The organism is Nocardioides caricicola (assembly GCF_039541135.1).
Classification (GTDB): domain Bacteria; phylum Actinomycetota; class Actinomycetes; order Propionibacteriales; family Nocardioidaceae; genus Nocardioides; species Nocardioides caricicola.
Window position 1 is genome coordinate 46,555 of sequence record NZ_BAABFQ010000009.1, and the last position, 54,997, is coordinate 101,551.

Sequence of the window (54,997 nt, forward strand, 5' to 3'; positions counted from 1 at the left end):
AACCGCACCGACAAGGACTTCTGGGCACTCGGGCAGTGCTCGGGCACGGTGAAGGTGACCGCGACGGGGGTCGCCGTCGGCACGAACCTCGACATCGAGCTGCGCCTGTACGACGCGGGCGGCACCCAGGTGGCGATCAACAACCCGCCGTCGGCGAGGGTCGACGCCCACGTGGCGTCCGGGATGAACGCGACGATCAACACCTCCGTCGCCGCCGGCCAGTACGTCGCCGCCGTCGACGGGGTCGGCAACGGCAACCCGCGGAACGGCTACGACGACTACGCCAGCGTCGGCGCGTACACGCTGGGCGTCACCGGCTGCGAGGTCGACCCCGGCGACGGCGACACCCCGAGCGCCCCGCAGGACCTGTCGGCCGCGCCGGGCCCGTCCGGCACCGCGGTGATCAGCTGGAGCGCTCCGGCCGACGAGGGCGAGAGCCCGGTCACCGGCTACGAGGTCACGGTCGGCGGCTTCACCGACACCGTCGACGCTGCGACGTTCTCCTACGCGGCGACCGGCCTCGAGCGCGGTGCGACGTACGACGTGAGCGTCGTGGCGGTCAACGGCGCGGGCGCCGGCGCGCCGGCGACGACGACGTTCACGACGGCCGACGTGCCGGGGCAGCCGGTCATCATCGGCGCCGGCAGCGGCGGGTTCGGCGGCGCGATCACCGCGAGCGTGCGCTGGATCCCGCCTGCCGACGACGGGGGCTCGCCGGTCGTCGGCTACGTCATCAAGGGAACCCGGTGGAGCCCGTCCGGGAGGGCCCTGCAGACCGGCACGACCGAGATCCTGCCGGCCGATCAGCTGTCGTCGACCCTGGGCCTGAAGACGGCCGGGATCTGGAGCTTCCGGGTGCGGGCGATCAACGACGTCGGCGCCGGGCCGTACAGCAAGGCCTCGAAGAAGGTCAGGGGCCGCTGACGCCTTCCTCGTGGCGGACCGGGCAGCCCTTCACGCCCGGGACGGGGAACGTGCCGAGCTGCTCGATGTCGTAGCCGTTCGGGTAGCTGCGGATCCAGGAGATGTCCTCGATCTGCTTCGGCTCGCGGCGAGGCGGGAACGCGCGCAGCACCACTCCCCTGGCCCGGAGCGCGGCCCGGCTCAGCCGCTGCACGGCGACCGGCGGGGCGTCGTACCGGAACGCCTCGCGCAGCGGCTGGTCCATCAGCGCTCGGGCGAACAGCCCGGCGGGCTTGCGCAGCGGCTTGGCGTAGAACGTCTGCATCAGCGCGAGCGTCGAGTCGGCGACGCGGCGCGCGCCCTCGTCGTAGGCGAAGTGCTCGGCCTCGTAGGAGTCCATCAGCTCCTCGAACTCGGCGTAGGTCTCCGGGACGTCCTTGATGCCCATGTGCCGGCCGAGCGTGCGGTAGTACTGCACCGACGCCTCGACCTCGTTGGCCGTGAACGGACGCTTGCCGTAGTCGTCCATCCAGCGCTTCGGGACGACCACGAACGTGCTCAGCACGTAGCGGAACTGGTCGTTGGGGATGTCGTAGGCCCGGTGCATGGCGTTGATCCGGCGGATCGCGGCCTTGGCCTCCGGGTGCTCGAAGCCCACCCGGGTCGGCGGCTCGAGCAGCAGCGCCGTGTCGTCGTACCTCTTCTGCACGTCGCCGGTGAACTCACCGGTGTCGTGGAGCAGCCGACCGATACCGGGGACGGCGTACGTGCGGAACAGCGCGAAGCTCAGCGCCTGGTTCATGTCCCAGGGGAACTCGTGCATCACGATGTTCCTGCTGATCTCGACGTAGTCGGTCGCCGGGTCGAGCGAGTCGTTGCGCCGCTTCCAGTGGTCGCGCCTCATGGGCCGACCCTAGAACAGGTTGCCGGCTGCGTGAATCCCCACTCACTTGTCGCGAGACGGGATCAGTTCGAGGCGGCCTTCTCGGCCCCGCGCCGCCAGCGGATGCCGGCCTCGATGAAGCCGTCGACGTCGCCGTCGAAGACCGCCTGCGGGTTGCCGACCTCGAAGCCGGTGCGCAGGTCCTTGACCATCTGGTACGGGTTCAGCACGTAGTTGCGCATCTGGTCGCCCCAGGTCGCGGCCACGTCGCCCTTGAGGTCCTTCTTGAGCGCGGCCTCCTCGGCCTTCTTCTTCGCGAGCAGCTTCGCCTTGAGGACGACCATCGCGGACGCCTTGTTCTGCAGCTGCGACTTCTCGTTCTGGCAGCTGACCACGATGCCCGTCGGGATGTGGGTCAGGCGTACGGCGGAGTCGGTGGTGTTGACCGACTGGCCGCCGGGACCGCCGGAGCGGAAGACGTCCACGCGGAGGTCGTTCTCGTCGACCTCGATCTCGTCGGTCTGCTCGAGCACCGGGACCACCTCGACCGCGGCGAACGACGTCTGCCGGCGGCCCTGGTTGTCGAACGGGCTGATCCGGACCAGGCGGTGGGTGCCGGCCTCGACCGACAGCGTGCCGTAGGCGTACGGCGCGTGGATCGCGAACTCGGCGGACTTGATGCCCGCCTCCTCGGCGTAGGAGACGTCGTAGACCTCGACGGGGTAGTTGTGCTGCTCGGCCCAGCGCGTGTACATCCGCATCAGGGTCTCGGCGAAGTCCGCCGCGTCCACGCCGCCGGCGCCGGAGCGGATCGAGACGATCGCCTCGCGCGCGTCGTACTCACCCGACAGCAGGGTGCGGACCTCGAGGGCCTCGACGGACTTGCGCAGCCGCTCGAGCTCGGTCTCGGCCTCGGACAGGGCGTCCGCGTCGCCCTCCTCCTGCGCCATCTCGACCATCAGCCCGAGGTCCTCGATCCGGCTGCTGAGCGAGGTGAAGCGGTCGAGCTCGCCCTGGATCGCGGAGAGGCGGCCGGTGACGCGGGTGGCGTTCTCCTGGTCGTCCCACAGGTCCGGTGCGGCGACCCGCTCGCTCAGGTCGGCGATCTCCCGGCGCATGGCGTCCACGTCGAGCACCTGCTCGATGGTGTACATCGTCGCCTGGAGCTGCTTGATCTCTGCGTCGTAATCGGTGCCCGCCACAAGGAGCAAGATTACGGGTCCGGAGCCGGTCGGCCTACTCGGCCCGGCCGGCCGCCCGCGGCGCCGGGAGCGCGAGCTCGGCCCAGACGCGCTTGCCGCCGCCCTCGGCGGCCCCCATCCCCCAGGACGAGGCGAGCGCGCTGACGAGGTACAGCCCCCGGCCGTGCTCGTCGGTCTCGCTCAGCGGCTGGGGCTCCGGCGTGCCGGCACCGTCGTCGTCGACCTCGATCCGCAGCGCCTCCGCGGTGGCCGACAGGCGCACCCGGTACGACGACCCCGCGTGGGTCAGCGCGTTCGCGGCCAGCTCGCTGACCACCAGCAGCGCGTCGTCCAGCGGCTCGTCGATCCCCCACTCGGCCGAGCGCTCGCGCACGAACTCGCGCGCCCGGCTCACGCTGCTCAGCTCGTGCGGCAGGTCGATGACCGCGGCGGTCGTGTCGTCCTCGTCGTCCTCCTCGAGGGACTCGATGAGCTCGACCAGGCGGCCCAGGCCGCCCTCCTCGGGCATCACGATCTTCGCCTCGGGGGCGGCGGCGCGCACCTGGCTCAGCAGGTCGGCGCCGGCGATCTCGGGCAGGTCGAGGTCCAAGACGACGACGTCGGGACGCAGCCGCGAGGCGAGCCGGACGGCCTCGGGGCCGTCGGCAGCCTCACCCACGACCTCGAACCCGCCCCGGAAACGGAGGGAGGTGCGGACCAGCCGGCGTACCTCGACGACGTCATCCACCAGGAGGACGCGGAGGGGCACGGTGCTCAGCCTAGGCGTCATCGCCTGCCCAAGCACGCACCGGTCGGGGGTAGACACGGCCCGGAATGCACTTTTCTGCAGTTTTCTGCAGCGCATTTACCTGAGCCACGGATTTCGTCCGAAATTCTTGCGGTCCTGCCACGCTCTTCTCACCGGCCCCTCCCGGCCGGCGGCTCGACCGCACGACACCATTCCCCACCACCGCTCTCGGGAGCACGCCATGATCATCGAAGTCCGCCCCACCCCCGCGCTGCGACGCCACCGTGCGCGCATCGTCGGCGCGGTCGCGGTCGCCGGGCTCGTGGCCGCTTCGCTCCTCTCGGTGGCCCAGCTGGCCAGTGCGAGCGACGTCGGGCGACCCGACGTGACGGTCTCCGACCGCTCGCACGACTGACCCCGGTACGCCGCTCACGGTCTCAGCGAGTCCTGCCGCCGAAGACCTGGGCGGCGTACCAGGTGCCGTCGGCGCTGCGCCGCGCACCGATTCCCATCAGCCGGAAGTCGCGGTCGAGGATGTTCTCACGGTGGTCCTCGGAGTTCATCCAGCCGTCGTTGACCACCGACCGGCCGGTCGGGAACCCGTAGGCGACGTTCTCCCCCGTGGTCGTGAGCCCGCACTGCCGCAGGATCGGGCGCAGCTCCTGGTGGAACATCCGGTCCTGCCGGGCCATCCGCCGCGCCTGGCGCTCCGCGAACCGCTGCAGGCAGTCCTGGGCGCGGAACCCGGCCCGCTCGTGCTGGCGCCGGACCCGGTTCGTCGCCTCGAACGCCTGGTGCTGGTAGCGACCGGCGGTGAGCCCGGCCGGCCGCGCCTCAGCGGGCGCCGCCTCCGACGGGACCGGTGCGAGCGCGACGGCGGTGAGCAGGGCAGTGGGGACCGCTGTGGCGGCGATGCGGATCATCAGGCTCCTCCGAGACTTGGCCTAGACCGTTCAGTCACATGTCCCCGTATCCACCGTGGCCTAATCCATGAACCTCTACGGTCGCCGCATGGCCCCCCGCCGCGCCCTCCTCGCGCTCCCCGTGATCGCCGCCCTCGGGCTGAGCCCGGCAGCATCGGCCCAGCCGGCTCCCGCGACCGCCCCGCGAGCCGCGGAAGCGCTCCCGGACACCGCCGACGACCTGCCGGCCGGCGCGGTGGTCGCCAACGAGGAGATCTACCAGATCGCCCGCGCCGGCGACCGGGTCTACGCCTACGGCTACTTCGACACCGTGGGGCGCTACGCCGGCCCCGGGGCAGCCCTGAGCGCCGCGGACGGCTCCCCGGAGCCCAGCCCCCAGATCGCCGACGGGCAGGTCTCGGTGGTGGTCGGGGACGGCGCCGGTGGCTGGTACCTCGGCGGCGACTTCACCCGGATCGGGGGCCAGCCCGCCGGCGGCCTGGCCCACGTGCTGAACAGCGGCGAGCTCGACACCGACTTCCTCCCGAAGACCGACGGCCTGGTGAGCGCGATGGCGCTGGTCCAGGACACGCTCTACGTCGGCGGGTCCTTCGAGAGCATCGACGGCACCGAGCGCGAGCGGCTGGCGGCGGTCTCGACCGACGACGGCGCGGTGCTGCCGTTCGACGCACCCCAGCCGAAGCGGGTCACGGAGATGCTGTTCAGCCCACCGGCCGACGGCCCGGCCCGGCTGTACGTCGCCTCCGACGGCCTCCACGCCCTCGACCCGGCCACCGGCGCGGCCATCCCCGGTTTCTCCGCCACCACCGACACCCCGATCCACGCGCTCGAGCTGGGCGCCGACACCCTGTACGTCGGCGCCGCCGCCGTGACCGCCCTGGACCCGGAGACCGGCGCCAAGGACGCGGGCTTCGACACCGGCGCCCCGCTGGCGGTCGACGCGCTGCGCCGGGTGCACACGCTGCTCTACACCGAGGACCGGCTCTACGTCGGCGGCGACCGGACCCTGATCCAAGGGCAACCGGGCCGCCTCGTGGCGGTCGACCCCGGGACCGGCGCGCTCGACCCGACCTTCGACGCGGACATCCCCACCGCCGGCAACCTCCCGGACGTCCCGTCCGGGGTGTACGACCTCGCGCTGAACGGCGACGAGCTCTGGGCGGCCGGCAGCTTCCGCGGCGGGCTGACCGTGGTCGGCGCCACGACCGGCGAGCCCGTCGACATCGAGCTCCCGTCGTACGACCTCCAGGTCAACGCGGTCGAGCAGTCCGGGCCGGACGTGTACGTCGGCGGCCACTTCTACATGACCGACGCGGTGCGGACCAGCGGGGTGGCGGCGTTCGACGCGAAGACCCTCGACCCGATCCCCGGCTTCCGGGCGGACGAGAACACCTGGGGCGACCTGTTCGTCGGCGCCGGGGCGGTGTGGGTCGCGGACACCAACCACTATGGCTACGACCCGTCCGCGACGGCCGCCGAGAACGGCACGTTCTTCTACGACTGGACCGACGACGTCGTCGCCCTCGACCCCGACACCGGAGCACGGCTCGCCGAGCGGTCGCTGCGGGTCAAGAACCTCACCGGCATCACCACCATCGGCAACCGCCTGTACGTCGCCCGGCGGCTCGAGAACGACCACCGCTTCCCGCGCAACCGGATCGACGTCTACGGCCCCAGCGGCACGAAGGTGGACTCCTTCCTCGTGCAGCGGCGCGGCTACATCACCGAGCTGAGCAGCATGGGCGGCGACCTGCTCGCCGCGGGCAGCTTCGACGGCCGCCGGCTCCTGTCGGCCGTCATCAAGATCGACCCCACCAACGGCAAGGTCCGCCCGTCCTTCGACCCCATGATCAACGGGCCGGTCTACGACCTGGCCAGGTCCGGCAACGGCATGGTCGCCACCGGCCTGTTCAAGGAGGTCTGGGGCGGCTACGACGCCACGTGGAAGCGGCCGGGGCTCGAGCGGATGCGCGCCAACGGCATCACCGACACCCGGTTCCTGCCGAAGTCGTTCGAGGGCAACCGCGTGCTGCTGCGGGTCCAGCCGATCGGCGACCTGCTCTGGGTGGACGGCGCGTCGCGGGCGTTCCTCGACGCGACCACCGGCAAGCCGGTCGCCGACCCGATCCCCGGCGTGTCCCCGTGGTGGGTCGCGGGTGTCTCGAGCGACGACCTGGCCTACACCTCGCTGATCTACCCGAACCTCGGCGGCCGCACCGGCTTCAAGCTCGCGTACGTCGCAGCCGTGAGCTGAGCAGCGTGCGCTGAAGGCCTTCACGCCTCCTGTCGAAACGGGGAGAGTTCACCCGACGCCTGGGTGACAGCGACCCCGGACCACAGGAGAGGCAGATGCGCTACATCACGTTCGTGAAGATGACCGAGGACGTCGGGGACCCGCCGCCGGCCCTGGTGGAGGCGATGGGCAAGGAGATGCAGGCGGCGTTCGCCGACGGCTCGATGATCGAGGCCGGCGGGCTCTCCGGCATGCGCGACAGCACCGAGATCCGGCTCGCCGGCGGCACCATCACCCAGGTCGACGGTCCCTACGCCGAGGGCAAGGAGGTCGCGGGCGGGTACGCGATCACCGAGGTGCGCTCGCACGAGGAGGCCGTCGAGGGCGCCCGCCGCGTGCTCGAGCTGCACCTCGAGCACTGGCCGGGCTGGGAGGGCGCGGTGGAGGTGCGCCAGATGTTCGGCAGCCAGTGACCGATCGACCCACGCACGACGCGATCACCGCCGTCTGGCGACGCGAGTCGGTGCGGCTGGTGGCCGCGCTCGCCCGGATGACCCGCGACGTCGACCTCGCGGAGGACCTGGCGCAGGACGCCCTGGTCGCGGCCCTCGAGCAGTGGCCCGGCCAGGGCGTCCCCGCGAACCCGGGCGCCTGGCTGATGTCGGTCGCCAAGCGCCGCGCGATCGACCAGTTCCGGCGCAGCGACACCCTGCGCCGGCGTACCGCCGAGCTGGCCCACGGCCTCGAGGAGGCCGAGGTCCCCGACCTGGCCGCGGCGGTCGACCACATCGAGGACGACGTGCTCCGCCTGGCCTTCCTGTGCTGCCACCCGGCGCTGCCGGCGGAGTCGCGTGCGGCCCTGACGCTGCGCCTGGTCGGCGGCCTCACCACCCAGGAGATCGCCCGGGCCTACCTCGTGAAGGACGCGACCATGGGCCAGCGGATCTCGCGCGCCAAGCGGCTGCTCGCCGACAGCGGCGCGGAGCTCGAGATGCCGGTCGGGGCGGAGCGGCAGCAGCGGCTCGCGGACGTGATGGCGGTCGTGTACCTGATCTTCAACGAGGGGTACTCCGCGACCGGCGGAGACGACTGGACCCGCCCCGACCTCTGCCTCGAGGCGATGCGGCTGGCCCGGGTGCTCGCCCACCTGGTGGCCGACGAGCCGGAGGTGCACGGTCTCCAGGCGCTGCTGGAGATCCAGGGCTCGCGGCTGCGGGCGCGGTACGACGAGTCCGGCACCCCGGTGCTGCTCGAGGCCCAGGACCGCAGCCGCTGGGACCAGCTGCTGGTCCAGCGCGGCCTGGCCGCCCTGGACCGGGCCGAGGAGCTCGCCCGCCGGGGCGCGCCGGTCGGCAGCTACGTCCTCCAGGCGGCGATCGCCGCCTGCCACGCGCGGGCTCGGCGCGCCGAGGACACCGACTGGGCCGAGATCGCCGGGCTCTACGACGTGCTCGCCCGGGCGTTCCCGAGCCCCGTGGTCGAGGTGAACCGGGCCGTCGCGCACGGGCGCGCGTTCGGGCCCGAGGCCGGGCTGGCGATCATCGACGCGGTCACCGGCGTACCCGGCTGGCACCTCGTGCCCGCCGTGCGCGGGGACCTGCTCGAGCTCGCCGGCCGCACCGAGGAGGCGGCGCGGTCGTTCCGCGATGCGGCCGCGCTCACCCGGAACGAGGACGAGCGCCGGATCCTGCTCCGCCGGGCGGGCGGGTAGCGGCTGGGGCGTCGTCGCCGCGCGCCGCCCGTGAGTCCGGGAACCTGCGGTCGAACCGGTGGAACAGCCACTCGGTCAGCCGCGGCGCCAGCAGGTTCATCAGCTCACCGACGTTGCCGGCGAACGTGTTCACGTGGATCGGCCGCTTCTGCAGGGCCTTGAGCACCTTGCGGGCCGCCTGCTCCGGCGTCGCGCCGTGGCCGCGGTAGGCCTCGGTCGGCGCGGTCATCGCGGTCTGCACGAGCGAGAACCGCATGTTCGTGAACGTCACGTTGTCGGCGTACGCCTCCCGCGCCGCCACCCGGCTCCACGAGTCCAGTGCGGTCTTGGAGGCGATGTAGGCGCTGAACTTGGGCGCCTTCATCTGCACGCCCCACGTCACGATGTTCACGACGTGGCCGAACCTCTGCACCCGCATCGCGGGCAGCAGGCCGAGCGTGAGCCGCACCGGCCCGAAGAAGTTGATCGCCATGCTGCGCTCGACGTCGTGGAACCGGTCGTAGCTCAGCGCCACCGAGCGCCGGATCGAGCGGCCGGCGTTGTTCACGAGGTAGTCCACCGCGCCGTGCTCGGCGAGCAGCCGCTCCACCAGCGCGTCGATCGCGGCGTAGTTCGTCAGGTCGCAGGGGTACGCCGTCGCGCGACCGCCCGCCACCTCGATCGTCGTACGCACGCGGTCGAGCTCGTCCTCGCGGCGGGCGACCAGCAGGACGTGCGCGCCCTCGGTCGCGACCAGCCGGGCGGTCGCCTCGCCGATCCCCGAGGACGCGCCGGTGACCAGGACCGTGCGGCCGGCGAGGCTCACGTCGTCTCCCACCGGAAGAGCCGCGCTGCGACCAGCGTGACGACGACGGCGAAGACCGCGAGGTAGAGCATCGGGCCGAGCGCCGCGGTCCACGGCTCCCCGCGGACCATGACGTCGAGCATGCCGTCGTTGAGGTGCTTGAGCGGCAACACGTTCGAGAACGTCTGGAGCCACTGCGGCGCTCCCTCGAGCGGGAAGAACGACCCGCTGAGGAACGCCATCGGCAGCACCAGGAAGTTCGCGGCGTTCACCGCGCCCTCCTGGGTCTTGGTGATCGCGCCGGCCAGCAGGCCGATCGACATGAAGCAGAGCGTGCCGACCACCAGCAGCGGGACGGCCATCCACCAGGCGCCGGTCAGCGTCAGGTCGAAGAGCAGAGCGCCGACGCCGATGAAGATCGCCATCTGGGTGAGCGCGACCGCAACGGTGACCGAGACCCGGGCGCCGACGACCGTGCGGGTCGAGACCGGCGCGAGCTGGAGCCGGCGCAACAGCTTGCTCTGCCGCCAGCCCTGCAGCGTGGCAGCCGCACCGAAGGCCGCGCTCATCGCGACGGCCCAGCCGAGCAGGCCGGGCGTGTAGTACTGGATCGCACTGAGCGAGTCGTCCTCGACCGACTCCACCTCGAGCGAGTACGTCGGCGGCTGGCCGGTCACGGCGACGTTGGTGCCGTCCACGAGCGCCTGGAGCGCCCCGGCGGTGATGCCCGCCTTCGCCGGGTCGGTCCGCGTGTAGTGCGCCACGAGCGTGTCGCCCTGCTGCTCGACCGCGACGTCCGCATCGCCCTTGCGCACCTGGGCGATCGCGTCGTCGAGGTCGTCGGAGCGGGTGACCTCGAACGTCGCCTCGAACGTGTCGTCGGCTCCCGCCGGCAGGTCCTCGACCAGCGACACGTCGCCGACGACGATCATGTCGACCTTGCCGACCGACTGGTCCGAGAACAGCCCGCCGAAGAGCACCAGGAACATCAGCGGGAAGACGACGGCGAAGAACACCGCGGTCCGGTCGCGGACGAAGCCGCGCAGGATCGCACCCGACAGGGCGAGGAACGCGGTCATGCGCGGTACTCCCGGCCGGTGAGGTCGAGGAAGACGTCCTCGAGGGTGCCGGTCTGGACCTGGACCCCGTCGAGGCGACCCAGCTCGGCGAGCCGGGCGATCTCCACCGTGGGCTCCCGGGTCGTGATCACCTCGCCGTCGGCGAGCGTGATCCGGGTCGGGGCGTCGAGCCGCTGCACCAGCGCCGCCGGGGTGTCGAACACCAGGATCTGTCCGTGGTCCATGATCGCGACCCGGTCGGCCAGCGCCTCGGCCTCGTCCATGTAGTGCGTGGTGAGCACGACGGTGCGGCCCGCGTCGTTGATGCCCGAGAGCAGGTCCCAGAGGTTGCGCCGGGCCTGCGGGTCGAGCGCGGCGGTGGGCTCGTCGAGGAACACCACCTCCGGGTCGTGCACGAGTGCGCAGGCGATCGAGAGCCGCTGCGCCTGGCCGCCGGACAGGTCCTCCACCCGCGCCCCGGCCTTCTCGGCGAGCCCGACCCGCTCGAGCCACTCGTCGGCGTGGGCCCTGGCGACGCCGTACAGCGCCGCGAACGTGTGGATCTGCTCGCGCGCGGTCAACCGCTCGAAGAACGACGAGGCCTGGAGCTGCACGCCGATCCGGGGCAGCAGTGCGGCGTTGCGGGGCCAGACCGGGAGACCGAGCACGGACGCGCTGCCGGAGTCGGGCTTGCGGAGGCCCTCGATCATCTCCAGCAGCGTGGTCTTGCCCGCACCGTTGGGGCCGAGGATGCCGACGAACTCCCCCTCCGCGACCGACAGGCCGACGCCGTCGACGGCGCGCAGGTCGCCGTACGTCATGGTGAGGTCGGTGACCTCGATCGCGTTCACGACGCGGTCAGCGGCCACGGGCGGGCCTGCTCGAGCTGGGCGGACAGCGAGAACAACGTGGCCTCGTCGTCGGTGCGGCCGACGAGCTGCACGGCGACCGGCAGACCGTCCGCGGCGACGCCGCACGGCACCGAGGCCGCCGGGTTGCCGGCCACGTTCCAGAGCGCGACGTACGCGATCGACGGCATCGCCCGCAGCGCGGCGCGCACGGTCCCCACGCCGTCGAGGCGGCCGACCTCCGGCGGACGGTGCGCGAGGGTCGGCGTCAGCAGCACGTCGACGTCGTCGAAGACCCGGTTCGCCTTCCGGGAGATCTTCTCGGTCTGCTTCAGCGCCCACTCGATGACCTTCGGCGTCACCCAGGAGCCGAGCCGGTAGGTCTCGCGGGTACGTCGCTCCAGCCGGTCGTAGTGCTCGACGAGGTCGGCCTCGGTGCGGATGCCGGCGAAGAACTGCGGTACGAACGCCGCAGTCGGGTCCGGGTAGTGCGGGTCGACCTCGCGCACGTCGTGGCCGAGGGTGTCGAGCAGGCGAGCGGTCTCCTGGACGGCCTCGACGTGCACCGGGTCGGGCTTGACGCCGAGCGTGACGGCCTTGGTGGTCCAGCCGATCCGCAGCCGGCCGGGCTCGCGACCCACCGCGTCGACGAACGACTCGTCGCCGCCCGCGGTGTAGAGGTCGCCCTCGACGTTGCCCCGGATCGCGTCGTACACCAGCGCGCTGTCGAGCACGCTGCGCGTCAGCGGGCCGGCCGTGCCGAGCGCCCACCACAAGTGCGGGTGCGGGGCGGTCGTGACCCGCCCGCGCTGCGGCTTGAGGCCGAACAGCCCGCAGCTGGCGCTGGGGATCCGGATCGACCCGCCGCCGTCCCCGCCCATCCCGGCGGGCACCATGCCAGCGGCGACGGCCACCGCCGTACCGCCGCTGGAGCCGCCGGGCGTGCGGGTCGGGTCCCACGGGTTGCGGGTGATGCCGAAGGCGTCGGACTCGGTGAACGGGAACGCGCCGAACTCCGGCATCGCGGTCTTCCCGACGATCACCGCGCCGGCCTCCCGCAGCCGGCGCACGACCTCGCCGTCGGCTGCGGCGGGCGTCGAGTTCCCCTCGCCACCGAACGTCGTGACGACGCCCTCGACGTCGAGCTCCTCCTTGATCGCGATCGGCACGCCGTGCAACGGCCCGAGCGGCGCGCCGGCGCTCTGCGCGGCGTCGCGGGCACTGGCCTCCGCGAGCGCCTCCTCGGCCAGCAGCACGGAGAACGCGTTGAGCTCGTCGTCGCGGTCAGCGATGCGGCGCAGCGCCTGCTCGGTGACCTGGCGCGCCGTGTGCTCCCCGCTGGCGATGAGACGGACGGTGTCGGCCACTCCGGCCCGGGCGAGATCGGTCACGCGCCGAGGGTAGCGACGTCACATGTCATTGCCCATGAACATCGGGTCACCGCCCGTGAGCGGCAGGTGGCCGAGGTCCTCGCAGCGCCCCGACGGGACCTCGCAGTCGTAGACCTCGGCGCCACCGCCCTTCGCGAACGCGGCCGCCAGGATCGAGCCGTCGGTGTCGACGGTGAAGAACGTCGCCTTCTCGTCGAGCACGATCGGCGCGCTGCCGTCGGTCGACTCCAGCTTGTTCGACCAGTACAGGACATGGCCGCCGTCGTGGGTGAGCTGGGCGTCGATGGCGCCGGAGACCAGGCGGAGGTCCGCCGCGGCAGGCCCGTCGGGCGCGGGGCCGAAGTGCAGCACGACGCCGCCCCGGAAGTCCGCGATCCGGGTCTTCGGACCACCGAGGTCGGTGACGTCGCCGCTGCGCGGGTCCCACACCTGGCTGCCGTCGGGGCTCCACAGCACGACGCGGCCACCGTCGATCCCCTCGATCTCGGTGTCCTGGGACACCGCCTTGGTCGCGACCGGCTCGTCGGGATCCTCGAAGTCGTGGACGACGACGTGCGGCGTGCCGTCGATCGTCACGCCGTACGCCACCAGCGGCTGCTGCGCGTCGGCCATCGGCGTGGGGTGGTAGTCACCGCGCGTGGAGGCCGGCTCGAGCGCGGTGATGTCCCCCGACTCGGACAGCAGGCTGACCAGGCCGTCGTCGTAGAACACCACGCCGTACGGCGTCGCAGCGCCGTCGACGTCGAGGTCGCCCAGCTGATCGGCGGGGAACGTGCGGCCGCCGAGGTGGATCTCGTTGTAGGGGTCGGCATAGGCCCGCAGGCCCTGGCTGAAGTCCAGCGGGCCGACCGGCTCGAGGCCCCGCTCGCTGCGGGCGCCGTCGTCGGCACCGGGCCACAGCGCGACCGCGGCGCACACCAGGGCGGCCACCCCGGCGCCAGCGGCCACCCGGCGGCGTGCGCGGATCCGGCCACCGCCGCGGCGTACGGCGTCCAGGTCTCCGGGAGGCACGGGCAGGGCGTCCACGAGGGCGCGGATCTGCTCGGCGAGATCGGTGCTCATGCGCGTTCTCCGTTCGAGTCGAGGGTCAGCCCGGCGTGTTGCCGGAGCTTGGCGAGGGCAGCGGAGGCCTGGGACTTCACGGTTCCGCGAGAGCAGCCGAGGGTGCCGGCGATCTCCTCCTCCGACAGGTCCTCGTAGTAGCGGAGAACCACGACCGCGCGCTGCCGGGGCGGCAGCTCGAGCACGGCCCGCCACAGCCGGTCGCGCTCGACGATCGCCGCCTCGGGCGACACCACCGCGGTCGCGGGCCCGGTCTCGCCGGAGAGGTCGGTGGGACGCTCGCGCCGCCACCACGCCCGGCGCCGGGTCCCGAGGATCTCGTTGACGACGATCCTGCGGACGTAGGCCTCCGGGTGCTCCGCCGCGCTGACGCGCCGCCAGGACGCGTACGCCCGGGCGTACGCCTGCTGGAGCGCGTCCTCCGCGGACGCCGCGTCACCCGCGACCGCGCACGCGGTACGGAACAGGCGCGGCCAGGTCGCGCGGAAGAACTCGTCGAACCCGTCGGTCTCCGCCACTGCTTCCACACCCTTCAGATGCAGCCCGAGCCGCTCCGGGTTGGGTCCGGGCCCTAACCGGTCGCCAGCAGCCCGCGCACCACGCGCAGCGCCACCGACAGCCGGGCCAGGTCGGCCTGGTCGTCGGCGCAGATCTCCTCGAGGGTCGCGGCCGCGCGCGGGACCACCACGTCGTCGGCCGCCTCCCATGCCGCGATCCGGGCCGGCGCCGGCTCCTCGGCCGACGTCGTCGCGAGCACCTGCGCGGTGAGCTGGGCGTGCACGGCGTGCAGGTCGTCGCGCAGGGCGGCGCGCGCCATCGTCTGCCAGCGGTCCGCGCGCGGGAGCGCGAGGATGCGCTGCACCAGCCCGGGCAGCCCGAGCCGCTCGCCGAGGGTGAAGTGCACCCGGGCGACGCCCGCCGGGTCCAGCCCCTCGCGCGCGGCGGTCTCGATGACGCCGAGCAGCATGTACGCCGTCGGCAGCACCGCCACCCGGCTCGCGAGGTCCTCGTCCACCCCGTCGGCGACCAGCCGGTCCAGGCGCTCGCGGTAGCCGCCGAGCTCGCGGCCGGTCATCAGGTCGGGCAGCTGGGCCATCACCTGCTGCACCGGCCCCGCGAACTGGTCGACGGTCGCCTGGCTGTCCATCGGCGGCCGCCGGTTGTTGACCAGCCACCGCGACGCGCGTTCGACGAGCGTCCGCATCTCCAGGCGCATCCGGGTCTGGACGGCCGCGTCGAGCTTGTTGTCCAGGGCCTTCAGCTCCTGGCGCAGCCCGAGCGACCCGAAGATCTCGCGCGCGACGAAGTTGGCGCGGGTGAGCTCGGCGGCGCTGGCCCCGGTCTCGCCGGCCAGCCGCGGCCAGAACGTGATGCCCGCGCCGTTCACGAGGTCGTTGACCACCTGGGTCACGATGATCTCGCGGCGCAGCGGGTGGTCGTGGACCTGCGGCTCGAAGCCCTCACGGACCGCGGTCGGGAAGTACGCCCGCAGGTCCAGGTCGAGGTACGGGTCGTCGGGCAGGTCGGAGTCGAGCAGCTCGTCGGCGAGCACGATCTTGGTCCACGACATCAGCACCGAGAGCTCGGGGTTGCTCAAGCCCTCGCCCTGGTCGAGGCGGCGGCGTACCTCCTGCCGGGTCGGCAGGCCCTCCAGCTCGCGGTCGAGGACGCCGTCTCGCTCCAGCCTGCGGATCCACTCCTCGTGCACGTGCAGCATCGACGCCGCGTGGGCGCCGGCGTTCGCGAGCGCGATGTTCTGGTCGTAGTTGTCGGCCAGGACCAGCTCGGCGACCTCGTCGGTCATCTCGGCGAGCAGCGTGTTGCGCTGCTCGAGCGTCATCTCACCGGCCTTGACCACGCGATCGAGCAGGATCTTGAGGTTGACCTCGTGGTCGGAGGTGTCGACGCCGGCGGAGTTGTCGATGAAGTCGGTGTTCATCCGGCCACCGACGCCGCCGGCGCCCTCGCGGGCGTACTCGATGCGGCCGAGCTGGGTGCAGCCGAGGTTGCCGCCCTCGCCGATGGCCTTCGCCCGGACGTCGCGTCCGTCGACGCGGATCGCGTCGTTGGCCTTGTCCCCCGCGTCGGCGTGGCTCTCGCCCGACGCCTTGACGTAGGTGCCGATGCCGCCGTTCCAGAGCAGGTCCACCGGCGCGACCAGGATCGCCTTCATCAGCTCGGCCGGCGTCATCGACTCGACCGACGCGTCGATGCCGAGGGAGGCACGCACCGCGTCGTTGAGCGTGATCTTCTTGAGCGCCCGCGAGTAGACGCCGCCGCCCTCGGAGATCAGCGCACGGTCGTAGTCCTGCCAGCTGGACCGGGCCAGCGCGAACATCCGCTTCCGCTCGGCGAAGGAGACCGCCGGGTCCGGGTCCGGGTCGAGGAAGATGTCGCGGTGGTCGAAGGCCGCCACCAGCTTGATGTGCTCGGAGCAGAGCATGCCGTTGCCGAACACGTCGCCGGACATGTCGCCGATCCCGACGCAGGTGAAGTCCTCGGTCTGGCAGTCGATGCCCCGCTCGCGGAAGTGCCGCTGGACCGAGACCCAGGCGCCCCGGGCGGTGATGCCCATCGCCTTGTGGTCGTAGCCGACCGAGCCGCCGCTCGCGAACGCGTCGCCGAGCCAGAACCCGTAGTCCTGCGAGACGCTGTTGGCGATGTCGGAGAACGTCGCGGTGCCCTTGTCGGCCGCGACGACGAGGTAGGAGTCGTCACCGTCGTGGCGGACGACGTCCGGCGGCGGCACGGTCTCGCCGTCGACGAGGTTGTCGGTGATGTCGAGCAGGCCGGAGATGAACGTCTTGTACGACGCGACTCCCTCGGCCAGCCACGCGTCGCGGTCGACGCTCGGGTCGGGCAGCTGCTTGGGGAAGAACCCGCCCTTCGCGCCGACCGGCACGATCACGGTGTTCTTGACCATCTGCGCCTTCACCAGACCCAGCACCTCGGTGCGGAAGTCGTCGCGGCGGTCGGACCAGCGCAGGCCACCGCGCGCGACCGCGCCGTACCGCAGGTGCACGCCCTCGACCCGCGGCGAGTACACGAAGATCTCGTAGCGCGGCCGCGGCTGCGGCAGGTCCGGGATGCCGGACGGCTCCATCTTGAAGGAGATGTACGAGCGCACGCCCCCGTCCGGAGCGGGCCGGAAGTAGTTGGTGCGCAGGGTGGCCCGGATGTGGGCGAGGTACGAGCGCAGGATGCGGTCGTGGTCGAGGCTCGCGACGTCGTCGAGCGCCCGCAGGATGCGCTGCTCGATGTCAGGAGCCCGGTCGTGGTCGGCGCGCGGGTCGAAGCGGATCTCGAACAGCAGCGCGAGCAGCCGGGTGATGTCGACGTTCTGCAGCAGCGCGCCCTCGATGTAGTCGAGCGCGAACGGCGAGTTCCCCTGCCGCATGTACTTCGCGTAGGCACGCAGCACCGTGGCCTGGCGCCAGGTGAGGCCGGCCCCGAGGACGAGCGCGTTGAAGCCGTCGATCTCGTTGCGGCCGTCCCAGATCGCGCGGATCGCGGCCTCGACGAGCTCACGCGAGTCGTCGGGGAGGGCGGCGCGGTGGTAGCGCAGGCCGAACTCGTAGATGATCGTGGGCCGCTCCAGCCCGTCGAGCTCGTAGGGCCGCTCGTCCACGACCTCCACGCCGAGCGAGGACAGCATCGGCAGCAGCTCGGACAGCGAGAGCGGCGGGCCGATCCGGTAGACCTTGAGCCGCGCGTCGCCGCGACCGGAGTCGAGGTCCTGGTACAGCGACACCAGGATCCCCGCGCCGTCCTCGTCGAGCGGGACCTCCTCGAGCCGGCCGAGGTCGAGCGCGGCGATGCGTGGCGAGAAGTCCTCCTTGAACGCCTCGGGGAACGCGTTGAGGTAGCGCCGGGCCATGCGGGTGCCGGCGACCTCGCCGAACTCGGAGAGCAGCGCTGCCGACAGGTCGTCGCGCCAGGAGCGGGAGGCCTCCGCGAGCCGGCGCTCCAGGTCGACGGTGTCGACGTCGTGGATCGCGGAGCCCTTCGGCGGGTGGACGACGAAGTGCACCCGGGCGGTGGTCGACTCCGTGAGCCGCACGGTGAACTCGACCGAGTCGCCGCCCAGGCTCTCCAGCAGGATCTGGGAGAACCGCTCGCGGACCGCGGTGTTGTAGCGGTCCCGCGGGAGGTAGACGAGCACGGAGACGTAGCGGCCGTAGGTGTCGCGGCGAGTGAACAGCCGCAGCCGCCGGCGCTCACGCGCGTGCATGGCGCTCATGGCCATCGGGGCCAGCTCGTCGACCGGCGTGTGGAACAGCTCGTCGCGCGGGTAGGTCTCGAGGGTGTCCATGAGGGCCTTGCCGTCATGGCTCTGCGGCGGGAACCCCGCCTCCTTGAGCACCGCCTCGGCGCGCTCGCGCAGCAGCGGGATCCGGGTCAGCGACTCGGTGTAGGCCGCGCTGCTGTAGAGCCCGAGGAAGCGGCGCTCGCCGACGACCTGGCCGTCCTCGAACTTCTTGACGCCGACGTAGTCGAGGTACGCCGGGCGATGGATCGTCGAGCGGGAGTTGGCCTTGGTGAGCACGAGCACGGTCTGCTCGCGCGCCTTCGCGGCGGCCGCCGCCGGCAGCCGCCCCGACGTGCTGGACAGGTCCTGGTCGGGGCGCAGGATGCCCAGGCCGGTGCCGGGCACGCCGCGCAGGTACTCGTCGTCGCCGTCCCGCTCGAGGTGGTACTCGCGGTAGCCGAGGAACGTGAAGTGGTCGTCGGCGAGCCACTGCAGCAGTGCGGCCGCCTGGCGGGCCTCCTCGGCGTCGACGGTGGCGGGCGCGTCGGTCTGGAGCTCGTGCACGATGTCGGAGACCTGGCCGTGCATCTTGTCCCAGTCCTCGACGGCCTCCCGGACGTCGCGCAGCACCCGCTGGACGGCCGCCTCGATCTCGGCGGTGTCCTCGCCGTCGGGGATCCGGTCGATCTCCACGTGCATCCACGACTCGCGACCGTCCTCGAGGTCGAGGTCGGCGCCCGGGCCGCCGTCGTGCGCCACGGGACGGACCTCCTGGACCGCGCCGGTGATGTCCCGGGTGACGTCGAAGAGGGGGTGGATCACCAGGTGCACGTCGCGCATCTGGCGCGACAGCTCCATGGTCAGGGAGTCCACGAGGAACGGCATGTCGTCCACGACGACCTCGACCACCGAGTGGCCGGAGGCCGACCAGCCGTGCTCGCCCGGCGACGGGGTCAGCACCCGCACGCGGGCGGTGCCCTGCGGGCGGTTCGCCGCGAGCTCGTAGTGCGACGCGAACGCGGCGTACACGTCGACCGCGGAGCGGTCCCCGACGTCCTCGGCCGCGAGGTGCCGGTAGTAGGCCCGCAGCATCGCGGCCACCCGGTCGGGCGGCGGTCCACCGGTGGCGCTCCTGCTGCGGGCCACCTCGACGGCCTCGGACAGGAGCTCGGACAGGTCTACTTCATGCGTCGTCGTTGACACGCTCCCGACACTAGGTCCCCGGGTGCGCTACTCACCAGTCGGGCTCGCCTACAGCTCGCTGCGAAGATCCCAGAGCAGCGGGTAGTAGCGGACCGGGAGCCGCGAGCGGAGGTACGACGAGCCGCTGGAGCCGCCGGTGCCGGACTTGCTGCCGATCATCCGCTCGACCATGACCACGTGCCGCGCCCGCCAGCTCGCGGCGAGCTCGTCGTGCTGCAGCAGCGCCTCGGCCAGCGCCCAGACCACGGCGTACTGGTCGCGGTCGTGGGCGACGGTGCGCATCGACGCCGAGACCTCCTCGTCGCTGCCCGCGGCGAGGCCGAACGAGGCGAGCACGGCGACGAACGCGTCCCACAGGGTCGGCTCCGCGAGCCGGGCGTCGAGGTGCTGCCGCTCGGCCTCGGTGATCCCCTTGAACCGGTCGAGGTAGCGCGGGTCCTTGGCCCCGGACATGAACTCCAGCTCGCGGAACTGCACCGACTGGAAGCCGCTGGCCGGCGCGAGCCGCTGCCGGAACTCCAGGAAGTCCTGCGGGGTCATCGTCTCCAGCACGTCGACCTGCTGCACCAGCACCCGCTCGATCACGTGCACGCGCGCCATCAGGTGCTGCGCCCACCACAGCCGGCCCCCGCCCTGGCCGCCCAGCATGGCGTCGCGGGCGGCCGAGACCTCGTGCAGCAGCTGCTTGAACCACAGCTCGTAGACCTGGTGGATCGTGATGAACAGCAGCTCGTCGTGCGCCGGCGGGTCGGACTCGAGGTGTTGGGAGTCCAGCAGCTGGGGAAGACGCAGGTACGACCCGTACGTGAGCTGGGCACCCTGCTCGCCGAAGGAGACGAAGTTCTCGACCGTCATGAGCAGGAGACTATGTCCGCATGAAGTTCCGACACGAGCTGACCTACGACGCGTCCCCGGCCGACGTCTTCGAGATGCTGGCCGACCCGAAGTTCCGTGAGGCGGCCTGCGCGGCGCAGGGCGTGATCTCTGCCGACGTCCAGGTGGAGCGGGACGGCGAGCGCTTCACGCTCACCATCGACCAGGAGCAGCGCACCGACGACCTGCCGAGCTTCGCGCGCACGTTCGCCGGCGACTCGACCCGCGCCATCCAGCGCGAGGAGTGGACCGACCCCCTGGGCGGGACGTTGCGCATCGACGCGCCCGGCAAGCCGTCCGACGTGCGCGGCACGATCACGCTCGAGCAGCAGGGCGACGGCACCCGCGAGGTCGTCGAGCTCGACCTCAAGATCAAGGTGCCGCTGATCGGCGGGAAGCTCGAGAAGCTGCTCGCGGAGAGGATCACCGCGGGCATGGAGGCCGAGCACGGCGTCGGCGTCGCGTGGCTGGCGGGTGAGCGCTGATGGGCACCCGGCTCACGCACACGATGACGTACGACGCGTCGCTGGCCGCGGTCTCGGCGATGCTGGACGACGCGGCGTACCGCGAGGCGGTGGTCACCGCCCAGGGCGGCTCCGACGGGTCGGTCTCGTTCGAGCAGGTCGGCGACGCGGTCGTCGTCGTGATCTCGCAGGTGCAGCCGGCCGAGGGCATCCCGGGCTTCGCCCGGAAGTTCGTCGGGGACGAGATCCCCCTCCTGCAGCGCGAGGCGTGGACATCGGACGACCACGCCGACCTCGAGGTCACGATCCCGGGCAAGCCCGGCCAGGTGGTCGGCTCCATCGACCTCCACGAGGACGGCGGCACGACGACCGAGACCGTCGACGTCGAGATCACCGTGAACATCCCGCTGGTGGGCGGGAAGATCGAGAAGCTGATCGCCGACCTGCTGCGCAAGGCGCTGCGCGCCGAGGAACAGGTCGGCCGCGACTACGTGTTGCGCTGAGCCTGCTCCTGGGCCTGCTGCTGGGCCTGCTGCTGGGCCTCGGCGGCGTCCTGGCGGCGACGCCACCAGATGACGCCGCCGAGCACGACGAACGGACCGATCGCCAGGACCACGGTCAGCGCCTGCTCGACCGGGTGCAGCGCACCGAGGTGGAGCGGGACCATCACCCGAGGAACGGGTAGCGGTAGTCGGTCGGCGGGACGAACGTCTCCTTGATCGAGCGCGGCGACGTCCAGCGCAGCAGGTTCACGGCGGCGCCGGCCTTGTCGTTGGTGCCGCTGGCCCGGCCACCGCCGAACGGTTGCTGTCCGACGACCGCGCCGGTCGGCTTGTCGTTGATGTAGAAGTTGCCGGCCGCGAAGCGGAGCTCGTTCTGCGCCCACGCGATCGCGCGGCGGTCCTGGGCGATGATCGAGCCGGTCAGGGCGTACGGCGCGATGGACTCCATGCCGCGCACGACCTTCTCGAAGTCGGCGTCCTCGAACACGTGCACCGCGAGGATCGGGCCGAAGTACTCGGTCGTGAACATCTCGTCGGTCGGGTCGCCGCCCTCGACGACCGTCGGGTGCACGAAGTAGCCGACCTTGCCGTCGGTCTTGCCGCCGACCAGGATCTCCAGCTTGCGCTGGCGCTTCGCGCGCTCGATCGCCTTCTTGTGCTTGGCGAACGCGCGGTCGTCGATCACCGCGCCCATGAAGTTCGAGAAGTCGGTCGGGTCGCCGATGGTGATCGACTCGATCTCCGAGAGCAGCGAGTCCTTCATCTTCTTCCACACCGACCGCGCGACGTACGCGCGCGACGCGGCCGAGCACTTCTGGCCCTGGAACTCGAACGCACCACGGATCAGCGCCGTACGCACGACGTCCGGGTCGGCCGAGGGGTGGGCGACGACGAAGTCCTTGCCGCCGGTCTCGCCGACGATGCGCGGGTAGGCCCGGTAGTTCGAGATGTTGTTGCCGACCTCGCGCCACAGGTGCTGGAACGTCGGGGTCGAGCCGGTGAAGTGGATGCCGGCGAGGTCCGGGTGGGCCAGCGCGACCTGCGAGACCTCGAGGCCGTCGCCGGGGAGCATGTTGATGACGCCCGGCGGCATGCCGGCCTCCTCCAGCAGCTCCATCGTCAGCGACGCGGCGAGCTGCTGGGTCGGCGAGGGCTTCCAGATGACGGTGTTGCCCATCAGCGCCGGCGCGGTCGGCAGGTTGCCCGCGATCGCGGTGAAGTTGAACGGCGTGATCGCGTAGACGAAGCCCTCGAGCGGGCGGTGGTCGGTGCGGTTCCACACGCCGGGGCTGTTGGCGATCGGCTGGTCGCTGAGGATCTCGCGGGCGTAGTGGACGTTGTAGCGCCAGAAGTCGATGAGCTCGCAGGCGCTGTCGATCTCGGCCTGGTACGCCGTCTTCGACTGGCCGAGCACGGTGGCGGCGTTGAGCCGCTGGCGCCACGGGCCGGCGAGCAGGTCCGCGGCCTTGAGCAGGATCGCGGCCCGGTCGTCGAAGTCCATCTCGCGCCAGCCCGGCGCCGCGTCGGCCGCGGCCTTGATCGCGGCGCGCGCGTCGTTCTGCGTGGAGTTCTTCAGGACACCCAGCACGTGCTGGTGGTCGTGCGGCTGCACGACCTTGATCTCCGCACCGCCGCCGGCCTTCTTGCGGCCACCGATGTGCGCCTTGAAGTCGCGCTGCTTCCGCTCCAGCTTCGCGATCTCGGCCTGGAGGGCCTCACGCTCGGGAGTGCCGGGCGCGTAGGTGAGGACCGGCTCGTTGATCGGGGCAGGAGGGGTGGTGACAGCGTCCATGATTGCGATGCTCTCACCGTGCCGTCGCGTGCCCCAAACCGCGGGTCGGCGTGGCCTCGGACGAGGCCACACCGACCATCACCGTTCGAACTACTTCGCGTCGAGGTACTCGACCGACAGGCCAGGGCTCCAACAGGTGGCGCCGGTCGGGCAGGGCCAACCCATTGATGCAAAGCTCGCAGTACTGCCGTCGCGCACCATGGTGGTGCAGGAAACGTCCCCCACGCAGTCGGTGACTCTGCCGGTCCAGTTCTGCTTGCCCGACGGGTTGTCGGCGAGGACCTTCACGGTGCAGTAGTTCGTGTTGCTGCACTGCTTCCAGTTCCGAGTGGGACCGTTCTGTCCGTCCCGGCGCTGGATCAGACCCGACACGCGAAGCTCGTCGAGGGTCCGATTACAAGTGGCGACCACCCTCATCTCGATCCGGTTGCCCGTCCCGATCTCGGTGCCGAGGTAGTCGATCTTGGCGCGGCAGCCGAACGGATTGCCTCCGCGCTGCTGCCCGACGGCCGCCGCCGGAGTTTCGCCCTCCTGCGTCGCGGGTGCGGCCTGAGCCTGGGCGGTGACCAGGATCGGCGTCAGAAGAGTCAGCACCGCGAGAGTTGCCCACGTGTGGCGGCGCTTGGCTGGAGCAGGTCGATTGCGTTTCATGTACGTCCCCGAGATGTCGTGCGACGGCCCCATGCCGTCGCCGTGGCCGCGACGCTAGCCCGCCCGATCGCCTATCGGAACCAAGCTGCAAGAACCTGAGGCACTCGTCCGGCGATCCCAGGACGCCTCAGAGGAGGAAGGGGATCTCCTGCGTCGCGAACCAGCCGAGGTCGTCGTCGGGGTCGGCGCCCGCGGGCCGGTCCTCGGTGTCGGCGTGCACCGCGACGACGCGCTTCAGCGGGATCGTCCAGCCGGGCTCGGGGGCCTTGTCGAGCTCCGCGACCACGACCACGCGACGGCCCGGGCCCGGGAGCAGGGCGGCGGACGCGTCGGCGGCGGTCATCAGCGCGTCGTACTCCGACTCCTCGTCGTCCTCGGTCGCGATGACGACGTCGTCGGTGACGACGACGTGGCCCTCGGCGTGCTGCTCGGCGAGCAGCGCGAGGGTGGTGGGCAGGTAGGCACGAATCGTCACGAGGTCTCCGTCGGCTTGCGCTTCTTCCGGCCCCGCGGCGCCCGACCCCGGCCGCTGGACGCCGAGTCCACGAGCTCGTCCAGCGCCTCCTGCAGGCACGGCCCGAGCAGGTCGGCGTCCGCGATCATGTCGCGGTCGGCGGTGATGCCGTAGTAGACGAAGCCGTCGTACGACGTCACGCCGATCGCGATCGGGTGACCCTCGTGCAGCGGCGGCACGGGGTACGTCGCCACCATCCGCGCGCCGGCGGCGTACAGCGGGACCTGCGGCCCGGGGACGTTGGTGATGCACAGCCCGTAGCTGCGCCGCTCGGCGGCGGCCACCCGCGACCCGAGCGCGTGGAACGTCGCCGGCGCGAAGCCGGACAGGCTGGCCAGCCGGGCGGCGGCGACGCCGCGGCCGCCCTCCTTGTGCGCCTGGAACGAGTACGACACCTGGTGCAGCCGGACCACCGGGTTGGGCTCCCACACCGGGAGGTCGACGAAGTGCGCCGTGACCTGGCTGCCCATCGAGGTCGCCTCGAGCTCCTCGTCGATCACCGAGACCGGCACCAGTGCGCGCACCTGCCGGATGCCGCGCATCGACTCCCCGCGGGTCATCAGCCACGCGCGCAGCGCCCCGGTGATGGTGGCCAGCACGACGTCGTTGACCGAGCCGCCGTGTGCCTCGCGGACCTTGCGGTGCGCGGCGAGGTCGGTGCGCACGGTGACCACACGGCGCTGCTGCGAGAGCGGCCCGATGATCGGCGAGTCCGGGCTGGGCCTGCGGTTGGCGAGCGCGTCGACGACCTGGCCGGCGGTGCGGAAGCCGGTGGAGGCCGCGCGCAGCACCGAGCCGGTGGTGCTGCGGACGGTGTCGACGACGGTGTCCGGCTGGGTGACCGAGTCCCGCAGCGCGCCGGCCATCAGCGTGAACGGCGACGGGCGGCCGCGGGCCCGCCAGGCGTCGGCGCCGAGCTCCTTGGTCTCCGGCGACTGGTCGAGCAGCACCTGGCCGAGGTCCACGGTCTCGATGCCGTCGACCAGCACCTGGTGGGACTTCGACAGCAGCGCGACCTGGCCGTCGGCCAGACCCTCGACCACGTAGATCTCCCACAGCGGGCGGTTGCGGTCCAGGGGCCGCGAGACGATCCGCGACACCAGCTCGCGCAGCTGCTCGACGGTGCCGGGCCGCGGCAGGGCGGAGCGGCGTACGTGGTAGCCGATGTCGAAGTTCTCGTCGTCGACCCACACGGGGTTGGCGATCCGGCCCGGGACGGCCTGGATCCGCTGCCGGTAGCGGGGCACGAAGGAGATGCGCTCCTGCACCAGCTGGACGAGCCGGGCGTAGTCGAACCCCGAGCTGCCGACCTCGAAGATCTCGACGGTCGCGTTGTGCCGGGGCGCAGACGGGGACTCCTCGGCCAGGAGGGCCACATCCCGCGGCCGGAGCCGCTCACTCATCTCTCGCCCTTTCGTCGATCCACCGGGGCTGCGTGCCGGAGTTTCGTACAACGTGGGATTCTGGCAGACGTGACGGTCCACCGAGCAGAAGGAACGACGACGATGCGCCGAGTCCTGGCGAGCACCGCGGTGCTGATGAGCGCTCTCACCCTGGCAACCGCGTGCGGCAGTGACGAGGAGACCCCGTCCGGCACCAGCGACCCCAAGGTCATCGAGGTCACGTTCGACGGCGACTCCGTCACCCCCAACGGCGACCGCGTCGAGGTCGAGCGCGGCCAGGACGTCCAGCTCGAGGTCACCGCCGACGCGCCCGGCGAGATCCACGTGCACTCCGACCCCGAGCAGGAGCTGGAGTACACCGAGGGCACCACCACCGTGACGATCCAGGGCATCGACCAGCCCGGGACGGTGGACGTCGAGTCGCACACGCTCGAGCTGGTGATCGTCCAGCTCGAAGTCCGCTGAGGTGGCATCGCCTGACGGCATCACGCTGGCCCACGGGCTGGGCGGGGCGAAGGACCTGCCGATCTCGCCCGAGCTGGCGATCGCCGGTGCGACCGCTGCCCTGGTCATCTCGTTCACCGTCCTCGCGATCGCGTGGCGCACCCCGAGGTACGACGCCGCGACCAGCGGGCGGGTCGCACCGCCCGGGCTCGCCGCGATCGTCGACTCCCGCGCGTGGCGGATCACCTGGCGGGTCGTCGGCTTCGCGATCTTCCTCTACGCCGTCATGGTCGCGGTGTTCGGCAAGGACCTGGCGATCAACCCGATCCTCGGCATCGTCTACGTGTGGTGGTGGGTCGGCCTGGTGCCGCTCTCCCTGTTCTTCGGCCCGGTCTGGAAGGCGATCAGCCCGGTCCGCACCATCAACCTCGGCTTCGCGAAGATCTCCGGCAGCGACCCGGACCGCGGCCTGTTCGAGTACCCGGAGCGCCTGGGCAACTGGCCGGCGGCGTTCGGTCTCTTCGCGTTCGTCTGGCTCGAGCTCGTCTACCCCTACCCCACCGAGCTCGGCCCGGTGCGGCTCTGGGCGGCGGCGTACGTCGCGGTGATGCTGGTCGGCGGCGCCCTGTTCGGCAACCGCTTCTACGAGCGCGCCGACCCCTTCGAGGTCTACTCCACGCTGGTCTCGCGGATGTCGGTCTGGGGCCGGCGCGGTGAGCAGCTGGTGATCCGCAGCCCGTTGGCGAACCTCGACACGACGCCGGTGCGGCCGGGCCTGGTCGCGGTGGTCGCGGTGCTGTTCGGCAGCACGGCGTTCGACTCGTTCCAGGACTCCACCCGCTGGGTGAAGTTCGTGCAGGGCGGCGACACCTCGCCGTACCTGCTGAACAACATCGGGCTGCTGGCGTTCTGCGTCGCGGCCGGCGCCGTCTTCGCGCTCGGGTGCGTGCTCACCGGGCTCGGCGACGACCTACGCCGCGTGGAGCTGCCGAACCAGTTCGCGCACTCGATGATCCCGATCATCGTGGGCTACATCGTCGCCCACTACCTGAGCTACCTGGTCGAGGTCGGCTGGCTGACGCTGATCTACGCCAGCGACCCGTTCAGCAACGGCAGCAACTGGTTCGGCACCGCCGACCTGCCGCTGTTCACCTGGCTGAGCTACCACCCGACGTTCCTGGCGAACACCAAGGTGCTGGCGGTCGTGCTCGGCCACGTGCTCGGCGTGATCGCGGCGCACGAGCGGGCGATCCGGATCCTGCCGAAGCGGCACCAGCTCACCGGGCAGCTGCCGCTGCTGTTCGCGATGATCGCGTTCACCGCGGGCGGGCTGTACCTGCTGTTCGCGGCGTAGGGGTTGCGCCTCGGCCTGACGGGTACGGCCTCATGGCCATCACATCGTCAGGGAGGAAGACACATGTCGGACGACAACGCGGTCGCCAAGGAGCTCGTGGAGACGCTGAAGGACGGCGAGCGGGGCTTCGCCCGCGCGGCCGAGAAGGTGCGCGACGGGGACCACCCGGAGTGGGCAGCGACGCTGCAGCGGCTGTCGGAGCAGCGCGCCGAGTTCCGCCGCGAGATCGTCGCGCTGGGTCACGACTACGGCGAGGACGTCGACGAGAGCGGCTCCGTCGCGGGCGCCCTGCACCGCGGGTGGATCTCGCTCAAGGACGCCCTGACCGGTGACGACCCCAGCGCGGTCCTCAAGGCCGCGGCGACGGGCGAGGACCACGCCGTGAGCGAGTACGAGAAGGGCCTCCAGAAGGACCTCAGCGCCGGCTTCCGCGACGTCGTGGACCGCCAGCGCGCCGCGGTCGTGGCCGCACGCGACGAGGTCAAGGCCCTGCAGGCGAGCGCCTAGCGGCTACGCCGCCTCGCGGCCGGCGTCGAGGCCGGCGTCCCACGGGGCGCTGGCCGCGGCGACGACCGAGGCGTCGAGCACGTCGGCCAGGATGATCGCGGCAGCGCGCAGGCGGGCGGAGCGGAAGACCGCACTGCGGCGTACCGACTCGCTGGACACCCCGGTGACCCGGTGCACCATCCGCAGCGAGACCTGGCGGTGGGTCATCGCGGCCGCGGCGAGCAGCTGGTCGGCCATGCCGTCCCAGTAGCGCAGCGGGTGCGACAGCCAGGCGCGGCGCACCGCCTCGGTGCGCTCCAGCTCGGTGGTGGTCTTGATGATGCCGCCGAGGACGTCGAGGACCCGGCTGTACTCCGGGCCGAAGCCCAGCTCCTCCTCGGGCCCGACCATCTGGCGCAGCGGGCGCAGCGTGTGGCTCAGGACCGACGGGTCGGTCCAGGGCTCGAGGTGCAGCACGGTCGCGATGTCGCAGACCGCGTCGACGCCGGCCCGCTCGAGGTCGTCGAGGGACGGGAACTGGTCGATGTAGTAGTGCAGCAGGCTGCGGCGCACCCGGATCTGGCGCACCAACATGTCGCCGGGCGCCCCGGGCGGGAGCACGGTCGTGCTGACCGCTCCCCGCAGCTGGCCGAGCAGGGTCAGCTCCTCGCGCGAGAGGCGGGGCAGGAGCGCAGGCACGACGGACCCCAGGAGCGGAGATACCGCCCTGGTCCGCCCGTCCGGGTAGAGCAGGGCACTCTCCATCTCCGAGGCCATCGGCTCGAGATCGTCTAGGTGCCACACGAGGACAGAAATCGGCAGATTTCGGCCCGCCCTGAGTGGATCGGGCACCCTATTTCCGGACGCGATCAGGCCGGTAAAGGGGCGAGCACGTCGGCGACCCGCCCGAGCGCCCGGCTCAGTGGCGTGTCCCCCACCTCGACCAGCGTCCGTCCGGCCACCAGCGCCCGGTCGACCGCCGCCTGGTCGTCGGGAAGGAAGTGCAGCCCGGCGACGCGGGCGAAGCCGGTCACCATGCCTGCGATGTCGCGCTCGGACCAGCCGAGCGTCGGGCGCATCCGGTTGACCACCACGTGCACGGGGCGCGACCCGAGGAGGTCGCGCACCTCCACGAGCGCGCGGCCGAGCCGCGCCAGGCCGACCGGGTCGGCGGCACCGACGACGACCACCTCGTCGGCCACCTCGAGCGACCCGAGCGTCAGCTGGTTGCGTCCGGGCCGTGAGGCGTACTCCGAGCCCGGGTCGTCCTCCAGGCTGAAGCCGGTGTCCACGACGACCTCGCCCTGCTCGCGCGCGAGCTCCAGGAGGTGCTCGACCGCGCCGGAGCGCACCTCCACCCAGCGATCCCCGCGAGGCAGCCCGGTGACCACGCTCAGGTGCTGGTCCAGGCCGCGCTGCACCGCCGCGAACCGCTCGGCGAGCTGCCCGGACCCGGCCAGCCGAGCCGCGGCGAGCAGCCCGGAGACCTCGTCGAGGATGCCGAGCTGCTGGGCGACCGCTCCGCCGTACGGGTCCGCGTCGACGAGGATCGTGCGGCGCTGCCGGCGCGCGATCTCGGCCGCCAGCCCGATCGCGACCGTGGTGCGCCCGGGGGCGCCCGCCGGGCCCCAGACGGCAGTCACCCGGCCCCCCGGACCCGCCACCGGCCCGTGTACCGGTGGCGGGCCGACCGGCGGCGGACCGTCCGGCAGCGGACGGACGGCGGTCGCCGGGGTCTCTGGGGTGGTGACGGCGTCGGGCAGGGCCCCGAGGTCGTCGTCGGTGACGACGCGGTGGATGCCGATCCGGGCGGCGCGCAGCCGCCCGCCGTCGAGGGTCGCGCCGCCGGCCGCGATCGCGACCGGCCGGATCCCGTGCCGGCGCAGGTGGTCGACGGCCGTCCGGTCGAGACCGGGCGCGTCGATGCCGAGCACGGCGGCATCGGCCTGGCCCGCGGTGGCCGCGGCGAGCAGGTCGTCGACGTCCACGCAGCGCTTGAGCACCACCACGCCCGGGTGCTCGCCGAGGACCCGCAGCGCGCCGGTCTCCCAGGCCGCGCCCGAGGCGACGATCAGGACGAGCGCGCGGTCGGTCACGTCAGCTCCACCGGACGACGGTCAGCACCGGGTTCTCGATCCGGCCGAGGGCGGCGAGGAAGGCGCTGGCGTCGCCCGCGGGGACCGCCACGACCAGCTGGCGGCGGCCGGTGACGGTGCCGAAGCCGTCCTCCAGCGCCGGGGCGTCGACGACCGTGGCCTGCGCCAGCACCGGGTCGGACGCCTCGGAGCGGGCGCTCGGGTCACGCAGGTAGACGTCGACCACCGAGCCGGCGCGCACCGACCCCGGCACCTGGTCGGCATCGACCGCCACCGGCAGCTCGACGGTGTCCGGCGCCGTGTCCGCGGCGCCGAGGGCGGCCCGCGGCAGCAGCTCGCCCGCGCCGACGCCACGCAGCAGCCGCAGGTCGGCCGGCAGCTCGTCGTCCACCGTGAAGTAGCCGGCCAGCTGGTCGGCGTCGGCGAAGCGGACCCGGTGGGCGACGAGGTCGTCGGCGGTGAGCTGCGACCCCGGCCCGGCGTCGGTCGACACCGCCCAGACCGACACGGTGTCGTCGGCGGCGGCCAGCAGCCGCGCACCCGCGACCACCGAGACGACGACCAGCAGCACGCCCACCCACAGCCGGGGGTCGCGCCAGCCCGGCCGCGCGGCACGGGTGGCCGGCGGGACCGGGCCGGCCGCCCGGTCCACGGGCGCCCGCGCCGTCCCGAGACTCACGCGGTGATGATGGCCTCCCCGCCCCGATCCGAAACCCGTCCTCCACAGCCACCCGCCGGGTCGCCACGCGGACCCGCGAGGGTGCGACGATGGGGCCATGGCCGGCACCCCCCGCTTCCTCACGCTCGCCGACGTCGCCGAGGTCCTCAACACCTCCAGCGCGCAGGTCTACGCGCTCGTGCGCCGCGGCGACCTGCCGGCGATCAAGATCGGCGGCCGGGGTCAGTGGCGCGTCGAGTCGGCCCAGCTCGAGGAGTACATCGCGCGGATGTACGCCGAGACCCGGGCGTTCGTCGACGAGCACCCGTACGTCGAGTCCGACGCGGACCAGACGACCAGCTGACCGGTTAGCTGGCCGGTTAGCTGGCCGGTTAGCTGGCCGGTCAGCCGACCTGCTCGCCGAGCGTCACCGAGATGGTGCGCTCCTCGCCGTCGCGCTCCACGGTGAACTCGACGGTCTCCCCGGGCTGGTGGGTCCGGATCGCGACGATCAGGGCGATCCCGTCGGTCACCCGCTGCCCCTCGATCTCGGTGATCACGTCGCCCTTCTGCAGGCCGCTGCGCTCGGCCGGGGTGTCCGGCTCGACCGAGTCGATCTCCGCGCCGGAGGCGTCGGTCCGGCCGCCGGTGCGGACCTTGGCGCCGATGACGGGGTAGCTCGCCTCGCCGGTGCGCAGGATCTGGTCGGCGGTGACCCGCACCTGCTCGATCGGGATCGCGAAGCCGACGCCGATGTTGCCGGACTGCTCGCCGGTGATGCCGCCGCCGCCCGTGGTGGCGATCGCGGAGTTCACGCCGACCACCTGGCCGCGCAGGTTCACCAGCGGGCCACCGGAGTTGCCGGGGTTGATCGCCGCGTCGGTCTGCACCGCGTTGATGTACGACGACTCGCTGCTGGAGTCACCGGTGGTCACCGGCCGGTCCTTGGCGCTGACGATGCCCGCGGTCACCGTCGAGCTGAGCCCGAGCGGCGAGCCGATCGCGACGACCTCCTCCCCGACGAGCAGCGAGCGGGAGGCGCCGAGCGCGGCGGGCTCCATGCCGCGCGCCTCGGGCGCGAAGAGCACCGCGAGGTCGTACACCGGGCTCCGGCCCACGACCGTGGCGGAGTACCGGTTGCCGTCCTGGTCGACGATCTCGATCGGGCCGTCGTCCTCGTCGGCCCCCTCCACCACGTGGTTGTTGGTGATGACGTGGCCCTGGCGGTCCAGGATGAAGCCCGACCCGGACGCCCCGGCCTCCTGGCCCTCGTACTCCGCGACGATCTGCACCGTGCTCGGGAGCAGCCGCCGGGCCACCTCGGCCACGGAGCCGTTCTCCACCGGCAGCGGTGCCTCGGAGACCGTGTCGACGCCGGCCAGGCCGTCGCCCACGAACCCGTCGCCGTCGCTCGCGCGCTCGTAGACCGCCGCGCCGGCGACACCGCCGGCGATGCCGAGCACCAGCGCCAGCACGCACACGACCGGCCAGATCCAGCCGGACACCCGGCCGCGGGGCGCCGGGGGGCGCGCGGCGGCGTACGGCGCGTAGGGCAGCTGTTGCGTCGGCGGGGGCGGCGGGTAGCCGCCCCACGCCTGCGGCGGCGCCCACGAGGGCGGCGGCGTCGTCGGCTGCTGGGGCGCGATCGGCTGCGTCGGCTCGGTGCCGTCCCGCGGGTCGTCCTGGCTCACGTCCCTATCTTGACCCGTGGCCCACAATCCACGCCTCCCGGGCTCTCAAGTGCGGACCCGGAGTGCCGATCATCTGGACATGACCACGTTGGCGACCCACACCGCGTCCCACGGCGACTGGTACCCCCAGCACGCCTGGGACGCTGGGTCGACCTGCATCGGCGGCCGGTTCGACGACGGCACCCGGGTCGACGTGGTCACTCACCGCGACGCGGAGTACCGCGGGCACCAGCAGCAGGCCTGGAACGAGTGGCTGCACGGGCGCGTGCTCGTCGTGATCCACGACGACGCGCCGCCGGCGCTCGTGGTCCCGGTCGACCGGATCACCCCGGGGGCGATCCACCTCGCCGTCTCGGCGTGGGCCACCGGCCACGCCAGCTCCGTCGCGGCCTGACGACCTTCAGCGGCGCATGCGCGCGAACGCCGTCGGCTGCGTGGCGGCCGGGGGCCGCGGCTGCTCGGTCTGGTTGATCGAGGCCGGCGCGGGCCGCTCGATCGTGGGCGTGGACGCCGGAGCGATGCCGAAGACGAGCACGCCCATCACGGCGGCGCCGACGGCACCGCTGCCGATCGCGACCATGCCGACGTTGCGGCGCCGGTGGTCGAGGCTCGGCTGCAGGTAGGCCTCGCCGGCGGGGGCGAAGTCGCAGGCACCCATCAGGGAGCCCTTGAGCCAGTCCGGGGTCGACGGCGCGGCCACCTCGAAGGTCAGTCCGGCGAGCCGGGTCTTGACCCAGCCCTCCCGCTCGACGAGGTCACGGCAGGCGTGGCACCCGTGCACGTGCTCCCAGGCGCGCTCGGTCTCCTCCGGGGAGAGCTGACCGTCGAGCAGCGCGCTCGTCCGGGTCCCGAGGTGGCCCATCACGAGGCCGAACCCTGTCCGGACAGCAGCGGGCCGGCGTACCGGGCCCGGCCGTCGCCGGGCGCGCGGTGCGCGAGCGCGCTGCGCAGCATCGCCCGGCCGCGGTGGATGCGGGATCGCACGGTGCCGAGCTTCGCGCCGAGGATCTCCGCGATCTCCTCGTAGCTGAGGCCCTCGACGTCGCACAGGACGACCGCCGCGCGGAAGTCCGGCGGGAGCGTCGCCAGGGCCAGCTCGATGTCGTCGTCGAAGGTGCGGTCGGCGTACGCCGCGTCCGGGGTCGGCGACGAGCTGGTGAGCCGGTCGGCGCGCTCGTCGGAGAGGGCGTCGAAGCGGATCCGCTGCTTGCGGCGGGCCTGGTCGAGGAAGAGGTTCGTGGTGATGCGGTGCAGCCAGCCCTCGAACGTGCCGGGGGTGTAGGTCGACAGCGAGCGGAACACGCGGACGAACACCTCCTGGGTGAGGTCCTCCGCGTCGTGCCGGTTGCCGGTCAGCCGGTAGGCGAGGCGGTACACGCGATCGGAGTGCTGCTCGACGATCTCTTCCCACGACGGCACCGCGGCACTGCTCAGCGGTGCGTCGGTCATGGGAGCCTCCTCGACTCGCTTGCTCTTCCTCAACCTACGAACCTTCGCTGAGAGTTTCCTGAGCCCCGGCTTCGGGCTGCTTACGTGAGGACCAACGATCAGTGCCGGCCCGGTGTTCCCGCGCGTCACCACGACTCGACCGGGCGCCGGGGATACGGTGAGGTCGCACGTCCGCCCCAGGAGGCCCGCCATCACCACGCCGATCAAGCCCGCCAGCTGGTCCTACGCCGAGCAGTACGTCGCCGAGGACGACGTCCTGGTCGCGGCTCGGTCGCGCTCGGAGGAGGTCGGCGTCGTGCCGATCGGCTCCGGCGGCGGCGCCACCCTGCGCTTCCTCACCTCGGTCCTCGACGCGCGCGCGGTCGTCGAGATCGGCACCGGCACCGGCGTCTCCGGGCTCTGGATGCTGCGCGGCATGCGCGCCGACGGCGTGCTCACCACCGTCGACATCGAGGCCGAGCACCAGCGCCTGGCCCGGCAGACGTTCACCGAGGCGGGCATCGCCAGCCAGCGGGTGCGGACGATCGCCGGTGCCGCGCTCGACGTCCTGCCCCGGCTCACCGACGGCCACTACGACGTGGTCTTCTGCGACGGCGACAAGGCGGAGTACTCCGCCTACCTCCACGAGGCGCTGCGGCTGCTGCGTCCCGGCGGCGTCGTCGCGTTCGACAACGCGCTCTGGCACGACCGGGTCGCCGACCCGGCGCAGCGTGACGAGAGCACGGTCGCGATCCGCGAGCTCGTCCGCCAGGTCGCCGAGCGCGACGACCTGGTGCCGGTGCTGCTCCCCGTCGGCGACGGCCTGCTGGTCGCCAAGAAGGAGTGGAGTCCCGAGGCCGGCTAGAACCGGGCCGCGGCGCGGAACCCGGCGCCACCCTCGGCGATCGCGACGATCTCGCACGCCTCGATCAGGATGGGCGGGCTGCCGACCATCTGGGAGCCCGGCACGGTGGCGGCGTTCTCGGTGAACTCCGCCTGGAACGCGGCCCGCTCCTCGTCGGTGTCGAACACGTAGCAGCCCTCGAACCACTCCCCCGGGACGCAGCGCCACACCTTGAGGTGCAGGCCCTCCATCGCGGAGAAGCGGGCGTGCGAGGTGCCCGCGACGTACGACGCGAGCTCCTCCTCGACACCGTCCGGGGCGTCGGCGAGCGACCATCGCACCGTCAGTCCGTTCATCGGCCGATCCCTTCTGTCGGGTGCTCCGACCCGAGCCACTGCAGCAGCGCCCGCGCGCCGAAACCGGTGGGCCCGGTCGTCCATTCGTAGGAGTCGGCGGGCGCGTCGCCGACCGAGGCGACGTCGAGGTGCGCCCAGGGCACGTCCCCGACGAAGTGCCGCAGGAACAGCGCCGCGGTGATCGCACCGGGGCCGTTGGGCGCGTTGTCGGAGTCGGCGACGCTCGAGACCAGCTTGCTCTCGTAGGCGTCGGTCAGCGGGAACCGCCACAACGGCTCCCCGGCCGCGACGCTGGCCGAGCGCAGGGCCGCGGCGAGCGACTCGTCGGTCGAGAAGAAGCCCCCGACCTGCTGGCCGAGGGCCACCTTCATGGCGCCGGTGAGGGTGGCGACGTCGACGACCACGTCGGGGCGCACCACCTCCACGGCGTACGCCAGGGCGTCGGCGAGGACCAGCCGGCCCTCCGCGTCGGTGTTGGTGACCTCGCTGGTGCGCCCGCCGTAGTGGGTGATCACGTCGCCGGGTCGCATCGACGAGGCGCCGACGGCGTTCTCGGCGGCGGCGACCAGCCCGACCACGCGCACCGGACAGTCGACGGCGGCGAGCGCCGCCATCGTCGCCATCACGACCGCGCCACCGGTCATGTCGCGCTTCATGTTCACCATCGCCTCGCCGGGCTTGATGGACAGCCCGCCGGTGTCGAAGGTGATGCCCTTGCCGACGAGCGCGACCGTGGGCGTACGCCGGCCGGCCTTGCGCGGTGCGAAGTCCATGCGGACCAGGCGCGGCGGCGTCGCGGACGCGCGGCCGACCGCGAGCAGCCCACCGAAGCCGTCCGCCGCGAGCCGCTTCTCGTCCCAGACCGTGACCTCGAGACCCGCCTCCTCCGCGATCTCGACGGCCTGCTCGGCCAGCCAGGGTGGGTTCTTGAGGTTCGACGGCACCGTGCACAGCATCCGGGAGCGCCAGCCCGCGCCACCGACGGCGACCGCGCGGGTCAGCACCGGCGCCAGGGAGCCCGGCAGGTCGGCGAGCACGACCCGGGCCACCGGCCGGTGCTGCGGCGGGCCGGAGCGCCACGTGAAGCTGAACGAGCCGAGCATCGCACCGACCACGAACGCCTCGACGCCGTCCTCCGGGGCGATCGCGGTCACCGAGGTGGCGACCGCGTCGCGGTCGCGACAGGCCCGGCCGACGGCCGCGCCGGCGCGGCGCAGGTCGTCGGGCCGCTGCGCACCCACGCCGACCAGCAGCACCAGGCGCAGCGCGGGGTTCTCGGGGCTGCCGAGCGGCACCGGGACCGAGGTGACCTCGCCGGCCTCGCCGGTCGCCGAGCTCAGCTCCAGGACGCCGAGCAGGTCCACGCCGATCCGGTCGGCGAGCTCCTCGGCTCCCGGGCCGAGCACGACCGTCTCGTCGTCGTCGCCCGGCAGCACCGGGACGGCGACCACGTCCACCCCCACGACGGCGTGCGGCAGCACCTCACTGAGCGCGAACTCGGGAGGTGAAACCTGCGCCGGGAGTTGGGGGCGAACGGGTGTCGTCACGGCGTCAGCCGACGACGTCCTTGAGGGCGTTTCCGAGTGCGCCGGCCTCTTCGGCGTTGAGCTCGACAACGAGGCGGCCACCGCCCTCGAGCGGGACGCGCATCACGATGCCGCGTCCTTCCTTGGTGACCTCCAGCGGACCGTCGCCCGTCCGCGGCTTCATCGCCGCCATCCGCGCACCTTCCTTTTCCGTTCTCGAGCCAGGAGGGAGCCAGAAAGAGCCCTCCCACGCCATATGTGTGGACCATTATCCCCCATCGCGCGGTGACGTGGAGCACAGGGCGAGGTCCGAGCCCCGATCCGGCTGGCAGACTCCTGTCATGCAGGCCCGCTCCGCGCTCTTCGACGTGTACGGCGACCACCTGCGCAGCCGGGGCAGCGAGGCTCCGGTGGCGGCCGTCGTCCGGATGCTCGACCCGGTCGGGATCGCCGCTCCGGCGGTCCGCACGGCGATCTCCCGGATGGTGATGCAGGGCTGGCTCGAGCCGGTCCAGCTCGCGGGCGGACGCGGCTACCGGACCAGCGAACGGGCCAACCGCCGCCTCGACGAGGCCGGCAACCGGATCTACCGGCGCGAGGCACCGGACTGGGACGGCCACTGGCACCTGGCCTTCGTCTCCGCGCCGCAGAGCCGGGCGGCGCGGGCGCGGCTGCGGGCCGGGCTGACCTTCCTCGGGTACGCCGAGCTGAGCGACGGGGTCTGGGTCAGCCCCTACCCGCGCGCCGAGCTGGCGTCCATGGTCGAGCGGGAGGGCGCGACGGTGCGGGTGGCCCGTGCCGACCGGTTCGACCCCGAGCCGACCGGCGCGTGGGACCTCGACGGGCTGCGGGCGTCGTACGACGGGTGGCTGCAGGCGGCCGGCGACCTCGTCGACCAGCACTTCTCGGCGCACGACGACGAGGACGAGGCGGCGTTCGCCGCGCGCTTCCACCTGGTCCACGAGTGGCGCAAGTTCCTGTTCGCCGACCCCGGGCTGCCCGACGACCTGCTGCCCGACGACTGGCCGGGGCACGAGGCGGCGCAGCTGTTCGCGCGCGAGGCGAACCGGCTCAAGCCCGGCACCGACCGGTTCGTCGCACGTTGCCTGGGCGCCTGACAGACTGCAGCGCATGACCGACTCCCCTGTGCTGCTCGACCCCGTGCTGCTCGACGTCACCGACGGCGTCGCCACGATCACGCTGAACCGGCCCGAGGCGTACAACAGCCTGAACATCGCGACCAAGGAGCTGCTGCGCGACACCGTGCGCCAGGTCGCCGAGGACGACGCGGTCCGCTGCGTGGTGCTGACCGGCACGGGCAAGGCGTTCTGCACCGGCCAGGACCTCAAGGAGCACATCGAGCTGCTGGAGAACGGTGGCAGCGACGCGCTCTTCACCACCGTCGACGACCACTACAACCCGACCGTCACCGCGCTGGCGACGATGGCCAAGCCGGTGATCGCCGCGGTGAACGGCGTCGCCGCCGGCGCGGGCGCGAGCCTCGCGTTCGCCTGCGACCTGCGCATCGTCGCCGACACCGCCGGGTTCAACCTGGCGTTCGCGAACGTCGCGCTCTCCTGCGACACCGGCGCCAGCTACCACCTGCAGCGGCTCGTCGGACGAGCCAAGGCGCTCGAGCTCCTCTACTTCCCGTCGACGGTCTCGGCGGCCGACGCCCTGGACCTCGGGCTGGCCACCAAGGTCGTCCCGGCCGACCAGCTCGCTGCCGAGGTGGGCGCGCTCGCCTCGCGGCTCGCCGCCGGTCCGACGGTCGCCCTCGGCGCGATCCGTCAGTCGGTCGTGTACGCCGCCGGCCACTCGCTCGAGGAGTCCCTGGAGCTGGAGAGCGCGATGATGACCAAGACCGGCGCCACCGCCGACCACCGGGCCGCGGTCGCGGCGTTCGTGGCGAAGGAGAAGCCGGTCTTCGAGGGCCGCTGACGCCGTCAGCCGCGGCCCGCGCCCCAGATCGACAGCACCTGGCGGGGCACGGTCTCCTGCATCAGCCGGCGGGCCGGGTTGGCGCCGTACTCGACGGTGAGGGCGGAGCCGCGGAAGTGGTGGTTGTACCAGCCGGTCATCGTGCCGTGGCAGACCCCGCCGCACGTGAACGACTTGCGCGGCAGGTTGAGCTTGTCGGAGACCCGCCGAGCGAAGCGCTCGTCCTTGGTATCGGTGTCGACGCCGTACAACGGCTGGTGGAAGCTGACGATCCAGCGCGGCCGGATCTTCTTGAGGAACCGCATCATCGCGCGGGTCTCGGGCTCCGAGCCCGCCCGCGGTCCGGACTCGTAGCTGCCGTCGAGGTCGGCCCACCGGTACGGGTAGTTGCGGTTGAGGTCGACGCCACGGCCGTTCTTGCGGGTGCCGTGCGCGAGGCCGTCGGGGTTGTAGACGGGGACGACCCAGAGGTTCAGGCCGTGGATGGGGCGCCGGTCGCGCAGGCTCGTCAGGATCCGGCGGGTGTCGTTCTCGTCGCCGTGCATGGTCGAGATCAGCAGCACCTTGGGCTTGCCGCGCTCCCCCAGCCGGAACGCCTTGATCGGGCGGCCCTGGGCCGACTTCCCGATCACCACCTTCTGCACGACCGCCGGGCGCTCGTCGGGGGCGCGGAGCGCCGATGCCGGAGCAGCGAGGCCCAGGGACAGGGGGAAGGACAGGGCGAGTGAGGTGAGCAGGATCCCGAGACGCATGGGCAGGGAGCCTAGGTCAGACCAGGGCGTTGAGGTAGGCCCAGGTGAAGACGCCCACCCCGACGAGCATCCCGACGTGCGCGAGGATCGACAGCCCGGGACCCTCCGACCACGAGTCCTCGCGGCCGCCGGAGGAGTGCTTGCCCCGGCTCGGCAGCCAGCGGGCCAGGATCAGCAGGCCGAGCACGACCACGATCCACCAGAACGCGATCGCGGCGATGCCGACCGCGTCCCCACCCAGCACCGAGTCCTCCGGCGCGACCAGGAACGCGACCCAGAGCGCCAGGGCGATCACGCCGGTGACGGTGTGCGCGTGGACCAGCCCGTGACCGAGGTCGTGGCGGCCGGCGCCGCTGTCCGAACGCGCCAGCCGGACCTGGGTCAGCACGACCACGACGGCAGCCAGAGCCGTCAGGACGTAGACGATCACCTCGGTCGACACGGAGCGAAGTGTGCCCTACGCCGTGGGCTCGTCGCCACGCCCCCGCTCGGTGCCCTGCTCCCGGTCGGCCTCCTCGCGCTCGCTGGCGAGCCGGTCGAGGAGCGCGTCGACCTCGGACATCCGGTAGCCGCGGAAGCCCAGCGAGAAGCGCACCCGGCGCAGGTCGTCGGCGGTGAGCGGACCCTCCGCGGGGACGCTGGAGTCCGGGCGGTCGTCGTACACCTCGGCGAGCGGGGCGCCGCGTCCGGCGGCGACCAGGGCGATGCCGCCGAGCGCCAGCACGACCAGGATCGCGAAGAACCACATCACGAGGACTCATCCTCCCGGCTGCGGACCATCAGCGCGACCGCCTCCTCGACGTCGTCGGTGAGCACCAGCCGGTCGATGTCGTCCTGCCGGATCGTGCCCTCGGCGAGCTGGGTGTCGCGCATCCAGTCGACCAGGCCCTGCCAGTACGACGTGCCGATCAGCACGATCGGGAAGCTGGTGATCTTGCCGGTCTGGGCCAGCGTGGCCGCCTCGAACATCTCGTCGAGGGTGCCGAGGCCGCCGGGCAGCACCGCGAAGCCCTGGGAGTACTTGACGAACATCGTCTTGCGAGCGAAGAAGTAGCGGAAGTGCACGCCGACGTCGACCCAGTCGTTGAGGCCCGACTCCCACGGGAGCTCGATGCCGAGCCCGACGCTGACGCCGCCGGCCTCGCTGGCCCCCTTGTTGGCGGCCTCCATCGCGCCGGGCCCGCCGCCGGTGATGACCGCGAAGCCCTCCTCGACCAGCCGCCGGCCGAGCGTCTCGGCGACGGCGTACGACGGGTGCTCGGGCCCGAGCCGGGCGGAGCCGAAGACCGAGATGGCCGGACCCAGCTCCGCGAGCGCACCGAAGCCCTCGACCAGCTCGGCCTGCATGCGCAGGACCCGCCACGGGTCGGTGTGGACCCAGTCGCTGGGGCCGCGCGAGTCCAGCAGCCGCTGGTCGGTGGTCGAGTCGTCGATCTGGTTGCGGCGCTGGATGATCGGGCCCTTGAACCGGGCCCTCACGAGGTCAGCCACCGTCGGAGCCGGTCCTCGCAGCGGGTGATGTGCTCCACGGGCACGTGCTCCTCCTGCTTGTGGGCGAGCATCGGGTCGCCCGGGCCGTAGTTGACCGCGGGCACCCCGAGGCCGCTGAACCGGGCGACGTCGGTCCACCCGAACTTCGGGTTGACCTCGCCGCCGACCGCCTCGACGAACGCCTTCGCGGCGGGCAGGTCGAGCCCGGGCAGCGCACCGGGGGCGGAGTCGGTGAGCGTGACGTCGAAGCCGTCGAAGAACTCGCGGACGAACGTCTCGGCCTCCGCCTCCGAGCGGTCCGGGGCGAAGCGGAAGTTCACCTCGACCACGCACTCGTCGGGGAGCACGTTGCCGGCGACGCCGCCACGGATGAACACCGCGTTGAGGCCCTCGTGGTACTCGAGGCCGTCGATCACCGGCGTGCGCGCGTCGTACTCGTTCAAGCGGCGCAGCACCTCGGCGGCGCCGTGGATCGCGTTGACCCCGCGCCAGCTGCGCGCGGTGTGGGCGCGCTCGCCGGTCGTGCGCACCTCGACGCGCAGCGTGCCCTGGCACCCGGCCTCGACCACGGCGTTCGAGGGCTCCATGAGGATCGCGAAGTCGGCGGCCATCAGGTCGGGGCGGGCCTCGGCGAGCAGGCGCAGGCCGTTGTACTTCGCGTCGATCTCCTCGGCCTCGTAGAGGATGTAGGTGACGTCGCGGACCGGCTCGGGCACGGTCGCCGCGAGCCGCAGCAGCACGGCGTCCCCGCCCTTCATGTCGCAGGTGCCGAGGCCATGCAGCAGCGCGCCGTCGCGGCGGGCCGGCAGGTTGTCGTTGACCGGCACCGTGTCGAGGTGGCCCGCGATCACGACCCGCTCGCCGCGCCCGAGGTCGGTGCGGGCGACCACGGTGTGGCCGACCCGCTCCACCGTCAGGTGCGACAGCGCGCCCAGCGCCTCCTCGACCGCGTCCGCGATCTCCCGCTCGTGCAGGCTGACCGACTCGATGTTGACCAGCTGCTCGGTGAGCGTGACGGCGTCTGCGGTGAGGTCGAGCTGCATGGGGCCATCCAACCAGCCGAGCGGTGTGCCCGGACCGTCGAGAGTCGGGAAACGGCCCTTCCAGGGGCCGACTCGGGGCCGTTTCGCGTCTCTCGACGGAAGATGACCAGCCCACAGAACTAGAACCTGTTCTAGAGTGAGCGCATGCGCAACGGACTCGTGCTCTTCACCTCCGACCGCGGCATCAGGCCGGCCACCCTCGGCATGGCCGCGGAGGAGCGGGGCTTCGACACGTTCTACGTGCCCGAGCACACCCACATCCCGGTCAAGCGCACGGCGGCCCACCCGGGGACCGGCGACGAGACGCTGCCCGACGACCGCTACCTGCGCACCCTCGACCCGTGGGTCTCCCTCGCGACCGTCGCCCAGGCGACCTCGCGGATCAAGCTCTCCACCGCGGTCGCGCTGCCGGTCGAGTCCGACCCGATCACGCTCGCCAAGCAGATCGCGACCCTCGACCACCTCTCCGGCGGTCGCGTCGAGATCGGCGCGGGCTTCGGCTGGAACACCGACGAGCTCGCCGACCACCACGTCCCGGCCGCCCGGCGCCGCACCGTCCTCAAGGAGTACGTCGAGGCGATGCGAGCGCTCTGGACGCAGGAGGAGGCGTCGTACGACGGCGAGTTCGTGTCGTTCGGGCCGTCCTGGGCCTACCCCAAGCCGGCCGCCCACATCCCGCTGATCATCGGCGCCGGCGGTGGCCCGAAGACGTTCGCGTGGATCGCGGCCAACGCCGACGGCTGGATGACCACGCCGACGCAGCAGGACATCTCCGGCCAGATCGAGGCGCTGAAGAAGGCGTGGGCGGAGGCCGGCCGCGACGGCGCGCCGGAGATCCGGATCCTGATCGCGTTCAAGCCGAACCCCGAGGACCTGATGGCCTGGGCCGAGCAGGGCGCCACCGAGCTGATCTGGGGCGTCCCGGACAAGTCCGAGGACGAGGTGCTCGGCTCGCTCGACCGCCTCGCCGGCCGGCTCGGCCTGGGCTAGCCGCGCGGCAGCTCGAGCTCGTCGCGCAGCTTCTCGGCCCGGACGTCCCAGGCCAGGACGCCGTCGCGCGCCGAGGCGGAGTAGAGCGTGCGGCCGTCGGGCGCGAACGCCACCGCGACCGGGTCGTCGGTGTGACCGACGAGCTCGCGCACCCCGTTGTCGACCGGGGTCCACAGCCGCACGGTGTCGTCCTCCCGGTCGGTGAACGCAACGGTCCGGGACTCCGGGGCGAAGGTGAGCTGCTGGAGGAACCGCCCGTCGAGCACCGCCTCGAGGCTCAGGTCGGCCGCGTTCCAGACCGCCGGAGCGCCACCCGGCCCAGGCCCCGCGATCCAGGCACCGTCCGGGCTCCACGCGAGACCGTCGCTCTCCCCCGACGACCGCGGCAGCGTGCCGACCAGCTCTCCGGACGGTACGGCGTACACCTCGACCGGTCCCCCGCCGGCGGTCGCGACCCGGGTGCCGTCGGGGCTGAACGCGAGCGCGTGGACCTCCGACTCCGTGGCGATGGTGGCGACGTCGGCGCCGTCCGTCCCCCAGATCCGCACCTCGGGCTCGGCACCGGCGGCCGCGACGAGCTCGCCGTCGGGGCTGAAGGCGACGGCCTGGACCACCGAGCCGTCCGTGGCCTCCTCGCCGGCGAGTCCGTCCAGCTCGGCGGTCGTGTCACCGGTGTCGGCGTCGACGAGCAGCACGGTCGGGCCGTCGGCGCCGGCGAGCAGGCTCCAGTCCGGGGTGATCGCCAGGTGGCTGCCGCCGCTGACCTCCGTGAGGCTGCCGTCTGCCGTGTCCCATCGGCAGATGCCCTCCCAGCAGTCGGCGAGCACCTGCGCCCCGTCGGGGCTCACCGACAGCTGGTCCGGAAGCACCGCGCCACCCGCCAGGTCGCCCGCGGCCGGCGCCTCGGCGGTCGGCGCCTCGGCGGTCGGCTCCGGGTCGTCGCCGCACCCGGCGAGCACCGCCAGGGCCAGCAGCGCCGCAGCAGCAGCGGCCGTCCGAGATCGGGTGCGCATCGTCGTCCTTCGTTCGTCATGGCCCGTCACCGGTCGGACGCGGTGCCGCCGGGCCGGGTTCCGCGGGCGGTCAGTCGGGCGGGAACAGCTCGGTGACGTCGAACCACGCCTCGCTGCCGTCGTCGCAGACGTGGCGGTCGAGGTGGCGCCGCCCGTCGCGCTCGACGGACTGCTCGGTCGAACGTCGTCGCAGCGAGCGCAGCACGTCGTACTCGTCGCTCACCCGGAGCACCGACCAGGGCCGTTCCCGGGAGCCGTCACCCGTGGCGAGGATGCCGGCCAGCGCGACCTCCGCGAGCAGCCGCTCGCGGGCGGCTTCGTCCGTGCGGCCGGCCCGCGCCAGGGCGGCGGCGAGCGCGGCGTGCGCGGACGGGCTGAGCAGGGCTCCGGGCATCAGCCGCTCGAGGTCCTCCAGGCCGTCGGCCTCACTCACGACGAGGCCCGGGTCGAAGCTGCCGGAGCCGCGGACGGCCCGGCGCACCTCGGCCAGCGCCGCGGGGCTGCGGTCGGCGAGGTAGCGCCCGACCAGGTCACCGACGGTGGTCATCGCGCCTCCTCGAGCAGCCGGTCGATCTCGGCCTCGGTGAGACCGTCGAGGTACTCCCGGCCGGCGTCGCGGGCGTCGTCCTCGACGGGCTGGGTGAAGTAGTCCTCGTAGCTCACGCCCGGGTCGTCGGGATCCTGGTAGTTCTCGAAGTTGTCCTCCCAGGAGTTGGCCTGGTCGGCGGTGATGCCGTCGTCGCGGTGCTCGTCGAACGGGTCGCTCTCCCAGGGGAACTGCCAGTCGTTCTCGTCGCGGACCGCCTCGTGCTGACGACCGTGACGGACCTCGTGGGCGACGGTGTGGAGCAGGCGCGGGTCGTCGAGCAGACCCTCGTTGAGGCGCAGGGTGCCGGGCTCACCGTCGCTCCACGAGCCGTTCGAGCCCCAGGACTCGTCCTCCCACACGATCTCCGGCATCTCCAGGCCGCTGTCCTCGGACAGCTCCTCGATCATCTGCTCGATGACCGCGCGCCGCTCCGTGTCGGACAGCTGGGCCCAACGGGCGGCGACGTCGGGGTCGGCCGTGCCGTACTCGTCGACGTCCTGGACGTGCCCGCTCGGGATGCTGTCGGCGATCGTCGCGTCGGCGGCGGCGGCGCGGACCAGGATCGCGGTGACGTCGTCGGCGAGCGCCTGCGCCTGGTTGCGACGGACGGTGGCGTGCTCCTCGGCCTCCCACCGGCTGTCGAAGGTCCGCGGCTCGCTGACGTCGGTCACGGAGCCGTCGTCGCCGATCTCGAACTGGCCGGCCTTCGCCTGGCCCTCGACGTCGGCGACCAGCCGCTCGATGTCGGTCACCAGGGTCTCGGCGTCGTAGAGCGCCCGCTGCACCTGGCGCTTGCCCTCGAGGTGGGTGGTCATCGACCGCACCAGCGCGTCGCGCCGGAACTCGGCGACGTAGCGCGCCAGCCCCGTCCACGACGCCGGGATCGCCTGGGCCTCGACCTGGTCCCTGCTCTCCTCCAGCACCTTGGCGTCGGCGCGGACCCCGTCGCCGGCCTGGCCGAGCGGGGCGGCCCTCCAGCTCTTCACCTCGCCGTACCCGACCGGCATCAGCCGCTCCCCGGCAGCAGCCCGAGCAGGCCGTTGAAGCCCTGACCGACGCCGGCGTCGGTGCCGGCGGCGTCCTCGCCGGCGGCGGCGAGGGAGCTCGCGTACGACGCCGCGCTGTCCGCCCACGCGTCGACCTCGTCGTCCCAGCTCGTGCCGAGGTCGGACAGCAGCCCGACCGACGTCGCGCCGGGGATCGCGGACCCCGCGGTCGACAGGTGGCTCGACGACCCGTGCCCGCGGGCACCCTCGCCCGCGGCCGACACCGCGTGCGACGCGGCGGTCATGTCCGAAGGGACCACCTGGAAGACGGTCATGGCATCGGGATGCCCGGTCAGTGGCGTCCTAAACGGTCAGCGCGGGCGGGCGACGTACGCCTCGATGCCGTCGAGGATGCGGCCCAGCCCGAACTCGAGCTCGCGGCGCGGGTCGGTGCCGGCCTGGTAGGCCTCGCCGGCGGCCGAGCCGACCCGTTCCGCGAGCGGGTAGTCGCGGCCGGCCATCACCCGGCCCAGCTCGTCGCTGTTGGCCTCCCACCACTCGAGGTCGGTCTGGCCCGACTGGCGCTCGGCCTGGCGTACGGCGTGCTCGGCGCGGACGACGTTGGTCGCGAAGCCGACGACGAGGGTGATCGTCTGGTCCATCTCGATGTCGTCGAGCCCGACGCCCTCGACCGCCGAGAGCTGCCACTCGTACCGGTCGGCCGCGTGCGGGCCCAGCCACGGCCGGACGCCGACGACGTCCAGCAGCCACGGGTGCGCGCGCCAGTCCGCGAGCTGCACCTCCGCGACCTGGGTCAGCCGCGCGCGCAGGTCGCCGGTCAGCGGCGGCAGCTCGGTGCGCCCGAGCACCTGGTCGAGCATGAGGACGACCAGGTCGTCGCGGCTGGCGACGTACGAGTAGAGCGTCATCGCGCCGATGCCGAGCTGCTCGGCGAGCGTGCGCATCGACAGGGCGGCGAGCCCGTCGCGGTCGGCGAGCTCGATGGCCGCGTCCACGACCTCGTCGACGCTGACCCGGGGCGGTCGCCCGCGCTTCGGCGCACCGTCGTCCGCTGGCAGCACGTGGCGCCACAGCAGCGGGAGCGTCGGGTCGGCCACAGCGCGATCCTACTTTCTCGTACATCGTACGGAACAAATGCTAGGGTCCGTCCGTTCTTATCCGTACATCGTACGATTAAGGAGGCGGGATGGAACCCCCACTGATCGCCCAGGGCGTCCGCAAGCGCTACGGCGACACCCAGGCGCTCGACGGCTTCGACCTCGAGGTCGGCGCCGGGACGGTGCACGCGCTGCTCGGGCCCAACGGCGCCGGCAAGAGCACGGCGGTCCACTCGTTCGCGACGCTCACGAGGTACGACGCGGGCGAGGTCCGGGTGGCCGGGCACGACGTCCGCCGTGCGGGGGCGGCGGTACGCCGCTCGATCGGCCTGGTCGGCCAGACCCCGGCGCTCGACGAGGTCTTGTTCGGCCGGGAGAACCTCGTGCTGCTCGGGCGGCTGCACGCGATGTCGGCACGAGAGGCCGGCCGCCGGGCCGACGAGCTGCTCGCGTCGTACGGGCTCACGGAGGCGGGCGGCCGCAAGGTCGCGACGTACTCCGGCGGCATGCGGCGGCGCCTCGACATCGCCGCCAGCCTGATCCGGCGACCCCGCCTGCTGTTCCTCGACGAGCCGACGACCGGGCTGGACCCGCGCGGTCGCAACGAGGTCTGGGCGGCGGTGCGCCAGGTCGTCGCCGAGGGCACCACGGTGCTGTTGACCACGCAGTACCTCGACGAGGCCGACCAGCTCGCCGACCGGATCACCGTGATGGGCGCAGGGCGGGTGATCGCCGAGGGCACCTCGGCCGAGCTCAAGGACCGGCTCGGCGGCGACCGGGTGATCGTGACCGCGGCCGGCGTCGACGTCGTCGCCGGGGCGCTCGGCGCGCCCGCCGATCCGGACACCGGGCAGGTCGTGGTCGAGGCGGGGCCGGACGGTGGGACCGCCGCGCTGCTGCGCGTCGTCCGGGCGCTCGACGCCGCCGGCCTCGAGGTCGACGACGTGCAGCTGCGACGGCCGACGCTCGACGAGGTCTTCCTCCACCTGACCGAAGGGATCAGCCGATGAACGCACCCGTGACGACACTCAGGCAGAGCTGGGTGATGACCCAGCGCGACCTCAAGCACTGGCAGCGCGAGCCGTGGACGCCGATCTTCGGCATCGCGTTCTCGGTGATGCTGCTGCTGGTCTTCGGCTTCCTGTTCGGCGGCGCGATCGAGGTGCCGGGCGGTGGCGACTACCTGGACTACCTGCTGCCGGGCATGTTCGCGATGACGATGCTGTTCGGCGTCGAGACCACGATGGCGGCGGTCACCGAGGACACGAAGCGTGGCATCACCGACCGGTTCCGCTCGATGCCGATCAGCAGCGTCGCCGTGCCCCTCGGCCGGGCGGCGGCCGACATCACCAACTCCGCCGCGCAGCTCGCGGTGCTGATGGTCGGTGGCCTGGTCGTGGGCTGGAGCATCGACGGCTCGGCCGCCGATGCCGCGCTCGCGGTCGCGCTGCTGCTGTGGCTGCGGTTCGCCGTGCTGTGGATCGGGATCTACCTCGGCCTGGTGATGCGCGGCGAGGGCGCGCTGATGGCGGTGCAGGTGCTCGTGTGGCCGCTGGCGTTCACGTCGAACCTCCTGGTGGCGCCGGAGACCATGCCGGACTGGCTGGGCGTGATCGCGCAGCTCAACCCGGTCTCGGCGACCGCCGCGGCCGCGCGCGAGCTGTTCGGCAACCCGACCGGCATCACCGACGGCCTGCTGGCCGACCACGCGGTGCTGGTCGCGCTGGCGTGGCCGGCCGTGCTGACGGCGGTGTTCCTGCCGCTCGCGGCGCGGGCCTACCGGAACCTGAGCCGCTAGGCCTTCGCGACCGTCACGGTCGGCTCACCCTCGGGACCCTCGACGACGTCGTACGACGTCGCGAGGGTCTCGCTGGTGATCAGCTCCTCGTGGGTGCGGGCCGCGGCCTGCACCTCGGCCGAGCCGGCGATGGTCAGCGTGATCCGGTCGGAGACCTCGAGGCCGGCGTCGCGGCGGGCCTGCTGCACCTGGCGGACCAGGTCGCGGGCGACACCCTCGGCGGCGAGCTCCGGCGTGACCTCGGTGTCGAGGACGACGAAGCCGCCGCGGCGCAGCACGCCGGTCGCCACGCCGCTGTCCGCGGAGCCGGCGACGGTCTCGAGGGAGTACTCCCCCTCCTCCAGCACCAGGCCACCGGCGGTGACGGTGCCGTCGTCGGCCACCGACCAGTCGCCGGACTTCGAGCCCTTGATCGCGAGCTGCACGTCCTTGCCCAGGCGCGGCCCGGCGGCCCGGGCGTTGACGGTCAGCTTCTGCTCCACGCCGTACGACGCGGCCTCGTCGGAGTCGGTCGCGACCAGCCGGACCTGCTTGACGTTGACCTCGTCGCGGACGATCGCCTCGAACCCGGCCAGCGCGGCCGGGTCGTCGACGACGACGGTCAGCGTCGAGAGGGGCAGCCGGTTGCGCAGGTTGCCGGCCTTGCGGAGCGCGGACGTCGCCGAGCAGACCTCGCGCACGGCGTCCATCGCGGACACCAGCGCGTCGTCGGCCGGCAGCTCGTCGGCCAGCGGCCAGTCCGCGAGGTGCACCGAGCGGCCACCGGTCAGCCCGCGCCAGACCTCCTCGGTGGTCAGCGGCATCAGCGGCGCGGTCGCGCGGCAGACGATCTCGAGCACCGTGTAGAGCGTGTCGAACGCGTCGGCGTTGTCGCCCCAGAACCGGTCGCGGGAACGACGGATGTACCAGTTCGTCAGCACGTCGAGGAACGAGCGCGTCGCGTCGCACGCGTCCGCGACGGCGTACGCGTCGAGCGCGGTCGTCATCTCGTCGACGTACTGCCGGCACTTGGCCAGCAGGTAGCGGTCCAGCGGGTCGCTCGAGTCCGTCCGCCGAGTGGCGTCGTACGACGAAGCGTTCGCGTACAGCTGGAAGAAGTACCAGCTGTTCCACAGCGGGATCAGCACCTGGCGCACCGAGTCGCGGATGCCCTGCTCGGTGACGACCAGGTTGCCGCCGCGCAGGATCGGCGACGACATGAGGAACCAGCGCATCGCGTCGGCGCCGTCGCGGTCGAAGACCTCGCGCACGTCGGGGTAGTTGCGCAGCGACTTCGACATCTTGTTGCCGTCGGAGCCGAGCACGATGCCGTGGCTGATGCAGTTCTCGAACGCCGGCTTGTCGAAGATCGCGGTCGCCAGGATGTGCAGCGTGTAGAACCAGCCGCGGGTCTGGCCGATGTACTCGACGATGAAGTCGGCCGGGAAGTGGTGCTCGAACCAGTCGGCGTTCTCGAACGGCACGTGCACCTGGGCGAAGCTCATCGACCCGGAGTCGAACCACACGTCGAGCACGTCGGGCACGCGGCGCATCATCGACTTCCCGGTCGGGTCGTCGGGGTTCGGGCGGACGAGGTCGTCGATGTAGGGGCGGTGCAGGTCGGGCTCACCCGCGGCGTTGCGCGGCAGCCGGCCGAAGTCCTGCTCGAGCTTCTCGAACGAGCCGTACACGTCGATGCGCGGGTACGTCGGGTCGTCGGACTTCCACACCGGCACCGGGGAGCCCCAGAACCGGTTGCGGGTGATCGACCAGTCGCGGGCGTTCTCCAGCCAGCGCCCGAACTGCCCGTCCTGGATGTGGTCCGGGACCCAGTTGATCTCCTGGTTGAGCTCGAGCATCCGCTGCTTGAACGCGGTGACCTCGACGAACCACGACGAGACGCCCTTGTAGATCAGGGGCTCGCGGCAGCGCCAGCAGTGCGGGTAGCTGTGGTCGTAGGTCTCCCGGCGCAGCAGCACCGTGCCCTCGGTGATCGAGCCACCGCCGGTCTTGAGGTGCTCGATGATCTGGTGGTTGGCATCGAAGACCTGGAGGCCTTCGTACTCCACGACCGGGAACGTGAACTTGCCGTCCTTGCCGACCGGCATGACCGGCTCGATGCCCTCGCGGTCGGTGACGACCTTGTCGTCCTCACCGAAGGCGCCGGCGGTGTGCACGAGACCCGTACCGTCCGTGGTCGTCACGAACTCGGCGGGCACGACGCGGAACGCCCTCTCGTGGCCGAGGTAGTAGGAGAACGGCGGCGTGTAGACGAGCCCGACCAGGTCGGCGCCCTTGCCCCGCCACGTCACGGTCGGCTCGTCACCCAGCTCGCGGGCGTACGCCGCGACCCGCGCCTCGGCGAGGATGTAGCGGGTGCCCTCGACATCCACAGCGACGTAGTCGATGTCCTCGCCGACCATGACGGCGAGGTTGCTGGTCAGCGTCCACGGGGTCGTGGTCCAGATGAGCAGCTTGGCGCCCTGGAACTCGCCGGGCGTCGTCACGTCGTACCCGACGGTGACGGCCGGGTCCTGGCGCATCTGGTAGACGTCGTCGTCCATGCGCAGCTCGTGGTTGGACAGCGGCGTCTCGTCGTTCCAGCAGTACGGCAGGACGCGGAAGCCTTCGTAGACCAGGCCCTTGTCGTAGAGCTGCTGGAAGGCCCAGATCACCGACTCCATGTACTCGGCGTTCATGGTGCGGTAGTCGTTGTCGAAGTCGACCCAGCGGGCCTGGCGAGTGACGTACTCGCGCCACTCGCCGGTGTACTTCATGACCGACGCGCGGCAGGCCTCGTTGAACTTCTCGATGCCCAGCTCGAGGATCTCGTCGGTCGTCTTGATGCCGTTGAGCCGCATCGCCTCGAGCTCGGCCGGCAGCCCGTGGGTGTCCCAGCCGAAGCGGCGCTCGACGCGCTTGCCGCGCATGGTCTGGTAGCGCGGGATGAGGTCCTTGACGTACCCGGTCAGCAGGTGGCCGTAGTGCGGCAGGCCGTTGGCGAACGGCGGGCCGTCGTAGAAGACGAACTCGTTCGCGCCGTTCTCGCCGGGGTCGCGCTGGTCGATGCTGGCCTGGAAGGTGTCGTCCTTCTCCCAGAACTCCAGGATGCGCTCCTCGATCTCCGGGAAGCGCGGGCTCGAGGGCACGCTGCCGGAGTCGTTCTTCGGGTAGCTCATCGTGGGCATCTCCTGCGGTGTCGGTCTGGACTCACCACAGGGACGACGTCAGCCGCGGTACCACCCTGCTTGCTCCCAGCTCTCGCGGAGGAGCCACTCGTTCACGGCTGTGACGGGCCTACCCGCCGGGTTCTACTGGGCCCTGCCTCGCGGCTGGACTGTTCTTCCCGGGGCTCGCCGCTGATGACGGCTCAGACGCCTGTGGTCGAAGCGTACGGCGTTGGCTCGGCGGCTCGCTAATCGGTTAGGAGGAGAGGGTCGGGCGCGGGCGTCCGATAGTCCCTAACGTTTTGGCTGCCGACACGCCGGAACCAGCAGCCAAAACGTGAGGGACTATCGCCCATTCCCCGCACAGCCGACCTCCGCGCCCTGCGAGCTCACCCCGCGATCCGGTAGCGAAGCAGTCGAGCGCGCTGGTCCTCGGTGAGCTGACGGCGGGCCGCGACGCTGGTCGTCGGGATCCACCAGGGCGGAGGCTCGATGGTCCAGCGGGGAGCCTCCGACCGGCCGGCGCGGACCCGAGCCCGGGCGTACGCCTCGCGGAGGCGCCGGCTGAACGCGGTCGGGTCATGGCGGTCGGGTGCGACCATCGTGACGCACTCGAGGCCGACGGCGCGGTAGTCGGCCTCGCGCTGGATGTCCTTGGCACGCCGGGCGCCGGCGAGATGCAGACCACCGTCGTACTCCCCGACGACGCCGAGCACGGGGTCGAGGAGGTCCGGCGTCCCGATGTGCCGGCCGGCGAGGTCGAAGACCGGACGGTTGCACAGAGGACGGCGGAACCCGATGTCCACCGACCAGATCCATCGCATGTCGAACTCGGTCCACGACCAGGTGTTCTCGTCGCTGTAGGGGATCGCGTCGCGGCACTGCGGGATCCCGGTCCAGGCCGGATGGGCGAGGGCGTAGTCCTGGAGCTCGTCGATCGAGACCAGGTCGGAGTACGCCGCCATGTCGAGCACCGCGGCTGCCTCGCGCACGGACGCGGCGTACCTCATGGCGAAGCAGACCGACCGGACCGGGCTCGTGACCCGGAGGCCGTCGACGACCTGGAGCTCGCGCGGATCGACCTTCTCCTCGCAGATCGCGACGCCGGGGCGGCTGCGTGCATGCAGGTCCCCGGTCGTGAGCGTCACGTCCAGAAGGGCGCCGCGGCCATCGGTGCCGCCGAACCACCGCCCGCCCAGCCAACGCAGCGCCGCCCAGCCGGTGACGCCGCCGTACGCCGGCAGGTGTGCGGCCGCCTCGACGATCCGCTGCTCGACCGACTGGTCGTCCACCCACGACGGGACGTAGAGGCCCCAGGAGCTGCGGCGCCACCCTTCGCCTCTCGCCTCGGCCCGGGTCGGGCCGGTGCGGCCGCGCGGGTCCACCCGGACCGGGGCGACGACCCCGGGCCGATTCGGGTGGAGCTCGGGCGGTTGGAACACGCCCGCATCCTCGGACGGTCGCGGCCGGTCCTGCTGGCGTCATCCACAGGGGCACCTGAGATGGGCTGGTGCCACCGGCGATAGTCCCTAACGTTTTGGCTGTCGACACGCCGAGAACGGCAGCCAAGACGTGAGGGACTATCGCGATTGCCCCCACCCACCGCCAGATGGTCGAGTAGCCCCCATGAGTGAGGACCCGCGGGACTACCGAGCGACCCATGGCGAGCGCGACACCGTGCTGACCTACCTGCGCAACTACCGGTTGACGTTCGAGATGAAGTGCGCCGGGCTGGACGCCGAGCAGCTGGCGGCCCGGTCGGTGCCACCCTCGACGATGTCGCTGCTCGGGCTCGTGCGGCACCTCGCGAAGGTCGAGCACAGCTGGAACCGCCGGGTGCTGCAGGAGGACCTGGACCTGCCGCGGCTGTACTGGGCGGAGGACCAGGAGGACCTCGACTTCGACGGCGCTGTGGCCGACGAGGCCGTGGTCGCCGACGCCTGGGAGTCGTGGCGGCGCGAGGTCGCCGCCGCGGACGCGTGGCTGGCCGCCGAGGAGGACTGGGGCCGGCAGGTGCCGGTGCACGGCGAGCCGACCGAGGTGCGCGACATCGCCGTCCACCTCGTCGAGGAGTACGCCCGGCACTGCGGCCACGCGGACCTGCTGCGTGAGTGCATCGACGGAAGGACCGGACAGTGACCGAGCTCGAGACCATGCGCCGCTGGCTGGCCGACTTCCGTACGGCGGTCGAGCGCAAGACCGCCGACCTCGACGCCGAGCAGCTGGCCCGGCGTGCCGTCCCGCCCAGCACGCTGAGCCTGCTCGGCCTCGTCCGCCACCTCGCGCAGCTGGAGCACCACTGGTTCCGCCGGGTCCTCCAGCAGCACCCCGAGGAGACCCAGCTGTTCGTGGTCGACGGCGACTGGGAGTCCCAGTTCGACGGCGCGGTCGCCGACCCCGCCGTCGTCGAGGAGGCGTTCGCGACCTGGCGCGAGACCTGTGCGCAGGCGGACTCCTGGCTGGACGGCCTGCCCACCGAGGCGCTCGACGTCGTCATCGGTCCCGGCGACCGGATCGAGTCGATCCGCGACGTGTTCATCCAGGTGCTGCAGGAGTACGCCCGCCACCTCGGCCACATGGACCTGCTCCGCGAGTCGATCGACGGGCGTACCGGCGTGTAGGTCAGCCCGCCGCCTGCTCCAGGTAGGGACGCAGCTCCTCCAGTGCGTAGGGGATCGACAGCGGCGTGGGCGTGTTCAGGCCCACGATGGTCGGGTAGTCGAGCACGGCGACGCTCCCCGGCAGGTCCTCGAAGCCCGGGATGTCGGCGAGATCGGACTCGTCACCGCCGTTGACGAGGAAGGCCAGCAGGTCGGCTCGCAGCAGGTCGACCCGCTCGGTGCTCGCCTGGACCCGCGCGTCGCCGGACTTCTCGCCCTCCTCGCGCACGGCCGGGAACATCTGCATGCCGAGCTGCTCGAAGAAGACCGTCGAGCCGTCGGCCACGTCGGCCACGATGTACAGCGAGTCACCGACGACGTACTGCGCCAGCACGAAGGTCTTGCCCTCGAGACCCGGCAGCTCTGCCGCCGTGTCCGCGACGGCGCCGTCCACCTCGGCCACGACCTCCTCGGCGCGCTCCTCCTCGTCGAGGACGTCGCCGGCGAGCGCGACCAGGTCCTGCCAGGGCTGCACCTGGCTGTCGTCGAGGTTCGGGATCGTCGGGGCGATCTCGGAGAGCAGCTCGTAGGTGCGCTGGTCGGTGATCGAGAAGCTGCCTACGATCAGGTCGGGACGCAGGGCGGCGATCTGCTCGATCGGGACGCCGTCGGTGAGCTCGAGCGCCTCGGCGTCCGCCGGCAGCTCCTGCCACGGGACGGTGGAGTCGGGCATGTACGAGTCGAGGGTGTAGCCGACCGGCTCCACGCCCATCGCGAGCATGGTGTCGGTCCACTGGACGTCGATCGTGACGATCCGCTCGGGTACGCCGTTCACCTCGGTGCTCCCGTAGACGTGCTCCACCACCAGCGGACCTCCGCCACGGGTGGGCGTCGGCGCGGCGGCCGTGGCGTCGGAGTCGTCCCCGCACCCGGCGAGGACGAGCGGGACGAGCAGGACCGGGAGCGCGGCCAGGCGCCGCAGAAGATGTGTCATGAAAGTAAGGTTAGCCTTACCTCACCTGTCCGTCGGAGCGGGCTCGGTCGGCGGACGCCCGCCGGGCTCCTAGACTGCTGCCCCGTGAGCGACAAGCCGACGACCGCCTGGGGCTACGGCCTCGCCACCCTCGACGCCAGGGGCACCGTGCTCGACGTCTGGTTCCCCGCGCCGGCGCTCGGCGAGCGACCGGACGACGCGCTGCCGCCCGCGGAGCTGACCGTCCTGCAGGGGGCCGACCAGGACCGTGGCGTCACCCGCGAGGTGCTGCTCGTC

General features: G+C 72.2%; 60 protein-coding genes (1 of these 60 cut by a window edge). 21 read left to right on the forward strand and 39 right to left on the reverse strand.

Annotated features, from left to right (window positions below; genetic code table 11):
* Positions 1-924 (forward strand): fibronectin type III domain-containing protein (locus tag ABD875_RS19915; protein ID WP_345181521.1); only part of this gene is annotated, 924 nt, incomplete at its 5' end.
* Here the strand turns inward: ABD875_RS19915 and ABD875_RS19920 are convergent.
* The 3 genes from ABD875_RS19920 to ABD875_RS19930 form a co-directional block, all read right to left on the reverse strand.
* Positions 911-1,807 carry an oxygenase MpaB family protein gene (locus tag ABD875_RS19920; protein WP_345181522.1) on the reverse strand — a complete coding sequence of 299 codons (897 nt, stop codon included), beginning with the start codon at positions 1,805-1,807 and terminating at the stop codon, positions 911-913. The genes ABD875_RS19915 and ABD875_RS19920 overlap by 14 nt on opposite strands.
* A 62-nt stretch (positions 1,808-1,869) precedes the next feature.
* Positions 1,870-2,988, reverse strand: a complete 1,119-nt coding sequence (gene prfB / locus ABD875_RS19925; RefSeq protein WP_345181523.1) for a peptide chain release factor 2 — start codon at positions 2,986-2,988, stop codon at positions 1,870-1,872.
* Between the two features lie 34 nt (positions 2,989-3,022).
* Positions 3,023-3,736, reverse strand: coding sequence for a response regulator (locus ABD875_RS19930; RefSeq protein WP_345181525.1), 714 nt, complete (start codon positions 3,734-3,736; stop codon positions 3,023-3,025).
* Positions 3,737-3,956: 220 nt separating this feature from the next.
* Here ABD875_RS19930 and ABD875_RS19935 point away from each other — a divergent pair, with 220 nt between their 5' ends.
* Complete coding sequence (locus tag ABD875_RS19935; protein WP_345181526.1) at positions 3,957-4,130, forward strand: hypothetical protein; 174 nt, start codon at positions 3,957-3,959, stop codon at positions 4,128-4,130.
* A 22-nt stretch (positions 4,131-4,152) separates the two neighbouring features.
* On the opposite strand, the gene ABD875_RS19940 is transcribed toward ABD875_RS19935, so the two are convergent.
* The gene (locus ABD875_RS19940; protein ID WP_345181528.1) at positions 4,153-4,638 is read right to left on the reverse strand and encodes a CAP domain-containing protein; all 486 of its coding nucleotides are present in this window, start codon (positions 4,636-4,638) and stop codon (positions 4,153-4,155) included.
* Positions 4,639-4,726: 88 nt separating this feature from the next.
* Between ABD875_RS19940 and ABD875_RS19945 the strand changes: the two genes are divergently transcribed.
* The 3 genes from ABD875_RS19945 (at position 4,727) to ABD875_RS19955 (ending at position 8,582) form a co-directional block, all read left to right on the forward strand.
* Positions 4,727-6,892: an outer membrane protein assembly factor BamB family protein gene (locus ABD875_RS19945; RefSeq protein ID WP_345181529.1), complete on the forward strand. Its 2,166-nt coding sequence runs from the start codon at positions 4,727-4,729 to the stop codon at positions 6,890-6,892.
* 95 nt (positions 6,893-6,987) lie between these two features.
* Positions 6,988-7,344, forward strand: a complete 357-nt coding sequence (locus tag ABD875_RS19950) for a YciI family protein (RefSeq protein ID WP_345181531.1) — start codon at positions 6,988-6,990, stop codon at positions 7,342-7,344.
* On the forward strand, positions 7,341-8,582 hold the full coding sequence (locus ABD875_RS19955; protein ID WP_345181532.1) for an RNA polymerase sigma factor: 1,242 nt from the start codon (positions 7,341-7,343) through the stop codon (positions 8,580-8,582). The genes ABD875_RS19950 and ABD875_RS19955 overlap by 4 nt, the downstream gene beginning before the upstream one ends.
* On the opposite strand, the gene ABD875_RS19960 is transcribed toward ABD875_RS19955, so the two are convergent.
* The 8 genes from ABD875_RS19960 to ABD875_RS19995 are packed head-to-tail and all read right to left on the reverse strand — an operon-like array spanning position 8,530 to position 20,032.
* On the reverse strand, positions 8,530-9,387 hold the full coding sequence (locus tag ABD875_RS19960) for an SDR family NAD(P)-dependent oxidoreductase (RefSeq protein ID WP_345181534.1): 858 nt from the start codon (positions 9,385-9,387) through the stop codon (positions 8,530-8,532). The genes ABD875_RS19955 and ABD875_RS19960 overlap by 53 nt on opposite strands.
* Positions 9,384-10,445 carry an ABC transporter permease gene (locus ABD875_RS19965; RefSeq protein WP_345181536.1) on the reverse strand — a complete coding sequence of 354 codons (1,062 nt, stop codon included), beginning with the start codon at positions 10,443-10,445 and terminating at the stop codon, positions 9,384-9,386. Before ABD875_RS19965 ends, ABD875_RS19960 begins: the two co-directional genes overlap by 4 nt.
* Entirely contained in the window at positions 10,442-11,293 is an 852-nt protein-coding gene (locus tag ABD875_RS19970; RefSeq protein ID WP_345181538.1) for an ABC transporter ATP-binding protein, read from the reverse strand. Before ABD875_RS19970 ends, ABD875_RS19965 begins: the two co-directional genes overlap by 4 nt.
* The gene (locus ABD875_RS19975) at positions 11,272-12,663 is read right to left on the reverse strand and encodes an amidase (protein WP_345181540.1); all 1,392 of its coding nucleotides are present in this window, start codon (positions 12,661-12,663) and stop codon (positions 11,272-11,274) included. Before ABD875_RS19975 ends, ABD875_RS19970 begins: the two co-directional genes overlap by 22 nt.
* An 18-nt stretch (positions 12,664-12,681) precedes the next feature.
* Complete coding sequence (locus tag ABD875_RS19980) at positions 12,682-13,725, reverse strand: hypothetical protein (RefSeq protein WP_345181542.1); 1,044 nt, start codon at positions 13,723-13,725, stop codon at positions 12,682-12,684.
* Positions 13,722-14,243, reverse strand: coding sequence for a SigE family RNA polymerase sigma factor (locus ABD875_RS19985; protein ID WP_345181544.1), 522 nt, complete (start codon positions 14,241-14,243; stop codon positions 13,722-13,724). Before ABD875_RS19985 ends, ABD875_RS19980 begins: the two co-directional genes overlap by 4 nt.
* A 53-nt stretch (positions 14,244-14,296) precedes the next feature.
* A complete protein-coding gene (locus ABD875_RS19990) occupies positions 14,297-19,177 on the reverse strand; it encodes an NAD-glutamate dehydrogenase (RefSeq protein ID WP_345181546.1) in 4,881 nt (1,626 codons plus the stop codon).
* A 48-nt stretch (positions 19,178-19,225) separates the two neighbouring features.
* The gene (locus tag ABD875_RS19995; protein WP_345181548.1) at positions 19,226-20,032 is read right to left on the reverse strand and encodes a tryptophan 2,3-dioxygenase family protein; all 807 of its coding nucleotides are present in this window, start codon (positions 20,030-20,032) and stop codon (positions 19,226-19,228) included.
* Between the two features lie 20 nt (positions 20,033-20,052).
* Here ABD875_RS19995 and ABD875_RS20000 point away from each other — a divergent pair, with 20 nt between their 5' ends.
* Together ABD875_RS20000 and ABD875_RS20005 are read left to right on the forward strand one after the other, a co-directional pair.
* Positions 20,053-20,535, forward strand: a complete 483-nt coding sequence (locus ABD875_RS20000) for a DUF2505 domain-containing protein (RefSeq protein WP_345181550.1) — start codon at positions 20,053-20,055, stop codon at positions 20,533-20,535.
* Positions 20,535-21,017: a DUF2505 domain-containing protein gene (locus tag ABD875_RS20005; protein ID WP_345181552.1), complete on the forward strand. Its 483-nt coding sequence runs from the start codon at positions 20,535-20,537 to the stop codon at positions 21,015-21,017. Before ABD875_RS20000 ends, ABD875_RS20005 begins: the two co-directional genes overlap by 1 nt.
* Here ABD875_RS20005 and ABD875_RS20010 read toward each other — a convergent pair.
* The 5 genes from ABD875_RS20010 to ABD875_RS20030 form a co-directional block, all read right to left on the reverse strand.
* On the reverse strand, positions 21,002-21,181 hold the full coding sequence (locus ABD875_RS20010) for a hypothetical protein (protein WP_345181554.1): 180 nt from the start codon (positions 21,179-21,181) through the stop codon (positions 21,002-21,004). The two genes, ABD875_RS20005 and ABD875_RS20010, sit on opposite strands and share 16 nt — an antisense overlap.
* Entirely contained in the window at positions 21,181-22,809 is a 1,629-nt protein-coding gene (pruA, locus tag ABD875_RS20015) for an L-glutamate gamma-semialdehyde dehydrogenase (RefSeq protein WP_345181556.1), read from the reverse strand. The genes ABD875_RS20010 and pruA overlap by 1 nt, the downstream gene beginning before the upstream one ends.
* 90 nt (positions 22,810-22,899) lie before the next feature.
* Positions 22,900-23,493 (reverse strand): hypothetical protein, encoded by a 594-nt coding sequence (locus tag ABD875_RS20020; protein ID WP_345181558.1) that lies wholly within the window; start codon positions 23,491-23,493, stop codon positions 22,900-22,902.
* 94 nt (positions 23,494-23,587) lie between these two features.
* Positions 23,588-23,935, reverse strand: coding sequence for a DUF6912 family protein (locus ABD875_RS20025; RefSeq protein WP_345181559.1), 348 nt, complete (start codon positions 23,933-23,935; stop codon positions 23,588-23,590).
* Positions 23,932-25,377: a WS/DGAT/MGAT family O-acyltransferase gene (locus ABD875_RS20030; RefSeq protein ID WP_345181561.1), complete on the reverse strand. Its 1,446-nt coding sequence runs from the start codon at positions 25,375-25,377 to the stop codon at positions 23,932-23,934. The genes ABD875_RS20025 and ABD875_RS20030 overlap by 4 nt, the downstream gene beginning before the upstream one ends.
* Positions 25,378-25,479: 102 nt before the next feature.
* Here ABD875_RS20030 and ABD875_RS20035 point away from each other — a divergent pair, with 102 nt between their 5' ends.
* The 3 genes from ABD875_RS20035 (at position 25,480) to ABD875_RS20045 (ending at position 27,682) form a co-directional block, all read left to right on the forward strand.
* Positions 25,480-25,842 (forward strand): hypothetical protein, encoded by a 363-nt coding sequence (locus ABD875_RS20035; protein ID WP_345181563.1) that lies wholly within the window; start codon positions 25,480-25,482, stop codon positions 25,840-25,842.
* A gap of 1 nt (position 25,843) precedes the next feature.
* A complete protein-coding gene (locus ABD875_RS20040; protein ID WP_345181564.1) occupies positions 25,844-27,175 on the forward strand; it encodes a hypothetical protein in 1,332 nt (443 codons plus the stop codon).
* 63 nt (positions 27,176-27,238) lie between these two features.
* A complete protein-coding gene (locus tag ABD875_RS20045) occupies positions 27,239-27,682 on the forward strand; it encodes a ferritin-like domain-containing protein (protein ID WP_345181566.1) in 444 nt (147 codons plus the stop codon).
* A 3-nt stretch (positions 27,683-27,685) separates the two neighbouring features.
* On the opposite strand, the gene ABD875_RS20050 is transcribed toward ABD875_RS20045, so the two are convergent.
* The 3 genes from ABD875_RS20050 to ABD875_RS20060 form a co-directional block, all read right to left on the reverse strand.
* Positions 27,686-28,360 carry a hypothetical protein gene (locus tag ABD875_RS20050; RefSeq protein ID WP_345181568.1) on the reverse strand — a complete coding sequence of 225 codons (675 nt, stop codon included), beginning with the start codon at positions 28,358-28,360 and terminating at the stop codon, positions 27,686-27,688.
* A 170-nt stretch (positions 28,361-28,530) separates the two neighbouring features.
* Positions 28,531-29,757, reverse strand: a complete 1,227-nt coding sequence (locus ABD875_RS20055; RefSeq protein ID WP_345181570.1) for a CpaE/TadZ family protein — start codon at positions 29,755-29,757, stop codon at positions 28,531-28,533.
* 1 nt (position 29,758) lies between these two features.
* On the reverse strand, positions 29,759-30,436 hold the full coding sequence (locus ABD875_RS20060) for a hypothetical protein (RefSeq protein WP_345181572.1): 678 nt from the start codon (positions 30,434-30,436) through the stop codon (positions 29,759-29,761).
* Between the two features lie 97 nt (positions 30,437-30,533).
* Between ABD875_RS20060 and ABD875_RS20065 the strand changes: the two genes are divergently transcribed.
* The gene (locus ABD875_RS20065) at positions 30,534-30,779 is read left to right on the forward strand and encodes a helix-turn-helix domain-containing protein (RefSeq protein ID WP_345181575.1); all 246 of its coding nucleotides are present in this window, start codon (positions 30,534-30,536) and stop codon (positions 30,777-30,779) included.
* A gap of 40 nt (positions 30,780-30,819) precedes the next feature.
* Here ABD875_RS20065 and ABD875_RS20070 read toward each other — a convergent pair whose 3' ends face one another.
* Positions 30,820-32,106, reverse strand: a complete 1,287-nt coding sequence (locus tag ABD875_RS20070) for a S1C family serine protease (RefSeq protein WP_345181577.1) — start codon at positions 32,104-32,106, stop codon at positions 30,820-30,822.
* Positions 32,107-32,185: 79 nt separating this feature from the next.
* Between ABD875_RS20070 and ABD875_RS20075 the strand changes: the two genes are divergently transcribed.
* Entirely contained in the window at positions 32,186-32,500 is a 315-nt protein-coding gene (locus ABD875_RS20075) for a hypothetical protein (RefSeq protein ID WP_345181579.1), read from the forward strand.
* Positions 32,501-32,506: 6 nt separating this feature from the next.
* On the opposite strand, the gene ABD875_RS20080 is transcribed toward ABD875_RS20075, so the two are convergent.
* Positions 32,507-32,971, reverse strand: a complete 465-nt coding sequence (locus tag ABD875_RS20080; protein ID WP_345181582.1) for a zf-HC2 domain-containing protein — start codon at positions 32,969-32,971, stop codon at positions 32,507-32,509.
* Positions 32,968-33,555 carry an RNA polymerase sigma factor SigE gene (sigE, locus tag ABD875_RS20085; protein ID WP_379188326.1) on the reverse strand — a complete coding sequence of 196 codons (588 nt, stop codon included), beginning with the start codon at positions 33,553-33,555 and terminating at the stop codon, positions 32,968-32,970. The genes ABD875_RS20080 and sigE overlap by 4 nt, the downstream gene beginning before the upstream one ends.
* A 157-nt stretch (positions 33,556-33,712) precedes the next feature.
* Between sigE and ABD875_RS20090 the strand changes: the two genes are divergently transcribed.
* A complete protein-coding gene (locus ABD875_RS20090; protein ID WP_345181587.1) occupies positions 33,713-34,399 on the forward strand; it encodes an O-methyltransferase in 687 nt (228 codons plus the stop codon).
* On the opposite strand, the gene ABD875_RS20095 is transcribed toward ABD875_RS20090, so the two are convergent.
* Genes ABD875_RS20095 through ABD875_RS20105 form a run of 3 tightly spaced genes read right to left on the reverse strand, consistent with a single transcriptional unit; the run spans position 34,396 to position 36,453 of the window.
* Positions 34,396-34,734, reverse strand: coding sequence for a hypothetical protein (locus ABD875_RS20095; RefSeq protein WP_345181589.1), 339 nt, complete (start codon positions 34,732-34,734; stop codon positions 34,396-34,398). The genes ABD875_RS20090 and ABD875_RS20095 overlap by 4 nt on opposite strands.
* On the reverse strand, positions 34,731-36,281 hold the full coding sequence (locus tag ABD875_RS20100; RefSeq protein WP_345181591.1) for a leucyl aminopeptidase family protein: 1,551 nt from the start codon (positions 36,279-36,281) through the stop codon (positions 34,731-34,733). The genes ABD875_RS20095 and ABD875_RS20100 overlap by 4 nt, the downstream gene beginning before the upstream one ends.
* A gap of 4 nt (positions 36,282-36,285) precedes the next feature.
* Positions 36,286-36,453, reverse strand: coding sequence for a DUF3117 domain-containing protein (locus ABD875_RS20105; RefSeq protein ID WP_081795029.1), 168 nt, complete (start codon positions 36,451-36,453; stop codon positions 36,286-36,288).
* Positions 36,454-36,601: 148 nt separating this feature from the next.
* On the opposite strand from ABD875_RS20105, the gene ABD875_RS20110 reads away from it, so the two are divergent.
* Together ABD875_RS20110 and ABD875_RS20115 are read left to right on the forward strand one after the other, a co-directional pair.
* Positions 36,602-37,378 carry a PaaX family transcriptional regulator gene (locus ABD875_RS20110; protein WP_345181596.1) on the forward strand — a complete coding sequence of 259 codons (777 nt, stop codon included), beginning with the start codon at positions 36,602-36,604 and terminating at the stop codon, positions 37,376-37,378.
* Between the two features lie 13 nt (positions 37,379-37,391).
* Positions 37,392-38,201: an enoyl-CoA hydratase/isomerase family protein gene (locus tag ABD875_RS20115; RefSeq protein ID WP_345181600.1), complete on the forward strand. Its 810-nt coding sequence runs from the start codon at positions 37,392-37,394 to the stop codon at positions 38,199-38,201.
* Between the two features lie 5 nt (positions 38,202-38,206).
* Here the strand turns inward: ABD875_RS20115 and ABD875_RS20120 are convergent, their stop codons facing one another.
* The 5 genes from ABD875_RS20120 to dapE are packed head-to-tail and all read right to left on the reverse strand — an operon-like array spanning position 38,207 to position 41,487.
* On the reverse strand, positions 38,207-38,953 hold the full coding sequence (locus ABD875_RS20120) for a M14 family zinc carboxypeptidase (protein ID WP_345181602.1): 747 nt from the start codon (positions 38,951-38,953) through the stop codon (positions 38,207-38,209).
* A gap of 16 nt (positions 38,954-38,969) precedes the next feature.
* A complete protein-coding gene (locus ABD875_RS20125) occupies positions 38,970-39,395 on the reverse strand; it encodes a hypothetical protein (protein WP_345181604.1) in 426 nt (141 codons plus the stop codon).
* A 15-nt stretch (positions 39,396-39,410) separates the two neighbouring features.
* On the reverse strand, positions 39,411-39,701 hold the full coding sequence (locus ABD875_RS20130; RefSeq protein ID WP_345181906.1) for a DivIVA domain-containing protein: 291 nt from the start codon (positions 39,699-39,701) through the stop codon (positions 39,411-39,413).
* A complete protein-coding gene (locus ABD875_RS20135; RefSeq protein ID WP_345181606.1) occupies positions 39,701-40,444 on the reverse strand; it encodes an LOG family protein in 744 nt (247 codons plus the stop codon). The genes ABD875_RS20130 and ABD875_RS20135 overlap by 1 nt, the downstream gene beginning before the upstream one ends.
* The gene (gene dapE / locus ABD875_RS20140) at positions 40,429-41,487 is read right to left on the reverse strand and encodes a succinyl-diaminopimelate desuccinylase (RefSeq protein ID WP_345181608.1); all 1,059 of its coding nucleotides are present in this window, start codon (positions 41,485-41,487) and stop codon (positions 40,429-40,431) included. The genes ABD875_RS20135 and dapE overlap by 16 nt, the downstream gene beginning before the upstream one ends.
* Before the next feature lie 144 nt (positions 41,488-41,631).
* Between dapE and ABD875_RS20145 the strand changes: the two genes are divergently transcribed.
* Positions 41,632-42,477, forward strand: coding sequence for an LLM class F420-dependent oxidoreductase (locus ABD875_RS20145; protein ID WP_345181611.1), 846 nt, complete (start codon positions 41,632-41,634; stop codon positions 42,475-42,477).
* Here ABD875_RS20145 and ABD875_RS20150 read toward each other — a convergent pair.
* The 5 genes from ABD875_RS20150 to ABD875_RS20170 form a co-directional block, all read right to left on the reverse strand.
* On the reverse strand, positions 42,474-43,490 hold the full coding sequence (locus ABD875_RS20150) for a WD40 repeat domain-containing protein (RefSeq protein ID WP_345181613.1): 1,017 nt from the start codon (positions 43,488-43,490) through the stop codon (positions 42,474-42,476). The genes ABD875_RS20145 and ABD875_RS20150 overlap by 4 nt on opposite strands.
* Positions 43,491-43,560: 70 nt before the next feature.
* Positions 43,561-44,037: a DUF4919 domain-containing protein gene (locus tag ABD875_RS20155; protein ID WP_345181615.1), complete on the reverse strand. Its 477-nt coding sequence runs from the start codon at positions 44,035-44,037 to the stop codon at positions 43,561-43,563.
* A complete protein-coding gene (locus ABD875_RS20160) occupies positions 44,034-45,086 on the reverse strand; it encodes a hypothetical protein (RefSeq protein ID WP_345181617.1) in 1,053 nt (350 codons plus the stop codon). Before ABD875_RS20160 ends, ABD875_RS20155 begins: the two co-directional genes overlap by 4 nt.
* Positions 45,086-45,400 carry a hypothetical protein gene (locus tag ABD875_RS20165; RefSeq protein WP_345181619.1) on the reverse strand — a complete coding sequence of 105 codons (315 nt, stop codon included), beginning with the start codon at positions 45,398-45,400 and terminating at the stop codon, positions 45,086-45,088. Before ABD875_RS20165 ends, ABD875_RS20160 begins: the two co-directional genes overlap by 1 nt.
* Before the next feature lie 36 nt (positions 45,401-45,436).
* On the reverse strand, positions 45,437-46,183 hold the full coding sequence (locus ABD875_RS20170; protein ID WP_345181621.1) for a TetR/AcrR family transcriptional regulator: 747 nt from the start codon (positions 46,181-46,183) through the stop codon (positions 45,437-45,439).
* A gap of 89 nt (positions 46,184-46,272) precedes the next feature.
* Here ABD875_RS20170 and ABD875_RS20175 point away from each other — a divergent pair, with 89 nt between their 5' ends.
* Together ABD875_RS20175 and ABD875_RS20180 are read left to right on the forward strand one after the other, a co-directional pair.
* Positions 46,273-47,193: an ATP-binding cassette domain-containing protein gene (locus ABD875_RS20175; protein ID WP_345181623.1), complete on the forward strand. Its 921-nt coding sequence runs from the start codon at positions 46,273-46,275 to the stop codon at positions 47,191-47,193.
* An 8-nt stretch (positions 47,194-47,201) separates the two neighbouring features.
* On the forward strand, positions 47,202-47,981 hold the full coding sequence (locus ABD875_RS20180; protein ID WP_345181625.1) for an ABC transporter permease: 780 nt from the start codon (positions 47,202-47,204) through the stop codon (positions 47,979-47,981).
* Here ABD875_RS20180 and ileS read toward each other — a convergent pair.
* Both ileS and ABD875_RS20190 read right to left on the reverse strand, forming a co-directional pair.
* Entirely contained in the window at positions 47,978-51,139 is a 3,162-nt protein-coding gene (gene ileS / locus ABD875_RS20185; protein ID WP_345181627.1) for an isoleucine--tRNA ligase, read from the reverse strand. The two genes, ABD875_RS20180 and ileS, sit on opposite strands and share 4 nt — an antisense overlap.
* Before the next feature lie 377 nt (positions 51,140-51,516).
* Positions 51,517-52,569, reverse strand: a complete 1,053-nt coding sequence (locus tag ABD875_RS20190; RefSeq protein WP_345181629.1) for a hypothetical protein — start codon at positions 52,567-52,569, stop codon at positions 51,517-51,519.
* 184 nt (positions 52,570-52,753) lie between these two features.
* On the opposite strand from ABD875_RS20190, the gene ABD875_RS20195 reads away from it, so the two are divergent.
* Both ABD875_RS20195 and ABD875_RS20200 read left to right on the forward strand, forming a co-directional pair.
* A complete protein-coding gene (locus ABD875_RS20195) occupies positions 52,754-53,266 on the forward strand; it encodes a DinB family protein (RefSeq protein WP_345181631.1) in 513 nt (170 codons plus the stop codon).
* Entirely contained in the window at positions 53,263-53,748 is a 486-nt protein-coding gene (locus ABD875_RS20200) for a DinB family protein (RefSeq protein WP_345181633.1), read from the forward strand. Before ABD875_RS20195 ends, ABD875_RS20200 begins: the two co-directional genes overlap by 4 nt.
* 1 nt (position 53,749) lies before the next feature.
* Here ABD875_RS20200 and ABD875_RS20205 read toward each other — a convergent pair whose 3' ends face one another.
* Positions 53,750-54,721: an ABC transporter substrate-binding protein gene (locus ABD875_RS20205; RefSeq protein WP_345181635.1), complete on the reverse strand. Its 972-nt coding sequence runs from the start codon at positions 54,719-54,721 to the stop codon at positions 53,750-53,752.
* An 84-nt stretch (positions 54,722-54,805) separates the two neighbouring features.
* On the opposite strand from ABD875_RS20205, the gene dapD reads away from it, so the two are divergent.
* Positions 54,806-54,997 carry the 5' portion of a 2,3,4,5-tetrahydropyridine-2,6-dicarboxylate N-succinyltransferase gene (gene dapD, locus ABD875_RS20210; RefSeq protein WP_345181637.1) on the forward strand. The gene runs 759 nt beyond the window's last position, so 192 of the gene's 951 nt are visible here — the first part of the coding sequence; its start codon is at positions 54,806-54,808; the stop codon falls past the right edge of the window.

Coding starts and splice junctions, on each gene's coding strand:
- ABD875_RS19920 (WP_345181522.1), bottom strand. CDS start 1,807: ATGAGGCGCGACCACTGGAAGCGGCGCAACGACTCGCTCGACCCGGCG.
- ABD875_RS19935 (WP_345181526.1), top strand. CDS start 3,957: ATGATCATCGAAGTCCGCCCCACCCCCGCGCTGCGACGCCACCGTGCG.
- ABD875_RS19940 (WP_345181528.1), bottom strand. CDS start 4,638: ATGATCCGCATCGCCGCCACAGCGGTCCCCACTGCCCTGCTCACCGCC.
- ABD875_RS19945 (WP_345181529.1), top strand. CDS start 4,727: ATGGCCCCCCGCCGCGCCCTCCTCGCGCTCCCCGTGATCGCCGCCCTC.
- ABD875_RS19950 (WP_345181531.1), top strand. CDS start 6,988: ATGCGCTACATCACGTTCGTGAAGATGACCGAGGACGTCGGGGACCCG.
- ABD875_RS19965 (WP_345181536.1), bottom strand. CDS start 10,445: ATGACCGCGTTCCTCGCCCTGTCGGGTGCGATCCTGCGCGGCTTCGTC.
- ABD875_RS19980 (WP_345181542.1), bottom strand. CDS start 13,725: ATGAGCACCGATCTCGCCGAGCAGATCCGCGCCCTCGTGGACGCCCTG.
- ABD875_RS19995 (WP_345181548.1), bottom strand. CDS start 20,032: ATGACGGTCGAGAACTTCGTCTCCTTCGGCGAGCAGGGTGCCCAGCTC.
- ABD875_RS20000 (WP_345181550.1), top strand. CDS start 20,053: ATGAAGTTCCGACACGAGCTGACCTACGACGCGTCCCCGGCCGACGTC.
- ABD875_RS20005 (WP_345181552.1), top strand. CDS start 20,535: ATGGGCACCCGGCTCACGCACACGATGACGTACGACGCGTCGCTGGCC.
- ABD875_RS20010 (WP_345181554.1), bottom strand. CDS start 21,181: ATGGTCCCGCTCCACCTCGGTGCGCTGCACCCGGTCGAGCAGGCGCTG.
- pruA (WP_345181556.1), bottom strand. CDS start 22,809: ATGGACGCTGTCACCACCCCTCCTGCCCCGATCAACGAGCCGGTCCTC.
- ABD875_RS20020 (WP_345181558.1), bottom strand. CDS start 23,493: ATGGGGCCGTCGCACGACATCTCGGGGACGTACATGAAACGCAATCGA.
- ABD875_RS20030 (WP_345181561.1), bottom strand. CDS start 25,377: ATGAGTGAGCGGCTCCGGCCGCGGGATGTGGCCCTCCTGGCCGAGGAG.
- ABD875_RS20035 (WP_345181563.1), top strand. CDS start 25,480: ATGCGCCGAGTCCTGGCGAGCACCGCGGTGCTGATGAGCGCTCTCACC.
- ABD875_RS20045 (WP_345181566.1), top strand. CDS start 27,239: ATGTCGGACGACAACGCGGTCGCCAAGGAGCTCGTGGAGACGCTGAAG.
- ABD875_RS20065 (WP_345181575.1), top strand. CDS start 30,534: ATGGCCGGCACCCCCCGCTTCCTCACGCTCGCCGACGTCGCCGAGGTC.
- ABD875_RS20075 (WP_345181579.1), top strand. CDS start 32,186: ATGACCACGTTGGCGACCCACACCGCGTCCCACGGCGACTGGTACCCC.
- sigE (WP_379188326.1), bottom strand. CDS start 33,555: ATGACCGACGCACCGCTGAGCAGTGCCGCGGTGCCGTCGTGGGAAGAG.
- ABD875_RS20095 (WP_345181589.1), bottom strand. CDS start 34,734: ATGAACGGACTGACGGTGCGATGGTCGCTCGCCGACGCCCCGGACGGT.
- ABD875_RS20105 (WP_081795029.1), bottom strand. CDS start 36,453: ATGGCGGCGATGAAGCCGCGGACGGGCGACGGTCCGCTGGAGGTCACC.
- ABD875_RS20110 (WP_345181596.1), top strand. CDS start 36,602: ATGCAGGCCCGCTCCGCGCTCTTCGACGTGTACGGCGACCACCTGCGC.
- ABD875_RS20115 (WP_345181600.1), top strand. CDS start 37,392: ATGACCGACTCCCCTGTGCTGCTCGACCCCGTGCTGCTCGACGTCACC.
- ABD875_RS20120 (WP_345181602.1), bottom strand. CDS start 38,953: ATGCGTCTCGGGATCCTGCTCACCTCACTCGCCCTGTCCTTCCCCCTG.
- ABD875_RS20130 (WP_345181906.1), bottom strand. CDS start 39,701: ATGTGGTTCTTCGCGATCCTGGTCGTGCTGGCGCTCGGCGGCATCGCC.
- dapE (WP_345181608.1), bottom strand. CDS start 41,487: ATGCAGCTCGACCTCACCGCAGACGCCGTCACGCTCACCGAGCAGCTG.
- ABD875_RS20145 (WP_345181611.1), top strand. CDS start 41,632: ATGCGCAACGGACTCGTGCTCTTCACCTCCGACCGCGGCATCAGGCCG.
- ABD875_RS20150 (WP_345181613.1), bottom strand. CDS start 43,490: ATGCGCACCCGATCTCGGACGGCCGCTGCTGCTGCGGCGCTGCTGGCC.
- ABD875_RS20155 (WP_345181615.1), bottom strand. CDS start 44,037: ATGACCACCGTCGGTGACCTGGTCGGGCGCTACCTCGCCGACCGCAGC.
- ABD875_RS20160 (WP_345181617.1), bottom strand. CDS start 45,086: ATGCCGGTCGGGTACGGCGAGGTGAAGAGCTGGAGGGCCGCCCCGCTC.
- ABD875_RS20165 (WP_345181619.1), bottom strand. CDS start 45,400: ATGACCGTCTTCCAGGTGGTCCCTTCGGACATGACCGCCGCGTCGCAC.
- ABD875_RS20175 (WP_345181623.1), top strand. CDS start 46,273: ATGGAACCCCCACTGATCGCCCAGGGCGTCCGCAAGCGCTACGGCGAC.
- ileS (WP_345181627.1), bottom strand. CDS start 51,139: ATGAGCTACCCGAAGAACGACTCCGGCAGCGTGCCCTCGAGCCCGCGC.
- ABD875_RS20195 (WP_345181631.1), top strand. CDS start 52,754: ATGAGTGAGGACCCGCGGGACTACCGAGCGACCCATGGCGAGCGCGAC.
- ABD875_RS20205 (WP_345181635.1), bottom strand. CDS start 54,721: ATGACACATCTTCTGCGGCGCCTGGCCGCGCTCCCGGTCCTGCTCGTC.